The 55803-nt window shown below is 63.9% G+C and carries 53 protein-coding genes and 1 pseudogene (2 of these 54 running past the window's edge); 31 read left to right on the top strand and 23 right to left on the bottom strand.

Annotated features, from left to right (window positions below):
- From prfB to AC0L3B_RS15700, 4 genes are all read right to left on the bottom strand, one after another.
- A protein-coding gene (prfB, locus tag AC0L3B_RS15685) for a peptide chain release factor 2 (protein WP_143273426.1) occupies positions 1-1125 on the bottom strand; the annotation gives its coding sequence in 2 pieces (ribosomal slippage) (positions 1-1055 and positions 1057-1125; 1131 coding nt in all) (it extends 7 nt beyond the left edge of the window).
- 111 nt (positions 1126-1236) lie between these two features.
- Positions 1237-3744, bottom strand: coding sequence for a penicillin-binding protein 1A (locus AC0L3B_RS15690; RefSeq protein WP_018454472.1), 2508 nt, complete (start codon positions 3742-3744; stop codon positions 1237-1239).
- Positions 3745-4017: 273 nt separating this feature from the next.
- On the bottom strand, positions 4018-5310 hold the full coding sequence (locus AC0L3B_RS15695; RefSeq protein WP_473380684.1) for an N-acetylmuramoyl-L-alanine amidase: 1293 nt from the start codon (positions 5308-5310) through the stop codon (positions 4018-4020).
- A gap of 616 nt (positions 5311-5926) precedes the next feature.
- Positions 5927-6670 carry a hypothetical protein gene (locus AC0L3B_RS15700; RefSeq protein ID WP_473380685.1) on the bottom strand — a complete coding sequence of 248 codons (744 nt, stop codon included), beginning with the start codon at positions 6668-6670 and terminating at the stop codon, positions 5927-5929.
- Between AC0L3B_RS15700 and AC0L3B_RS15705 the strand changes: the two genes are divergently transcribed.
- Both AC0L3B_RS15705 and AC0L3B_RS15710 read left to right on the top strand, forming a co-directional pair.
- Entirely contained in the window at positions 6611-9088 is a 2478-nt protein-coding gene (locus AC0L3B_RS15705) for an Rne/Rng family ribonuclease (protein WP_473380686.1), read from the top strand. The genes AC0L3B_RS15700 and AC0L3B_RS15705 overlap by 60 nt on opposite strands.
- 64 nt (positions 9089-9152) lie before the next feature.
- Positions 9153-10385, top strand: coding sequence for an NAD(P)/FAD-dependent oxidoreductase (locus AC0L3B_RS15710; RefSeq protein ID WP_204511082.1), 1233 nt, complete (start codon positions 9153-9155; stop codon positions 10383-10385).
- A gap of 92 nt (positions 10386-10477) precedes the next feature.
- On the opposite strand, the gene AC0L3B_RS15715 is transcribed toward AC0L3B_RS15710, so the two are convergent.
- From AC0L3B_RS15715 to AC0L3B_RS15725, 3 genes are all read right to left on the bottom strand, one after another.
- Complete coding sequence (locus AC0L3B_RS15715; RefSeq protein ID WP_473380687.1) at positions 10478-11812, bottom strand: dicarboxylate/amino acid:cation symporter; 1335 nt, start codon at positions 11810-11812, stop codon at positions 10478-10480.
- Between the two features lie 84 nt (positions 11813-11896).
- The gene (locus tag AC0L3B_RS15720; protein ID WP_204513929.1) at positions 11897-12451 is read right to left on the bottom strand and encodes a biotin transporter BioY; all 555 of its coding nucleotides are present in this window, start codon (positions 12449-12451) and stop codon (positions 11897-11899) included.
- 87 nt (positions 12452-12538) lie between these two features.
- Positions 12539-13726, bottom strand: coding sequence for a pyridoxal phosphate-dependent aminotransferase (locus AC0L3B_RS15725; RefSeq protein ID WP_018454478.1), 1188 nt, complete (start codon positions 13724-13726; stop codon positions 12539-12541).
- Positions 13727-13960: 234 nt separating this feature from the next.
- Between AC0L3B_RS15725 and AC0L3B_RS15730 the strand changes: the two genes are divergently transcribed.
- The 10 genes from AC0L3B_RS15730 to aat all read left to right on the top strand — a co-directional run bounded on the left by AC0L3B_RS15730 (position 13961) and on the right by aat (position 23902).
- Complete coding sequence (locus AC0L3B_RS15730) at positions 13961-15364, top strand: M48 family metalloprotease (protein ID WP_473380688.1); 1404 nt, start codon at positions 13961-13963, stop codon at positions 15362-15364.
- A gap of 126 nt (positions 15365-15490) precedes the next feature.
- Positions 15491-16258, top strand: a complete 768-nt coding sequence (locus AC0L3B_RS15735) for a DsbA family protein (protein WP_018454480.1) — start codon at positions 15491-15493, stop codon at positions 16256-16258.
- 249 nt (positions 16259-16507) lie between these two features.
- Complete coding sequence (locus tag AC0L3B_RS15740) at positions 16508-17371, top strand: DUF1236 domain-containing protein (protein WP_247405123.1); 864 nt, start codon at positions 16508-16510, stop codon at positions 17369-17371.
- 228 nt (positions 17372-17599) lie between these two features.
- Positions 17600-18067 carry a type II 3-dehydroquinate dehydratase gene (gene aroQ, locus AC0L3B_RS15745; RefSeq protein ID WP_247395218.1) on the top strand — a complete coding sequence of 156 codons (468 nt, stop codon included), beginning with the start codon at positions 17600-17602 and terminating at the stop codon, positions 18065-18067.
- Positions 18068-18102: 35 nt separating this feature from the next.
- Positions 18103-18591: an acetyl-CoA carboxylase biotin carboxyl carrier protein gene (gene accB, locus AC0L3B_RS15750; RefSeq protein ID WP_007591611.1), complete on the top strand. Its 489-nt coding sequence runs from the start codon at positions 18103-18105 to the stop codon at positions 18589-18591.
- Positions 18592-18651: 60 nt separating this feature from the next.
- A complete protein-coding gene (accC, locus tag AC0L3B_RS15755; RefSeq protein WP_018454483.1) occupies positions 18652-20010 on the top strand; it encodes an acetyl-CoA carboxylase biotin carboxylase subunit in 1359 nt (452 codons plus the stop codon).
- 106 nt (positions 20011-20116) lie between these two features.
- Entirely contained in the window at positions 20117-21634 is a 1518-nt protein-coding gene (locus AC0L3B_RS15760) for a sensor histidine kinase (RefSeq protein ID WP_018454484.1), read from the top strand.
- Positions 21631-22071 (top strand): response regulator, encoded by a 441-nt coding sequence (locus AC0L3B_RS15765; protein WP_018454485.1) that lies wholly within the window; start codon positions 21631-21633, stop codon positions 22069-22071. Before AC0L3B_RS15760 ends, AC0L3B_RS15765 begins: the two co-directional genes overlap by 4 nt.
- Positions 22068-23171 (top strand): sensor histidine kinase, encoded by a 1104-nt coding sequence (locus tag AC0L3B_RS15770; RefSeq protein ID WP_473380689.1) that lies wholly within the window; start codon positions 22068-22070, stop codon positions 23169-23171. Before AC0L3B_RS15765 ends, AC0L3B_RS15770 begins: the two co-directional genes overlap by 4 nt.
- Positions 23172-23221: 50 nt before the next feature.
- Positions 23222-23902: a leucyl/phenylalanyl-tRNA--protein transferase gene (gene aat, locus AC0L3B_RS15775; protein WP_026232743.1), complete on the top strand. Its 681-nt coding sequence runs from the start codon at positions 23222-23224 to the stop codon at positions 23900-23902.
- A gap of 7 nt (positions 23903-23909) precedes the next feature.
- On the opposite strand, the pseudogene AC0L3B_RS15780 reads toward aat, so the two are convergent.
- Positions 23910-24958 (bottom strand): annotated as a pseudogene (locus AC0L3B_RS15780) (DUF2155 domain-containing protein).
- A gap of 203 nt (positions 24959-25161) precedes the next feature.
- On the opposite strand from AC0L3B_RS15780, the gene AC0L3B_RS15785 reads away from it, so the two are divergent.
- Complete coding sequence (locus tag AC0L3B_RS15785; RefSeq protein ID WP_473380690.1) at positions 25162-26109, top strand: alpha/beta hydrolase; 948 nt, start codon at positions 25162-25164, stop codon at positions 26107-26109.
- A gap of 13 nt (positions 26110-26122) precedes the next feature.
- The gene (locus AC0L3B_RS15790) at positions 26123-27139 is read left to right on the top strand and encodes a Na+-dependent transporter (RefSeq protein ID WP_473380691.1); all 1017 of its coding nucleotides are present in this window, start codon (positions 26123-26125) and stop codon (positions 27137-27139) included.
- A gap of 80 nt (positions 27140-27219) precedes the next feature.
- Here AC0L3B_RS15790 and AC0L3B_RS15795 read toward each other — a convergent pair whose 3' ends face one another.
- Entirely contained in the window at positions 27220-27396 is a 177-nt protein-coding gene (locus AC0L3B_RS15795) for a hypothetical protein (RefSeq protein ID WP_018454491.1), read from the bottom strand.
- A 182-nt stretch (positions 27397-27578) separates the two neighbouring features.
- Positions 27579-28520 (bottom strand): GlxA family transcriptional regulator, encoded by a 942-nt coding sequence (locus tag AC0L3B_RS15800; protein ID WP_026232745.1) that lies wholly within the window; start codon positions 28518-28520, stop codon positions 27579-27581.
- A 91-nt stretch (positions 28521-28611) separates the two neighbouring features.
- Here AC0L3B_RS15800 and AC0L3B_RS15805 point away from each other — a divergent pair, with 91 nt between their 5' ends.
- Entirely contained in the window at positions 28612-29298 is a 687-nt protein-coding gene (locus AC0L3B_RS15805; protein WP_473380692.1) for a DJ-1/PfpI family protein, read from the top strand.
- A gap of 421 nt (positions 29299-29719) precedes the next feature.
- Here AC0L3B_RS15805 and AC0L3B_RS15810 read toward each other — a convergent pair whose 3' ends face one another.
- The gene (locus tag AC0L3B_RS15810) at positions 29720-30127 is read right to left on the bottom strand and encodes an NADH:ubiquinone oxidoreductase subunit NDUFA12 (protein ID WP_026232746.1); all 408 of its coding nucleotides are present in this window, start codon (positions 30125-30127) and stop codon (positions 29720-29722) included.
- 246 nt (positions 30128-30373) lie between these two features.
- Here AC0L3B_RS15810 and AC0L3B_RS15815 point away from each other — a divergent pair, with 246 nt between their 5' ends.
- The 3 genes from AC0L3B_RS15815 to AC0L3B_RS15825 all read left to right on the top strand — a co-directional run bounded on the left by AC0L3B_RS15815 (position 30374) and on the right by AC0L3B_RS15825 (position 33957).
- Positions 30374-31045 carry a BA14K family protein gene (locus tag AC0L3B_RS15815; RefSeq protein WP_473380693.1) on the top strand — a complete coding sequence of 224 codons (672 nt, stop codon included), beginning with the start codon at positions 30374-30376 and terminating at the stop codon, positions 31043-31045.
- A 240-nt stretch (positions 31046-31285) separates the two neighbouring features.
- Positions 31286-31708 (top strand): response regulator, encoded by a 423-nt coding sequence (locus AC0L3B_RS15820; RefSeq protein ID WP_247390462.1) that lies wholly within the window; start codon positions 31286-31288, stop codon positions 31706-31708.
- The gene (locus AC0L3B_RS15825; RefSeq protein ID WP_085353533.1) at positions 31705-33957 is read left to right on the top strand and encodes a CHASE3 domain-containing protein; all 2253 of its coding nucleotides are present in this window, start codon (positions 31705-31707) and stop codon (positions 33955-33957) included. Before AC0L3B_RS15820 ends, AC0L3B_RS15825 begins: the two co-directional genes overlap by 4 nt.
- On the opposite strand, the gene AC0L3B_RS15830 is transcribed toward AC0L3B_RS15825, so the two are convergent.
- Complete coding sequence (locus AC0L3B_RS15830) at positions 33954-34877, bottom strand: arginase family protein (protein WP_473380694.1); 924 nt, start codon at positions 34875-34877, stop codon at positions 33954-33956. The genes AC0L3B_RS15825 and AC0L3B_RS15830 overlap by 4 nt on opposite strands.
- A gap of 335 nt (positions 34878-35212) precedes the next feature.
- On the opposite strand from AC0L3B_RS15830, the gene AC0L3B_RS15835 reads away from it, so the two are divergent.
- Complete coding sequence (locus AC0L3B_RS15835; RefSeq protein ID WP_085353535.1) at positions 35213-35440, top strand: hypothetical protein; 228 nt, start codon at positions 35213-35215, stop codon at positions 35438-35440.
- A 438-nt stretch (positions 35441-35878) separates the two neighbouring features.
- The gene (locus AC0L3B_RS15840; RefSeq protein ID WP_018454499.1) at positions 35879-36073 is read left to right on the top strand and encodes a hypothetical protein; all 195 of its coding nucleotides are present in this window, start codon (positions 35879-35881) and stop codon (positions 36071-36073) included.
- Positions 36074-36251: 178 nt separating this feature from the next.
- Here the strand turns inward: AC0L3B_RS15840 and AC0L3B_RS15845 are convergent, their stop codons facing one another.
- Positions 36252-36716, bottom strand: a complete 465-nt coding sequence (locus AC0L3B_RS15845; protein WP_473380695.1) for a GrpB family protein — start codon at positions 36714-36716, stop codon at positions 36252-36254.
- Between the two features lie 358 nt (positions 36717-37074).
- Here AC0L3B_RS15845 and AC0L3B_RS15850 point away from each other — a divergent pair, with 358 nt between their 5' ends.
- Complete coding sequence (locus AC0L3B_RS15850; RefSeq protein WP_473380696.1) at positions 37075-38535, top strand: DUF5939 domain-containing protein; 1461 nt, start codon at positions 37075-37077, stop codon at positions 38533-38535.
- A gap of 173 nt (positions 38536-38708) precedes the next feature.
- On the opposite strand, the gene AC0L3B_RS15855 is transcribed toward AC0L3B_RS15850, so the two are convergent.
- Complete coding sequence (locus AC0L3B_RS15855) at positions 38709-39128, bottom strand: nuclear transport factor 2 family protein (RefSeq protein WP_085353538.1); 420 nt, start codon at positions 39126-39128, stop codon at positions 38709-38711.
- Positions 39129-39258: 130 nt separating this feature from the next.
- Between AC0L3B_RS15855 and AC0L3B_RS15860 the strand changes: the two genes are divergently transcribed.
- Both AC0L3B_RS15860 and AC0L3B_RS15865 read left to right on the top strand, forming a co-directional pair.
- Positions 39259-39828 carry a bifunctional transcriptional activator/DNA repair enzyme AdaA gene (locus AC0L3B_RS15860; RefSeq protein WP_085353539.1) on the top strand — a complete coding sequence of 190 codons (570 nt, stop codon included), beginning with the start codon at positions 39259-39261 and terminating at the stop codon, positions 39826-39828.
- 757 nt (positions 39829-40585) lie between these two features.
- Complete coding sequence (locus AC0L3B_RS15865; RefSeq protein WP_473380697.1) at positions 40586-41128, top strand: hypothetical protein; 543 nt, start codon at positions 40586-40588, stop codon at positions 41126-41128.
- A 9-nt stretch (positions 41129-41137) separates the two neighbouring features.
- On the opposite strand, the gene AC0L3B_RS15870 is transcribed toward AC0L3B_RS15865, so the two are convergent.
- On the bottom strand, positions 41138-42034 hold the full coding sequence (locus AC0L3B_RS15870) for a DMT family transporter (protein ID WP_473380698.1): 897 nt from the start codon (positions 42032-42034) through the stop codon (positions 41138-41140).
- A 509-nt stretch (positions 42035-42543) separates the two neighbouring features.
- Here AC0L3B_RS15870 and AC0L3B_RS15875 point away from each other — a divergent pair.
- From AC0L3B_RS15875 to AC0L3B_RS15895, 5 genes are all read left to right on the top strand, one after another.
- The gene (locus AC0L3B_RS15875) at positions 42544-42732 is read left to right on the top strand and encodes a hypothetical protein (protein ID WP_231188561.1); all 189 of its coding nucleotides are present in this window, start codon (positions 42544-42546) and stop codon (positions 42730-42732) included.
- 61 nt (positions 42733-42793) lie between these two features.
- Complete coding sequence (locus tag AC0L3B_RS15880; protein WP_473380699.1) at positions 42794-46558, top strand: vitamin B12-dependent ribonucleotide reductase; 3765 nt, start codon at positions 42794-42796, stop codon at positions 46556-46558.
- A 159-nt stretch (positions 46559-46717) separates the two neighbouring features.
- Complete coding sequence (locus AC0L3B_RS15885; protein ID WP_473380725.1) at positions 46718-46810, top strand: hypothetical protein; 93 nt, start codon at positions 46718-46720, stop codon at positions 46808-46810.
- On the top strand, positions 46807-47055 hold the full coding sequence (locus AC0L3B_RS15890; protein ID WP_085353543.1) for a DUF2442 domain-containing protein: 249 nt from the start codon (positions 46807-46809) through the stop codon (positions 47053-47055). Before AC0L3B_RS15885 ends, AC0L3B_RS15890 begins: the two co-directional genes overlap by 4 nt.
- A gap of 291 nt (positions 47056-47346) precedes the next feature.
- The gene (locus AC0L3B_RS15895) at positions 47347-47862 is read left to right on the top strand and encodes a ParB N-terminal domain-containing protein (RefSeq protein ID WP_473380700.1); all 516 of its coding nucleotides are present in this window, start codon (positions 47347-47349) and stop codon (positions 47860-47862) included.
- 142 nt (positions 47863-48004) lie between these two features.
- On the opposite strand, the gene AC0L3B_RS15900 is transcribed toward AC0L3B_RS15895, so the two are convergent.
- From AC0L3B_RS15900 to AC0L3B_RS15910, 3 genes are all read right to left on the bottom strand, one after another.
- The gene (locus tag AC0L3B_RS15900) at positions 48005-48511 is read right to left on the bottom strand and encodes a hypothetical protein (RefSeq protein WP_026232748.1); all 507 of its coding nucleotides are present in this window, start codon (positions 48509-48511) and stop codon (positions 48005-48007) included.
- 365 nt (positions 48512-48876) lie between these two features.
- On the bottom strand, positions 48877-49167 hold the full coding sequence (locus AC0L3B_RS15905) for a hypothetical protein (protein WP_085353546.1): 291 nt from the start codon (positions 49165-49167) through the stop codon (positions 48877-48879).
- Between the two features lie 335 nt (positions 49168-49502).
- Entirely contained in the window at positions 49503-49799 is a 297-nt protein-coding gene (locus tag AC0L3B_RS15910; RefSeq protein ID WP_245313402.1) for an HdeA/HdeB family chaperone, read from the bottom strand.
- 223 nt (positions 49800-50022) lie between these two features.
- On the opposite strand from AC0L3B_RS15910, the gene AC0L3B_RS15915 reads away from it, so the two are divergent.
- Complete coding sequence (locus AC0L3B_RS15915) at positions 50023-51054, top strand: hypothetical protein (protein ID WP_473380726.1); 1032 nt, start codon at positions 50023-50025, stop codon at positions 51052-51054.
- A gap of 429 nt (positions 51055-51483) precedes the next feature.
- Here the strand turns inward: AC0L3B_RS15915 and AC0L3B_RS15920 are convergent, their stop codons facing one another.
- From AC0L3B_RS15920 to AC0L3B_RS15930, 3 genes are all read right to left on the bottom strand, one after another.
- A complete protein-coding gene (locus AC0L3B_RS15920) occupies positions 51484-51702 on the bottom strand; it encodes a hypothetical protein (RefSeq protein WP_007609614.1) in 219 nt (72 codons plus the stop codon).
- 81 nt (positions 51703-51783) lie between these two features.
- Positions 51784-52089 (bottom strand): GlsB/YeaQ/YmgE family stress response membrane protein, encoded by a 306-nt coding sequence (locus tag AC0L3B_RS15925; protein ID WP_473380701.1) that lies wholly within the window; start codon positions 52087-52089, stop codon positions 51784-51786.
- Positions 52086-52283 (bottom strand): hypothetical protein, encoded by a 198-nt coding sequence (locus AC0L3B_RS15930; RefSeq protein WP_018454514.1) that lies wholly within the window; start codon positions 52281-52283, stop codon positions 52086-52088. Before AC0L3B_RS15930 ends, AC0L3B_RS15925 begins: the two co-directional genes overlap by 4 nt.
- A gap of 374 nt (positions 52284-52657) precedes the next feature.
- On the opposite strand from AC0L3B_RS15930, the gene AC0L3B_RS15935 reads away from it, so the two are divergent.
- Positions 52658-53392, top strand: coding sequence for a DUF1236 domain-containing protein (locus AC0L3B_RS15935; RefSeq protein WP_473380702.1), 735 nt, complete (start codon positions 52658-52660; stop codon positions 53390-53392).
- A 125-nt stretch (positions 53393-53517) separates the two neighbouring features.
- On the opposite strand, the gene AC0L3B_RS15940 is transcribed toward AC0L3B_RS15935, so the two are convergent.
- Together AC0L3B_RS15940 and AC0L3B_RS15945 are read right to left on the bottom strand one after the other, a co-directional pair.
- Entirely contained in the window at positions 53518-53988 is a 471-nt protein-coding gene (locus AC0L3B_RS15940; protein WP_473380703.1) for an SMI1/KNR4 family protein, read from the bottom strand.
- Between the two features lie 124 nt (positions 53989-54112).
- Positions 54113-55120 (bottom strand): acyl-CoA desaturase, encoded by a 1008-nt coding sequence (locus AC0L3B_RS15945; protein WP_018454517.1) that lies wholly within the window; start codon positions 55118-55120, stop codon positions 54113-54115.
- 205 nt (positions 55121-55325) lie between these two features.
- On the opposite strand from AC0L3B_RS15945, the gene AC0L3B_RS15950 reads away from it, so the two are divergent.
- Positions 55326-55803 carry the 5' portion of a transglycosylase SLT domain-containing protein gene (locus tag AC0L3B_RS15950; protein WP_026232751.1) on the top strand. The gene runs 320 nt beyond the window's last position, so the window shows 478 of its 798 coding nt (coding positions 1-478); it begins with the start codon at positions 55326-55328; its stop codon lies off the right edge, out of view.

Raw genomic sequence — 55803 nt, forward strand, 5'->3', positions numbered from 1 at the left:
ACGTCCTCGATGTCGGCGCCGGGAGTGCCGAAGGCGCGCTGCGCCAGGGTCGCGGCCATGAAGTCGTCGAGATCGCCACCGAGCACGCCTGATGTGTCGGAGGTCTGCACACCCGTGCGCAGGTCCTTCACCATCTGGTAGGGCTGGAGCACGTAGGAGCGGATCTGGTGGCCCCAGCCGATGTCGGTTTTGGCGGCCTGGTCGGCGGCGGCCTTCTCTTCGCGCCGCTTCAGCTCGATCTGGTAAAGCCGCGCGCGGAGCATGTCCCAGGCCTGCGCCTTGTTCTTGTGCTGCGAGCGGCCGGCCTGGCAGACCACGGCGACACCGGTCGGGATATGCGTCAGCCGCACCGCGGACTCGGTCTTGTTGACGTGCTGGCCGCCGGCACCACCGGAGCGCATGGTGTCGACGCGGACGTCGGATTCCTTGATGTCGATCTTGATGGTGTCGTCGATCACCGGAAACACAGCGACGGACGAGAACGAGGTGTGCCGCCGCGCGTTGGAATCGAACGGCGAGATCCGCACCAGGCGATGCACGCCCGCCTCGGTCTTCAGCCAGCCATAGGCATTGTGGCCGGAGACCTGGATGGTCGCGGACTTGATGCCGGCCTCTTCGCCCTCGGACTCTTCCAGCACCTCGACCTTGAAGCCGTGGGTTTCGGCCCAGCGCGAGTACATGCGAAGCAGCATCTGGGCCCAGTCCTGGCTTTCGGTGCCACCGGCGCCGGCATGCACTTCGAGATAGGAATCGAAACTATCCGCCTCGCCCGACAGCAACGCCTCGAGCTCGCGCCGGGCGACTTCCTTCTTGAGGGTCTTGAGCGCGGCTTCGGCTTCCTTGACAACGCCCTCATCGCCCTCGGCTTCGCCGAGCTCGATCATGCCGATGTCGTCTTCGAGCTCCTGCTCGACCTTGCCGATGCCGGAGAGCGCATCCTCAAGCGAGGTGCGCTCCTGCATCAATTTCTGGGCTTTCTGGGGATCGTTCCAGAGATTGGGATCTTCTGCGAGCTTGTTCAGCTCAGCGAGGCGCGCCGTCGATTTCTCGACGTCAAAGATGCCTCCTCAGCAGCCCGACAGACTGCTTGATCTCTTCTACCAACCGTTCGATTTCGGCGCGCATGTGGTTCTCTGGTCTCGCGGAATTTTTCCGCGTCTAATGACAACGGGATGTAGCGGCGGCGGCTGCAAAGCGCAACCGCCGCGGCGACGAACGTTTGTCTTGTCCTAGGCCTTAGTACAGCCCGCCGGTGCCCGGCCGCATGAAGAAACCGGAATCCGGCTGCTGCTGCTGCGACGCCGGCACGCCGCCTCGCCCATCGGCATCGGCAACGCCGATGACGGAGTAGTTATCCGGCGGCGCCGTGCCCGGCTTGAAGGCTTCGAGAATGGTTCCGCCGGTCTCGCCCGGACCGGCGCGCATGCCGGACTTGGCGACGACCCGCACCAGCTTGATGCCGGCCGGCACCTTGAACGGGACCGCGGGCTTGTCGGCGAGCGCGAGCTGGAGGAAGTCGCGTGCGATGGGAGCTGCGAGATGGCCGCCGGTCGCGGCGTTGCCCTTGCCGAGCGGACGCGGTTTGTCATAGCCCATATAGATGGCAACGGCGACGTCGGGCGAGAAGCCGACGAACCAGGCGTCCTTGGCCTCGTTGGTGGTGCCGGTCTTGCCGGCGATCGGCTTGCCGACCTGCTTGACCACGGTCGCGGTACCGGCCTGGACCACGCCTTCCATCAGCTCGGTGATCTGATAGGCGGTCATGGAATCCAGCACCTGCTCGCGGCGGTCGATCAGCTGCGGCTCGTTCTGGTTCTTCCAGCCGCCGGGCGCGTCACAGCCACGGCATTCGCGCTGGTCGTGCTTGAAGATGGTGTGGCCGTAGCGATCCTGGATGCGGTCGATCAGGGTCGGCTTCACCCGGCGGCCGCCATTGGCGAGCATCGAATAGGCCGTGACCATGCGCATCGCCGTGGTCTCGCCGGCGCCGAGCGCGTAGGACAGATAGTTCGGCAGTTCGTCATAGACACCGAAGCGGCGGGCATATTCGCCGATCAAGGGCATGCCGATGTCCTGGGCGAGGCGCACCGTCACCGTGTTGAGCGACTGCCGCAATGCGTTGCGCAGCGTCACCGGCCCCTGGAATTTGCCCGAGGAGAAGTTTTCAGGCCGCCACACGCCCGCGCCCTGGCCTTGATCGATTTCGATCGGGGCGTCGAGCACGACAGTCGAAGGCGTATAGCCGTTGTCGAGCGCAGCCGAATAGACGATCGGCTTGAACGACGAACCGGGCTGCCGATAGGCCTGCGTGGCGCGGTTGAACTGGCTCTGGTCGAAGGAGAAGCCGCCGACCATCGCCAGCACGCGGCCGGTCCAGGGGTCCATCACCACCATCGCGCCGGAGACTTCGGGGATCTGGCGCAGGCGGTATTGGCCTTCGACAGGTTGGGCGTCCTTGTAGAGCGGATCGGCGTAGATCACGTCACCGGGCTGGAGCACCTGCGACACCGCGCTCGCCGCCCTGCCCTTCGCAGCCCCAGAGGCCGCTCTTGCCCATTTGATGCCGTCGAGCGTGATGAGGCCGGTCTCGCGCTGCTTGCTGATGGCGCCGCCGAGTTCGCGGCTCGGCTGGAAGCCGATGCGCGCCGACTGGTCGCTGGTCTCCAGCACCACGGCCATGCGCCATGGCGAGATATCGGACAGAGACTTGATCTCGGCGAGCTTCACGCCCCAGTCGCCAGAAATGTCGAGCTTGCTGATGGCGCCGCGATAGCCCTGCTGCTCGTCATAGTTGACGAGACCGGCGACCATGGTCTTGCGCGCCATGACCTGAATCTTGGGATCGAGTGTGGTGCGGACCGAGAGACCGCCCTCGTATAACTTCTTCTCGCCATAACGCTCGAAGATGTCGCGGCGCACTTCCTCGGCGAAATATTCGCCGGCGAAGGTGTGGGCGCCGTTGGAACGGCTGGTAACGGCCAGCGGCTCCTTGCGCGCCTTGTCGGCATCGGCCTGCTTGACCCAGCCGTTCTCAACCAGACGATCGATCACGTAATTGCGGCGCTCGATGGCGCGGTCGCGGTTGCGGACAGGATGCAGCGTCGCGGGCATCTTCGGCAGCGCCGCGAGATAGGACGCTTCCGCCACGGTCAGCTCGTTCACCGACTTGTCGAAATAAACCAGCGACGCAGCCGCGATTCCGTAGGCACCTAAGCCCAGATAGATTTCATTCAAATACAGCTCGAGGATCTTGTCCTTCGAGTAGGTCTTCTCGATCCGCATCGCCAGCAAGGCTTCCTTGATCTTGCGCGCGAAGGAGACCTCGTTGGTCAGAAGGAAGTTCTTGGCGACCTGCTGGGTGATCGTGGAAGCGCCCTGCGGACGGCGGTTGGAGCCGTAGTTCTGGATGTAGACCACGCCGGCCCGCGCCATGCCGGTGTAGTCGATGCCGCCATGCTCGTAGAAATTCTTGTCCTCGGCCGCAAGGAAGGCGTTGATCACGAGTTTCGGCACCGCCTGGATCGGCAGGTACAGCCGCCGCTCCTTGGCGTATTCGCCGAGCAGCGAGCCGTCGGTCGCGTGCACGCGGGTCATCACCGGCGGCTCGTAATCCTGAAGCTGAGAGTAGTCCGGCAAGTCCTTGGAGAAATGCCAGATCAGGCCTGCGACGGCACCGACCCCGACAAGGAACAACACCGTTCCCGCGGCGAACAGGAAGCCCATGAACCGCACCAGCAAGCGCATTATCTGTTTATCCGTTCAAACTCTGGATCAGCCCAAAGATCAGCCCTGGCACCAGAAACAGGCACCAAACCATCGCGAATTCACCGGCTTTACTCAATACTATTAGTGCCGGACTCAAGGCGCTTGCCGAGCGGGATTCTCGCCGATTCCGGAACCCCCTGCGGCGTTTTTATAAAGCGCCCGCTGTGGCCAAACTAGGGCTTTTGCGGCGGGACGGAAAATCACTCTCAATTCGACGATCCCCGGGTCGTCAATATGACGATCCCCCGGTCGTCAATTCGACGATCCGGCCGTGGCCATCCGTTTGGCCAAAAATCCATCGATCGCCTGCGCCATCGAGCCCACGGCACGCGACCGCCATCCCTCGGAGACCAGATGCTCGAGGTCGCCCTTGTTGGAGACATAGCCGATCTCCACCAGGACCGACGGCACGTCGGGCGCCTTCAGCACCCGGAAGCCGGCTGACTTCAGGGGATGCTTGTGCATCCGCACCGTCGACTTCATTTCGCCCATCAACAGGCGGGCAAAACGGCTTGAAAAGGTACGGGTTTCCCGCTGGGTGAGATCGATCAGGATGTCGGCGACATCGGTCGGCTCCTCCGCGAGGTTGAAGCCGGCGATGGCGTCCGCCCGGTTTTCCGCATCCGCCAGCCGCTGCGCCTCGGCGTCGGAGGCCTTGTCGGACAACGTGTAGATGGTCGCACCCTGCGCATCGCCCTCAGCGCGCGGCAGCGCGTCGGCATGGATCGAGACGAACAACGCCGCCTTGAGGCTGCGGGCGACTTTGACCCGGTCGTTGAGCGGGATGAAGGTGTCGTCGTCTCGGGTCATCACCACGCGATATTTGCCGGTCTTTTCCAGCCGTTCGCGTAGCGCCAGGCCAAAGGCCAGCACCAGATTCTTCTCGCTCTCGCCGCTCGACTGCGTGCCGTTGTCGATGCCGCCATGGCCGGGATCGACGACGACCACCGCGCGGCCATCGGCCTTCTGCCCGGCTTCAGGGTGGGCAGATGCGGGAACCGTCGCGGGCGGCGGATCGGCAATAGCCGGCCGCAGCTCAGGACGGTTTTCCGGAGCCAGCGACGGCACGAAGGCGGTGCGCTCGACCTCCTCCATTTCGAGCACCAGCCGCGCCGGCTGGCCGTTGGCAGCCTCCACCACGTAGGAATTGGCGATCTTGGCCGGGCCCGTCAGGTCGAACACGATTCGGGAGCCGCCGGGCATCACCAGCCCATAGCGGAAGGCCTTGACCAGTCCGCGTCCGCCGGACCCGGTCCCGGCGGGAAGTTGAAAATTGACCTGGGGAACGTCAACCACCACCCGATACGGGTCGGCCAGAGTGACTGCGCGGAAGCTAACGGTCTGATCGATGTCGAGGACAAAGCGAGTCTGCCTGCCGTCCCCGGCCAGTCGGGCGGCCGAGGCCGTTGGGAAATTCGCTGATGCAACAGGGAGTTGAGGCTGACTTTCCGCGGCCTTCAGGCGCGAGGAATCAGCACACGGCAATGCCGCCGCGCAGAGCAGCACGCATCCCAGCAGGATCCTTTGATTTGCGCGGCTCGCCACCGATTCCGTGCCTCCGAGCAGCCTCTTTAACGCAATAGAACCACAGGGTTAAACGATCCTTAATGACAGACACGCGAAACTCGCTGACTGTGACCGCCGTGCGACGCTCCTTGCACGGATGGCCCAATCCACGTATGTACGGAATGCTGACGGCCGATATTTCCGGTTGTGTCGCATTCAGCCTCCCGGTGCAGCGCCGGAACTCTCAAGGTTTGGGAATTCCAGCGTTTTTCCGTTCCCCTCTAAGTCCAGCGCGGTGCGCGGCAGCAAGGTGGAGCGGGGCAAGCCCCGGCGGCGGAACGGTCCTCGGTTACCAACACGTTTCCGGGACGGTTCTGACAGCGGCGCAACCCGTTACCCGGTCCCTTAATCCCAAGGGAGCGGTTCGTAATACCCCAAGGCGAGCGCGCTCGCGCCATGCCTGGCCAACAGCAACTGATTGAGGGGCGGCCCCGCCGCCCAATGTTTCATACGGGCCGACGCTTGATGCGCCAGACTGTGCCGACCAATTCTGAAGGACCATTCGCGACGCTGCGGAGTGACAATTCCGCGCGCCGCTTCGGTCCTCCGGCTTTCGGTTCGGCAAGGCGCGAGAGACGGTGTTTCGGCCTTCCCCTCACCCCCGAATCAGGTGGACCGTCGCGTCACCCGGCAGCGCTGATGGCGCCCACGGTGAATCGCGCCCGCCGCCGCCAAGAGTTAAGACATGCCCAACAAGATGTTGATCGATGCCACCCACCCGGAAGAGACCCGGGTCGTCGTGGTCCGCGGCAATCGCGTCGAAGAGTTTGATTTCGAGACCGCGCAACGCAAGCAACTGCGCGGGAATATCTACCTCGCCAAGGTCACAAGGGTCGAACCCTCGCTCCAGGCCGCTTTCGTCGAATATGGCGGCAACCGCCACGGCTTCCTCGCCTTCAGCGAAATCCATCCCGACTACTACCAGATCCCGGTTGCCGACCGGCAGGCGCTGATCGAAGCCGAGGAGCAGGCCCATCGCGAGGCCGAGGAAGAGAGCGAGAACCGCTCCCAGGGCCGCCGCCGCTCCCGCCACCGCAATTCCCGCCGCCGTAGCCATGGCGAGCGCGTCCGCAGCGAGGTCGTCGAAGGCGATCCCGCGGCCCGGCAGGTCCAGGGCGAGGCCCTGCCTGAGGGCGCTTCGCACGAGGGCGAGCACCTGCACGCCGACGCAGAGCATCACGGCGAGCACGAAGGCCACGATCATCACGGCCACGAAGCACATGACCACGAAGGGCATGACCACGACGACCATCATCATGCCCATGGTGACGATCATCACGTGCACGAACATCACGACCACGATCATGATAGCGAGCACGATCATCACGACCATGATCATGCCGACGAGACACCGGCGCCTGTCGCAGCGATCGGCGCCGAGCCCGCGGTCGCCACCGAGGCCGTTGCCGAGCCGCAGGAGTTTGCCTCCGACGCACACGCCGACGATCTTGCCGAGGCCGTGACATCGGCTGCTGAGCCTGCCGACGCCGTGTACGCCGCGGGCGAGAGTGCGCAGGCTCCGCATCACGACTCCGAAGCGACGGCCGAGGATGACGACGAAGACGAGGACGACGAGGAAGCCGAAGAGGACGTCGTTGAATCCGTCGGCGGCGACGATGTGCTGGAGGAAGTGCCGGAGCGCACCTTCCGTCCCCGCCGCCAGTACAAGATCCAGGAAGTCATCAAGCGTCGCCAGGTGATGCTGGTGCAGGTCGTCAAGGAAGAGCGCGGCAACAAGGGCGCGGCGCTGACGACCTACCTCTCACTCGCCGGCCGTTATGCCGTCTTGATGCCGAACACCGCGCGCGGCGGCGGCATCAGCCGCAAGATCACGAGCGCGCAGGACCGTTCGCGCCTGAAGGAAGTGGTGCAGGATCTCGACGTGCCCGAGGGCATGGGGATCATTCTGCGCACGGCGGGTGCCGCCCGCACCAAGCCCGAGATCAAGCGCGATTTCGAGTACCTGATCCGCATGTGGGAGACGGTGCGCGACATGACGCTGAAGTCGCAGGCCCCGACCCTCGTCTACGAGGAAGGCTCGCTGATCAAGCGCTCGCTGCGCGACCTCTACAATAAGGAGATCGACGAGATCCAGGTGGCGGGCGATGCCGGCTATCGCGAAGCGCGCGACTTCATGAAGATGTTGATGCCCGCCAATGTGATCGCGGTGAGGCAGTATCGCGACGGCCAGCCGCTGTTCTCGCGGATGGGCGTCGAAAGCCAGCTGGATGCGATGTTCTCGCCGACCGTACAGTTGCGCTCCGGCGGCTACATCGTGATCAACCAGACCGAAGCGCTGGTCTCGATCGACGTCAACTCCGGCCGTTCGACGCGCGAGCATCATATCGAAGATACCGCGCTCAAGACCAATCTCGAGGCCTCCGAGGAGGTTGCGCGTCAGCTTCGGTTGCGCGACCTCGCCGGCCTGATCGTCATCGACTTCATCGACATGGACGAGAAGCGCAACAACCGCGCGGTCGAACGCAAGCTGTCCGATTGCCTCCGGCAGGACCGCGCGCGGATCCAGGTCGGACGCATCTCGCATTTCGGCCTGCTCGAGATGTCACGCCAGCGCATCCGCGCTAGCGTGCTGGAATCCTCAACCGATCCCTGCACGCATTGCGGCGGCACCGGCCATGTCCGCTCGGTGTCCTCGGTTGCGCTCCAATTGCTGCGCGGCCTCGAAGAGATCCTGATGAAGGGCGCAACCCACAACCTCGTGGTCCGCACCCGCACCGACGTCGCGCTCTATGTGCTGAACCACAAGCGCGGCCATCTGCGCGACCTTGAGAACGGCTTCAAGGTCACGCTGTCGGTCATCGCCGACCCGAGCGTCAGCGGACCGCAGGCCTATGTCATCGACCGCGGCGAGCAGGTGCATACGCTGGAAGCCGCCAAGGCTCTGCTGGCGGCCCAGGCGGCCGCAAGCCCGCCGCCCCTGGTCGAAGAGGCCTATGACGACGAGGAGTTCGATCCGGAGAGCGAATCCGAGGTCGAGACCGAGGAGACCGAAGGTCTCATCGAGGAGCAGACCGCAGGCGACGCCGCTACCGAGCAGGACAGCCAGCGCCGCAAGCGTCGCCGTCGCCGCCGCGGTCGCGGTGGTCCGCGGGACGAGGAGACGCGCGAGGATGGCGCGCCCGCTATTGCCGAGACGGCCATGGCGGCCGGCGAAGGCGAAGAGGATGCCGAGGCCGAACCGGAAGGCGAGGAAGGCGAGGAACAGGCAGCCCGTGGCGAGCAGCAGGGCAGCGCCGATCGCCGTCGCCGGCGTGGTCGCCGTGGTGGCCGCCGCCGTCGCGGTCCTGGCGAGGAAGGTCTCGCCGGCTCCATCAGCGACGAGCTTAGTGCCAATGCGCCGTCGGAAGCCACCAACGCAGTCGCCGATTTCGACAGTTTTGGCGGCGAGGCAGCGCCCTCGATCGCGCAGGCCGAGCACACGTCAGAACCTCAGGTCACCCAGCCTGAGCCGCGGGCCGAAGCACGGATTGAAGCAACGGCCCAGCCTGAGCCGGCTCCTTCGGCCGCGGACGAGGAGCACGCGGACGACAAGGCTGCACGACGCCGTTCGACGGTTCGGGAAAAGGTGAGCTTCCTGTCGAGCAGCCAGAGTGAACCGGCACCGGTTGCACAGGCGGCCGAGCCGGTTGCCCCGCCCACACCCGCTCCGGAGCCCGCGCCCTCAGCGGCAAGCGAAACCTCGCCCGCACCGCGTCGTGCCGGCTGGTGGTCCCGCCGCTTCGGCGGCGGCGAATAGAGCAACAAGATAGTTGAAACCGCCCGGCCAAACCGGGCGGTTTTGATTTGGCGAGGTCAGTTCAATGCAAAGCGCGATCGTCCTCGGCGGCGGCATGATCGGCGTCAGCGCGGCGCTGCACCTGCAGCAGCGTGGCTGGTCCGTCACGCTGATCGACCGCAGAGAGCCGGGCCGAGAGACCAGCTACGGCAATGCCGGCATGATCCAGGCGGAAGCGGTGCGCCCCTACCCGATGCCGCGCGACCTCGCCACGCTCCTGAAGATCGCGACCGGCCGCACCAATGACGTGCGTTACAGCCTGTCTTCGCTTCATCTCCATATCGAGCCCCTGCTTCGCTATTGGTGGCATTCGGCGCCGAAGCGGCATCGTGAGGCGATCGACGCCTGGGCGCGGCTGATCGCCTACGCGACGGCGGAGCACGACATCCTCATTCGCGAAGCCCACGCCGACAATCTGATCCGCCGCGCGGGTTACCGGCACCTGCATCGCGACGCAGCTTCGTTCGATCTCGCCGTCAAGGCGGCGGAAGAAGACCAGCGCGAATTCGGCGTGAGGTTTCGTGCGCTCTCGGGCGCCGAGCTCGCCAAGGCCGAACCTGTCCTGCGCGACGACCTGCCCGGCGCGATCCATTGGCTCGACACCTGGACCGTGTCCGATCCCGGCGCGCTGGTCACGGCCTATGCCGATCTGTTCGAGCGCCTCGGCGGCACCATCGTGCTCGGTGATGCCCAAAGCCTGCAGCAGACCGCCACCGGCTGGTCGGTCAAGACAGACCATGGGCGCGTCGACGCCGCCCACGCCGTCGTGACGCTCGGGCCGTGGTCGCCCGATCTCCTGCTCAAATTCGGCTATCGCATCCCGCTGGTGCGCAAGCGCGGCTACCACATGCATTACAGCGGCGGCGCCTCGCTCGATCTGCCGCTGGTCGACAAGGCCGGTGGCTACGCCATGGGTCCGATGGCGAAGGGTCTCCGCATCACCACCGGCGCGGAGCTGACCGGCCTGGACGCGCTGGCAACGCCCGTGCAGCTCGCCAGCGCGGAAGCTTCCGCGCGCGAGCTGATCGACCTCGGCAAGCGGGTCGAGCCCGACCCATGGTTCGGCACCCGCCCCTGCACGCCCGACATGCTGCCGGTGCTCGGCCCCGCCCCACGCCATCCCGGCCTCTGGATGAACTTCGGCCACGGCCACCAGGGCTTTACGCTGGGACCCGCGACCGGGCGCCTGCTCGCGGAGATGATGAGCGGCGAAACGCCCGCGATCGATCCCACGCCGTACCGGCCGGAGCGGTTCTAAGCCCTCGCAGCGAAAGAAAAAGGGCTGATCGAGGATCTCGACCAGCCCTATTATTTCAACATCTGACGGCGCTCGGCACCGCCACATGCAGATCAGTCCGTCGTGACCGCCGTTTCCATGTCGGTCGGATCGATCTGCCGGGCGAGGTTGGCGTTGAGCTTGTCGCGATCGAGTTCGCCCTCCCACCAGGCGACGATCACGCAGGCAACGCCGTTGCCGCACAGATTGGTCAGCGCGCGACACTCGCTCATGAACTTGTCGATGCCGAGCACGATCGCCATGCCCGGCACGAGGCGCGGATCGACCACGGCGAGCGTCGCCGCCAGCGTGATGAAGCCCGCGCCCGTGATGCCGGAGGCGCCCTTCGAGGTCAGCATCGCCACCACCAGGATGGTGAGCTGCTGGCCGAAGGTGAGATCGAAGCCCAGCGCCTGCGCGATGAACAGCGTCGCCAGCGTCATGTAGATGTTGGTGCCGTCAAGATTGAACGAATAGCCCGTGGGCACCACGAGGCCGACCACCGACTTGGAGCAGCCGAGGCGCTCGAGCTTTTCCATCAAGGACGGCAACGCGCTTTCCGAGGACGAGGTGCCGAGCACAATCAGCAGCTCGTCCTTGATGTAGGCGAGGAACTTGAAGATGGAGAAGCCGGCGAAGCGCGCGATGATTCCGAGCACGACGAATACGAACAGCGCCCCGGTCAGGTAGAACGTCGCGATCAGGCCGACCAGGTTGAGGATCGCCCCGGTGCCGAACTTGCCGATGGTGTAGGCCATCGCGCCGAATGCACCGATCGGGGCTGCGCGCATCACGATGGAGATGACGCCGAACACCGCATGCGCGGCGTCGTCGATGAACGAGCGGATGGTGTGGCCGCGTTCGCCGAGCCCCATGATGGCGAAGCCGAACAGCACCGAGAACAGCAGCACCTGCAGGATCTCGCCTTGCGCGAAGGCGCCGACGACGGTGTCCGGAATGATGTGCAGCACGAAGTCGACCGACTTCTGGCCTTCGGCCTGCTTGGCGTAGTTGGCGACGGCCTGCGCATTGGCGGCGGCACCGCCGAAGCCCGCACCCGGCTTCACCAGATTGCCGATGACTAGGCCGATCACCAGTGCGAAGGTCGAGACGATCTCGAAATAGACCAGCGCCTTGACGCCGATGCGGCCGACCTTCTTGGCGTCCTGGATATGGGCGATGCCCGAGACAACGGTGCAGAAGATGATCGGCGCGATCACCATCTTGATCAGCTTGATGAAGCCGTCGCCGAGTGCCTTGATCCACTCATTGGTGGCGACCGACGGCCAGAGCCAGCCGACGATGGCGCCGAGCACGATCGCGATCAGCACCTGGATATAAAGTACCTTGTACCACGGCTTGGCGGCGGGCGGCGCGACCGGCGCCCCCACCATCGTTGTCGTCGTCATTGTTTCACTCCCCCTCAAAACGCCAGGCCAGCCAAGATCAACTTGGCCGGCCCTGTCAATCGGAACTGCTCGATATTGCGCGCTTTACCCGCGATCGACCACCCGGCGTATCGCCGGCATCAACGTCGCGCCCAGCGCGTTCTTGACCAGCGACGCCGCAACGAACGGCATCAGGCCGACCTGCCACGCCTTTGCGGCGCCCAGGCCGAGACCGAAGGCCAGCCAGCCAAAGCCCGCGGCCAGAATGAGGATGTGGCCGGCCGCCATGGCCGCAAACAGCAGCGTTACGCTGCGATCCCAGCCGCGCTCGGCGAGCCAGCCGGTGACGAAGGCGGCGCCAATGAAGCCGAACAGGTAACCCGCGGTCGGGCCCACCAGCGGTGCAATCCCACCGACAGGGCCGGCAAACACCGGCAGGCCCATCGCGCCCTCGGCGAGGTAGGCGATCATGGTTGCGCTGCCAAGCCGCCAGCCATAGGCGGCGCCGATCATCAACACGACCAGCGTCTGCAACGTCATGGGGACGTAAGGCAGCGGCAGGTTCACCTTGGCTGACAGCGCCATCAAGACGGTGCCGAGCGCAATCAGCACGACAGCGCGCAAGGCGCCGACGGTTTCACCCGGCCGGATCGGCCACATCAATGCGGCGAGAGGAGAATGCGTGGTGGTAGAGGGGACGGAACGGTCAGACAAGTTGCACTCCAGAAGGCGGGCGAAAACTGGCGGCTATTTAAGCCAGTGAGCGATCCGGTCAACTGCTTCCCGCATCTCCGCAGCCGAACGCGCATAAGAGAGCCGTATGAATGAACGACCATGGATGGGATCGAAGTCGAGGCCCGGCGTGACCGCGACATGGGCCTGTTCGAGCATCTGCTTGGCGAACTCGAAACTGTCGGAGGTGAAATCCGAGACGTCCGCATAGAGATAGAACGCGCCGTCGGCCGGCAGAAATCTGGTCAGGCCGGCCTTGGGCAATCCCTCGATCAGGATGCGCCGGTTTTCCTGATAGCCGTGCTTGATCTCCTCCATCTCGGCCGCGCCGTCGAAGGCCGCTTCGGCCGCGATCTGCGACAGCGACGGCACCGAGATCGACAGGTTCTGCTGCAGCCGCTCGATCGGCCGCACCAGAATCTCGGGCACGACCATCCAGCCGACGCGCCAGCCCGTCATGCAGAAATACTTCGAGAACGAGTTGATCACGAGCGCGTGGTCCGACAGCGCCGCAGCCGTCACGGCGGGAAACGCGTAGTCGAGCCCGTGATAGATCTCGTCCGAGATGAAACGGATGCCGGCGTCTTCCGCCGCAGCGATCAGGCCGGCGAGCGCCTCGCGGGACATCATCGTCCCGGTCGGATTGGCGGGACTGCCGACCAGCACGCCCTTCAGCGGCGCCTTGCGATGGGCGGCCAGCAGCGCCTCGCCCGTCAGCGCATGGCGGGTCTCGTTCGTGGTCTCGATCAGCACCGGCTCGCAGCCGAGCGCGGTAAGGATATGACGGTACGGCGGATAACCCGGCACCGTCACGGCAACGCGGTCGCCCGGCTCAAACATCGCCAGGAAAGCCAGAATGAACCCGCCGGAGGAGCCGGTGGTCACTACGACCCGCTCGGGGCTGACGTCACAGCCATAGGCATCGCGATAATGCCGCGCGATGCGCTCGCGCAAGGAGGGGATGCCGAGCGCTGAGGTATAGTCGATCCGCCCGGCCTCGAGCGCCACATGGGCGGCTGCAATCGCGGTCTTAGGCGCGCCGGCGGCGGGCTGGCCAACCTCCATGTGGATGACATGGCCCCCGGCCGCCTCGATTCGGGCCGCCGCGGCCATCACGTCCATCACCATGAACGGGGGAACATCGCTGCGGCGGGAGGCCGCGAGCCACTGCCCCAACCGGTTCCTCAAGGTCGCATCGTGCATCGATTTCTGCTATTCGCTGGCGGGGCCGATCCGTCCGACCCGGGAAAAACGGGGTGCTTGCGCCCCAGACTGGCCGCATTGTACGGCTCATAAGGGGAACGGCTCAAAAGGGCATATCGCGTATCCGGTCCGCCGCCAATCGCCAAAACCAATCACGAAACTGCTCGACCAAGACTGCTCGAACAAGAATGCTTGACCAGCCTGCTGATAAGACCGTTTGACCCAGACCGCTTGATGTTGTTCCAGATCGCATTGCGCAAGAAGGCCACCGCCCTCATCTCCCTCCTCGCGGCGGCTGCGATCGCGCTGACGCCGTTCTCGGCCGCGCATGCGCAGGCCAAGGGGCCGCCGGTCCTGCGCGACACCGAAACCGAGCAGCTGCTGCGCGAATACACCCGCCCGATCCTGCGGGTCGCCGGCCTGGAGAAGCAGAACATCCAGATGGTGATCGTCAACGAGGGCTCGTTCAACGCGTTCGTCGCCGATGGCCGCCGCATCTTCGTCAATTACGGCGCGATCCTCCAGTCGGAAACGCCAAACCAGATCATCGGCGTGCTCGCGCACGAGACCGGGCATCTGGCCGGCGGCCATTTGTCCAAGCTGCGCGAGCAGCTCGCCAACGCCCAGACCCAGATGATCATCGCCATGCTGCTCGGTGCTGGCGCGATGGCGGTCGGCAGCACCCGCGGCAGCGGCAGCGCCGGCAACAATGGCCTTGCCAATGCAGGAGCCGCCGCCCTTGCCGGCCCGCAGGAGATGATCCGCCGGACCTTGCTGTCCTATCAGCGCCAGCAGGAGGAGAACGCCGACCGCGCCGGCGTGAAATTCCTGACTGCGACCCAGCAGTCGCCGAAGGGCATGTACGAGACCTTCAAGCGCTTCACCAGCGAGAGCCTGTTCGCGGCTCGCGGCGCCGATCCCTATCTCCAGTCGCACCCGATGCCCGCCGAGCGCGTCGCTTCACTGCAGGAGTTCGCCAGCGCCAGCCCTTATTGGGACAAAAAGGACGATCCCGCGCTCCAGCTGCGCCACGACATGGTGCGCGCCAAGATCTCCGCCTTCATGGAGCGGCCGGAAACGGTGTACCGCCGCTATCCCCTGACCAACGACAGCATGCCGGCGCGCTATGCCCGCGCCATCAGCACCTATCTGCACGGGGATTTGCGCAGCGCGCTCACCCAGATCGACGCGCTGATCCAGGTCCAGCCCAACAACGCGTATTTTTACGAGGTGCGCGGCCAGGCCCTGCTGGAGGGCGGCAAGCCGGCGGAGGCGATCCCGGCCCTGCGCAAGGCTGTCGCACTTTCGAACAACGCGCCCCTCATCGAGATGTTACTTGGGCAGGCTCTGGTTGGGTCCGATAATAAGGCCTACGCCGATGACGCCGTTCGGATTCTCCGGGCCGCGGTCGCACGGGAACCGGAGGCCGTGCTCGGCTACATGCAGCTCGCGATGGCGTATGGGCGGAAAGGCGACTATGCCGAGGCGGATCTGGCGTCGGCGCAGGCCGCCTATCTGCGCGGCGACAACAAGACCGCCCGCGAGCTTGCGACGCGCGCGAAAACCCGTTTCGCCGTCGGCACGCCCGGATGGGTCAAGGCCGACGACATCGTGGCGTCGAAACCGCCGCGCAACTGACAAGACCAAGACGATCTTACAAGACGACGCCTTACGCCACGACGCCTTACGAAACGACGTCACGACACCGAGCTTAAGTCCGCCGGGACGTTTTCCGAAACCTGCTTTGGATAAGAGGATTTGCCTATGCCTTCGCTGCGCCTGCTTGCTCCCGCGCTGTTTGCGCTCGCCATGTTCGGCGCAGCCGCGCCCGCGTCGGCCGACAGCTTCTCCGATGCCCAGCGCACGGACATCGAGGCGATCATCAAGAACTATCTCGTCACCCATCCCGAGGTGCTCGAGGAAGCGATGACCGAGCTCACCAAGCGCCAGGCCGCGGCGGAGACGCAGAAACACGAGGCCAGCGTCGCTCAGAATTCCGATGCGATCTTCAACTCACCGCGCCAGGTCGTGCTCGGCAACAAGGACGGCGACGTCACCTTCGTCGAGTTCTTCGACTACAATTGCGGCTACTGCAAGCGCGCGATGGACGACATGCTCACCCTCATGAAGGCCGATCCGAAGCTGAAGGTGGTGCTGAAGGAGTTTCCGGTACTGAGCCAGGGCTCGGTCGAAGCGGCCCAGGTCGCCGTCGCGGTGCGCATGCAGGATCCCTCCGGCAAGAAGTACCTCGACTTCCACCAGAAGCTGCTCGGCGGTCGTGGCGCGGCCGACAAGGCGCGCGCACTTCAGGCGGCCAAGGAAGCTGGCCTCGACACCGCTCGAATCGAGAAGGACATCGGCAGCGCCGAGGTGCGCAGCACCATCGAGGAGAACTTCAAGCTCGCCGAAGCAATGGGCATGAACGGCACGCCGAGCTACGTGATCGGCAAGCAGATCGTTGTCGGCGCCGTCGGCGTCGATAGCCTGAAGGAAAAGATCGCTGTGGCCCGCTGCGGCAAGGCGACCTGTTAAAAAGGCGACCTGCTAACAAGGCGACTTGCTGATCAGCGATCTGACTGATCAGCGATCTGCTCTACAACTTCACGCATGCAAAAGGCCGGCTGAAAAGCCGGCCTTTTCATTGCGCCGAAATTTGGCGCACGCATTCATCTGGCATTCAACAAACAAAAGCCTCGGAACCACCGAAGTTCCGGAACAACTCAAATCTCCTTTCGTTGTCGGCGCGGGCAATGACGCAAATGAACCCGTGAGGAGAATTCCATGTCTAACCGCTTTATGATCTCGGTTGCCACACTCGCGCTCGTCGCGGGCACCGGTCTGGCGAACGCACAGGGCACCATGAACCGCGACAGCGGTGGCGGCGCCGGTGGTGCGCAGACGCAGCATTCGCAGCCCTCCGGCGGCGCCGCCGAACGCGGCGGCTCGATGGGTAAGGAATCCGCCCATGAGAAGGGCACCGTCGGCCAGGCCGGCGGCTCCAGCAGCATGAAGTCCGGCACGTCCGCCGAGGACAAATCCTCCGGCGCAACAAAGGACGAGCACTCCGGCCGCGAGATGAACAAGAACGCGGCTGAGGACAAGTCCGGCGCCACCAAGGGCCAGCACACCGACGAACGCGCGCAGGGTCAGCAGGACAAGTCCAAGAGCATGAGTCAGGACACGAGCAAGTCCGGCGCCAAGGACCAGAAGGACATGAAGGCTGAGGGCGCCAAGAGCGGCACCAGCAGCACCAACAATGCCGAGAACCAGAAGGGTACCGAGACGCGCACCAACCAGAACGCTCAGGGCCAGACCGGCACCAGCACCAACCAGAACGCGCAGGGTCAGAGCAGCACCAACACGACGGTCGGTCAGGCCGGCGCGGGCGCCAAGCTCTCGACCGAGCAACGCACGCAGATCACCTCGGTGATCCGCGAGGAGCACGTGCGTCCGGTGACCAACGTGAACTTCTCGATCTCGGTCGGCACCCGCATTCCGCGCGAGGGTATTGAGCTGCACACCCTGCCGTCCCGCGTCGTGACGATCTATCCGGAATGGCGGACCTATCGCTACGTCCTGGTCAAGGATGAGATCGTGATCGTGAATCCGGACACCTATGAGATCGTGGCTGTCCTGAACACGTAAGACGATACCCGGCAACCATCGGGGGCGGGCAGCAATGCCCGCCCCTTTGCCGTTCGGCCGGCAGCCATGCTTCGGACTGGTTAACAAGCAATTTCCGTAGCTTCCACACAGATTTTTGCACCCCGGATGAGGTATCTGAAGCCACCTCGGAGGTCCTTCAAGGCTTCCCCTCACGCGCTTTGTTACCTATAACCCCCGCCACGCTGAAGCAGCTCTTGCGGGATTGGAATGGCCGAACCAGCAACCGACACGATCCTTGTCCTGAACGGGCCGAACCTCAACATGTTGGGGACGCGCGAGCCCGAGAAGTACGGGCATGCGTCGCTGGCCGACGTCGAGGCGCTGTGCCGGGAGACGGCGGCGACGTTCGGCCTCAAGGCCGACTGCCGGCAGTCCAACCGCGAAGGCGAGCTGATCGACTTCATCCACGAGGCACACGCCCGCAAGATGAAGGGCATCATCATCAATGCCGGCGGCTATTCGCACACGTCGATCGCGCTGCACGACGCGCTGCTCGCGGTGCAGATCCCGACGGTCGAAGTGCACGTCACCAACATCCACGCCCGCGAGAATTTCCGTCATCACTCCTACACCGCGCGCGCGGCCTTCGCCTCCCTCTGCGGTTTCGGCGTCGAGGGCTATCGCCTCGCCATCCAGGGCCTTGCCGCCAAGCTCGGCATCAAGCCCAAAGCCTGACGCTCCCTTCACACAGAACATTCGGATCAAACAACATGGCGCGCCAGCCAGACGACAAAGCAGCCGCAAAGTTTTCCAGCGAGGATTCTGCCCTCGTCCGCGAGCTCGCCTTGCTGCTCGATGAGACCAGCCTCACCGAAATCGAGATCGAGCGTGCCGGCCTGCGCCTGCGTGTCGCCCGCAATATCAGCGTCGCCGCGACCATGCCGATGCAGATGGCAGCTGCCCCCGCCGCGCTCCCGGCGGCCGCAGCTGCCGCCGCGCCTGCCGCTGCCGACCTGTCGAAGCATCCCGGCGCCGTGACCTCGCCGATGGTCGGCACCGCCTATTGGGCGCCGGAGCCCGGCGCCAAGCCGTTCATCGAGGTTGGCAGCAAGGTCTCGGTCGGCCAGACGCTGCTGATCATCGAAGCCATGAAGACCATGAACCAGATCCCCTCGCCGCGCGCCGGCACGGTGACGCAGATCGTGATCGAGGACGGCCAGCCGGTCGAGTACGGCGAGCCGCTCGTGATCATTGAGTGACGTTCGAGGGCGGTCTCATCGCCCTCGCCGCTTTCCGCGCGTCAGTCCAATAAGGACACCATGTTCGACAAGATCCTCATAGCCAATCGCGGCGAGATCGCCCTTCGCATCCTCAGGGCCTGCAAGGAGCTCGGGATCGCGACCGTCGCCGTGCATTCAACCGCCGACGCCGACGCCATGCATGTGCGCCTGTCGGACGAGAGCGTGTGCATCGGGCCGCCGGCCTCCAAGGACAGCTATCTCAACGTGCCCGCGCTGCTCGCGGCCTGCGAGATCACCGGGGCCGATGCCGTGCATCCCGGCTACGGCTTCCTGTCGGAGAACGCGCGCTTCGCCGAAATCCTCGCTGAGCATAATCTGCATTTCATCGGCCCGAAGGCCGAGCACATCCGCCTGATGGGCGACAAAATCGAGGCCAAGAGGACCGCCAAGAAGCTCGGCATTCCCGTGGTGCCCGGCTCCGACGGAGGGGTCGGCCCCAACGACGACGCGATGGCGATCGCCAGGAAGATCGGCTTCCCCGTGCTGGTCAAAGCCGCGGCGGGCGGCGGCGGCCGCGGCATGAAGGTGGCCGAGAGCGAGGCCGATCTTCAGGTCGCGCTGTCGACGGCCGCCAACGAGGCCAAATCCGCCTTCGGCGATGCTTCCGTCTACCTCGAGAAATATCTGCAGAAGCCGCGTCACATCGAGATCCAGATCCTCGGCGACGGCCGCGGCGGCGCGATTCATCTTGGCGAACGCGACTGCTCGCTGCAGCGACGCCACCAGAAGGTCTGGGAGGAAGGCCCCTCGCCCGTGCTGACCGCGGCTGCGCGCGCCAAGATCGGCGAGACCTGCGCCAAGGCGATGCGCGAGATGAAATATCTCGGCGTCGGCACGATCGAGTTCCTGTTCGAGGACGGCGAGTTCTACTTCATCGAGATGAACACCCGCATCCAGGTCGAGCATCCCGTCACCGAGAGCATCACCGACATCGACCTCGTGCTGGAGCAGATCCGCATCGCCGCCGGCGGCGACCTGCCGGCGAGGCAGGACGAGGTCCAGGTCATCGGCCACGCGATCGAGTGCCGCATCAACGCCGAGAATCCGCAGACCTTTCGTCCTTCGCCCGGCCGCATCACGCAATATCACCCGCCCGGGGGGCTCGGCGTGCGGATCGATTCCGCAGTCTATCAGGGCTATACGATCCCGCCTTATTACGACTCGCTGGTCGGCAAGCTGATCGTGCACGGCAAGACCCGCGGCGAGTGCCTGATGCGGCTGCGCCGGGCGCTGGACGAGATGGTGGTCGAGGGCATCGAGACCACCCTGCCGCTGTTCCGCGCTCTGGTGCGCGAAGACGACATCATCAACGGCGACTATCACATCCACTGGCTGGAACAATATCTCGCCAACAAGGCGGAACCCGCCCCGAAGTAGCCGTCCTTTCCCGTGGAACCCTTTGGCCCCAATCGCGTTTGGCACGATGGGGACAGTTCCGAGGGGGCGTTTTGAAGTCCGGCAAGCCTGATCGAGCGAGACCGTCGTGATCGCTGACGCGCAGCGGCGGCGTAGATTCTGGCAGATCCTGCTGTTCGCAGCCGGTCTCATGGTGCTGACCGTGATCAGCGCCGGCTCCGTCTACCTCGTCAACAAGGCGAGAGACGACAGCAAATGGGTGATTCACACCATCGAGGCGGAGAACCAGATCAACGCCCTCCTGCTGGAAATCCGCCGCGCCGAGAGCACCGCCCGGGGTTACCTTCTGACACAAGGCGAGGATTTCAAGGTCGACCATGACAAGGCCGTGGCGGCCATCGTCCCGGCTCTCGACAGGCTCACGCGCCTGATCGGCGACAATCCGGAGCAACGCCAAAGCATCGAGAAGCTGAGCGCGGCGATCGAGACTAGGCTCGGCCAGTTCGTGCAGGAGATGGACTTCATCCGGCGCGGCGAGCCGGAGAAGGCCGCAGCGCTGGTCCGCGAGATCGCCTCCACGGACACCACGGCCGCGATCGCCAATGTCGCGACCGGGATGATTCAGGAGGAGGAACGGCTGTTCCGGCTGCGAACGGTCAATTCGGACCGCAGCCAGACCCTGGCCGCGTCGATGACCGGCATCGGCTCCGGCCTCGTCGTGCTGCTGGCCCTGATCTCGATCTGGCTGGTGCGGCGCTCGGCCCTTGCCCGCGACGATGCCGAGGCGCGCCTGCGCGATGCCAATGTCAATCTGGAGGGCGTGGTCGACGAACGCACGGCCGATCTGCGCGAAGCCAACAACGAGATCCAGCGCTTTGCCTATATCGTCAGCCACGATCTGCGCTCGCCACTCGTCAACATCATGGGCTTCACCAGCGAGCTCGAAGAGCTCGGCGGCGACATTTTCCGCCGTATCGGCAGCCTCACCCATGTCCCGGCCGACGGGCCGCCGTTGCCGGACGGCGAGATCGCGCTCGAAGGTCCGGACAAGCAGCTGTCAGAGGATTTTTCCGAAGCGCTGGGCTTCATCAAGTCGTCGATCGCCAAGATGGACCGCCTGATCTCGGCGATCCTCAATCTCACCCGCGAGGGCCGGCGCGAGTTCCAGCCGGAAAAGATCGACACGCGCGAGCTGATCGAAGCGATCGTATCGACGCTGGCGCATCAGGCCGCCGAAGCGCAGGCCGAGATCCACGTCGCGCCGCTGCCGGATCTCGTCAGCGACCGCCTTGCGCTGGAGCAGATCTTCTCCAATCTGATCGACAACGCCATCAAATATCTCAAGCCCGGCGTCCCCGGCGAGATCAGAATCCGCGGGCGCACCAAGCTCGGCTACGCTATCTTCGAGATCAGCGATAACGGCCGCGGCATCGACGCCAAGGACCACCAGCGGATCTTCGACCTGTTTCGCCGCGCCGGAACCCAGGACAAGCCCGGTCAGGGCATCGGTCTTGCGCATGTGCGTGCACTTGTGCGTCGCCTCGGCGGCACCATGTCGGTATCATCGGAACTGAATACGGGCAGCACGTTCACCATCACGCTGCCCATCACCTGGAACGCCAGCAACCGGAACGCGGATCAATGACTCAACCCGTCACCATCATCATGATCGAGGACGACGAGGGCCACGCGCGGCTGATCGAGCGGAACATCCGGAGGTCCGGCGTCAACAACGAGATCATCTCCTTTGCCAACGGCACTGAGGCGATGAAGCACCTGTTCGGGCCCGACGGCAGCGGGCTCGTGCAAAAAGGCAATGCGCTCCTGATCCTGCTCGATCTCAACCTCCCCGACATGACCGGGATCGACATTTTGAAGCAGATCAAGGAGAACAAATACCTGAAGGCCTCGCCCGTGGTGGTGCTGACCACCACCGACGATTCCCAGGAAATCAAACGCTGCTACGAGCTCGGCTGCAACGTCTACATCACCAAGCCCGTGAACTACGAGAATTTCGCCAATGCCATCCGGCAGCTCGGCTTGTTCTTCTCGGTCATCCAGGTCCCGCCCGCCGCCCCATGAATCAACGTACGCCCACACTGCTCTACATCGACGATGACGGGGCGCTGGCGCGCTTGGTCGATCGCGGCCTGACACGGCGCGGCTACAGGGTCGTTCACGCCGCAAGCGGCGAGGAAGGCCTCGAGCACATCCGCCGCGCGGCCACGACCGGCGGTATCGACGTCGTGGCGCTCGACCAATACATGCCCGGCCTCGACGGACTGGAAACGCTGGAGCAGATCATGGCGATCCCGGGCGCCCCGCCGGTGGTCTTCGTCACGGCCTCGCAGGATTCCAGCATCGCGGTGACGGCGCTGAAGGCGGGCGCGGCCGATTATCTCGTCAAGGACGTCAAGGGCGACTTCATTCCCCTGCTTCACGTCGCGGCCGATGGCGCGCTGCGCCAGGCCGAATTGCAGAAGGCGCGCGAGGAAGCCGAAGCCGAGATCCATGCCTCGCGCGACCGCTACGCTGCTCTTGCAGCCGAACGCGAGCTGCTATTGCGCGAGGTCAACCACCGCGTCGGCAACTCGCTGCAGATCATCGCCTCCCTCCTGCACCTGCAGGCCAGCTCCGCCGCGCAGGACGAGGTCAAGGCTGCGTTGACCAATGCGATGGGCCGCGTCGCCGCAGTCGCGCAAGTGCACCGCCGCCTCTACACCTCGCAAGACCTGAAGAGCGTGGTCCTGAACCAGTATCTGGACTCACTGCTCGAGGATCTGCGCCGCTCGGCCGAGGGCAACCGGATGTCGCGCCTGACGCTGAAGGCCGAACCGATCGAGATCGATCCAGACCGTGCGGTCGCCGTCGGCATCATCGTCAACGAGCTGGTGATGAACGCGGTAAAATACGCCTACCCTGACGGCGCCGGCCCGATCCATGTGGAGCTGACCTCGCAGGGCGACGATCTCCTGCTGTCGATCAGCGACGATGGCGTCGGCGACAACGTCAAGGCCGATCCGCGCTCCACCGGCATGGGCCAGCGTATCGTCGCAGCTATGGCCAGCAAGCTCGACGCTTCGGTCGAGCGCGACCCCAACCATTCCGGAACCCGCGTCATGTTGATGTTCCGCCGTGTCCCGGCTGCCGCCGGCAAGCCGGCTGCTGCCGCAGCGAACTGATCCGCACCGCCCATCGCAACCGCCTTGCGATCCTGCTATTATGGCGCGCCATGACTTCGCGCGACTCTGCCCCGTCTGAAATCACGCCAGCCGTGCTGCTGCGCGCCTATGCCTGCGGCATCTTTCCGATGGCTGAAAGCGCCGATGATCCGACCCTGTTCTGGGTCGAGCCGGAGTTGCGCGGGGTCATCCCGCTCGACGGATTTCGCGTGGCCTCGCGGCTCGCGCGCACCGTGCGTTCGGATTCATTCCGCGTCACCGTTAATACCGCCTTCAAGGCCACGATCGCCGGCTGCGCCGCACCCCAAGCCGGGCGCGAGGACACCTGGATCAACAAGCGCATCCGCGACCTCTATGGCGGGCTGTACGAGCTCGGCCATTGCCACAGCGTCGAGGCTTGGCAGGGCGAGGACCTCGTCGGCGGCCTTTACGGCGTCAGCCTGGGCCGGGCCTTTTTCGGCGAAAGCATGTTCCACACCGCACGCGATGCCTCCAAGGTCGCATTGGTGCATCTGGTCGCGCGGCTCATCCATGGCGGGTTCGAGCTGCTCGACACCCAATATGTCACCGAACACCTGAAGAGTTTTGGCGCGGCCGAGATTTCGCGGCGGCGCTACACCGCGCTGCTCGACAAGGCGCTCGCGGGCGAACCTGGCGATTTCCTGAGGCTCTCGGCCGGCGAAGCGATCCCGGGCGCGCGCGCGCTCGAGATCATCGCTGCGCGGCAATAATCAGCAATTACCGGCCAAATCCGGGGAAACCGAACAGACCCGGCCGCTGCTCGGGCGGCGGAGGTGGTGGCGGCGGTGCCGGCTGCTGCTGCTGGATCGGCGGTAACGGCTGCGGCGGACGCTGCTGCACCTGCTTGGGCGCGGCCTTCTTCTGCGCGGGCGGCGGCGGTGCCGGCTTGGTGCCGGGATCCGGTGCCGCGGTCGCAATCGTTTGCTGCGGCTCTTTGCAGTCGGTGAGCCAGATATCGTAGATCGGGTGCTCGACGCCGTGCAGGCCCGGACTTGCCGCGTACATCCAGCCCGAGAAGATGCGCTTCACCTCACCCTGCAAGGTGATCTCGTCGACCTCGACGAAGGCGTCGGTGTTGGCGGCCTCGGTCGCCGGCCGCGTGTAGCAGGCGTCGGTTTTGACGCGCAGCGCCCCGAACTGCACGGTCTCGCCGATCTCCTCGTCGAAATTGATGATGCGCCCGGTGATCTTGTCGAGGCCGGAGAAGGTCGCTTTCTTGTTCACGATCTTCTGGGCCGGCGGCTCGGTGACGACTTCGTCGCCCGGCTGAAGGCTCGCCGGCGTCTGCGGGACAGCGCCGCCCGGTCCGCCCTTCTGCTGTGGCTGGCGCTGACCGGGCGCACCCGGGGCGCCTTGCGGATTGGGCGGAGCGACCGCGACGGGCGGCGGCTGGTTTGGCGGAGCAGCGCTAGAACCGGGCGGCGGCGCCAGAGGTTGGGTCTCGACCGGCCCTGGCATCACATTGCCCTGCCGGCCCGGCGGTGGCGCCATCGGACGCGACGGCAGCACACGGCCCTGCGGCGGCAGCTCCGGCACCTCTTCGTCGTCATCGGGGATCTGCGGCTGCGGCTGGGGCTGGCCACGCGGAATGGTGCCGGGCGGCCGCAGCGGCGGCGGATCGGAGAAGATTGTGCCGATCTGCGCCTGCGCCGGCGTCGCAGCCGTCAGTGCGGTGGCGGCCAGAAGCGCCGCAAGACCTGTCAGGGTAAATGTTCGAAACATATCTCGCGCGGCTTCAACAGCGAATCGGGCTTGCTGGAGGACATTCTACAGGGGATACCGCCGCTCGCAGGCCATCCGGTTAACACGGCGAATACGGCGGGGGAAGGGCGGCATCCCTGCCCTTCCCGGCCCGGTCTGGCCAGATCGGCCCCCGGATGGAATAGTCGAGCACGCTTCCCGGCGGCCGAGGCGGCGCCGCCCCCGAAAAGAACTCCAACGATAACTGGAAACCCAGAGGTCGCTCCCCATGCCCGTTGTGCTCGATCCCGGTGCCGCCGCCGTCTACAAGGCCTTCCAGGAGGCCGGCCGGCCCGCCTACGAGACCCTGACCGCACCGGAAGCGCGGGCCTATTACGCGCAGGCGCGCTTTGCGACCAATCCCGAGCCACCTGACCTCGCGCACGTCACGCCGCTGTCAATCCCGGCACCGCACGGCGCCATTCCCGCACGCCTCTATGTTCCGAAAGAGCCGCGCCGGTATGATGGCTTGTCCCCGGCGCTGGTGTTCTTCCATGGCGGCGGATGGGTGATCGGCGATCTCGACTCCCATGACGTCGTCTGCCGCCAGATCGCCGACGCCGGCGCGCTGATCGTGATCTCGGTGGATTACCGCCTCGCGCCCGAGCACAAATTTCCCGCCGCCATCAATGACGCGATCGCCGCGACCAAATGGGTCGCCGCCAACGCGCGCAAACTCGGCATCGACGCCTCCCGGCTTTCGATCGGCGGCGACAGCGCCGGCGGCAATCTTGCCGCAGTCGTCGCGCTCGCCGCGCGCGACGGCAATGGTCCCGCGATCGCGGCCCAGTTGCTGATCTACCCGGCGACCGATTTCGCCATGACGCACGGCTCCCACAGCGAGCCCGAGACCAGCGTGCTGCTGACGCATTCGGTGATCCGCTGGTTCCGCGACCATTATCTCAACGGCGCCGGCGATATCCACGACTGGCGCGCCTCGCCGGCACGGGCGACAAACCTGGCCGGCCTGCCGCCGGCCTATGTGCTGACCGCCGGTGCCGATCCCCTGCGCGACGAAGGCGACGAATATGCCGAGCGGCTGAGGCAGGCCGGCGTGGCCGTGGCCTACAAGCACTATCCCGGCCAGTTCCACGGCTTTCTCACGATGGGGAAATTGCTGCGAGAGGCCAATGTCGCCGTAAGCGAGATCGGCGCGTGGCTGAAAGGATTGGCCTGAAACGCCATTCCCGATGCCGCCTGTTCTTCAAAGCATATTCGCCCTCCCCCTGCGCGCTCTGACATGGCTCGGCGGCCAGGGCACCCGCGCGGTGGCCGCCGTCGTGTTCATCGCGCTCGCGGTGCCGCCGCTCGGGGCGTTGCTGCGCCCCTACGTCACCGAGGCGATCTTCGTTCTGCTCTGCATCTCCTTCATGCGGGTCGACCTTGCCGCGCTCACCGGCCATCTGCGCCGGCCGGCGCTGGTCGCGACCGCGACCGTCTGGACCATGATCGGCGTGCCTGTGATCATCGGGCTGATCGTCCATGTCACCGGGCTCACGGCGCGCGCGCCCGACCTTGCCCTGGCGTTGATGCTGCAGAGCATGGCCTCGCCGATGATGGCCGCACCGGCGCTGGCCGCGCTGATGGGCCTCGACGCCACGCTGGTGCTGGTCACGCTGGTGAGCGCGACGGCGCTGGTACCGTTCACGGCATCGCTGTTCGCAAGCCTGTTCCTCGACGGCATGCTCAGCATCTCGCCGCCTGCGCTGGGCTTGAAGCTGCTCGGCATCCTCGCCGCATCGCTGCTGGCGGCCACCGTGATCCGACAGATCTTCGGCGCGGCCGCGATCCAGCGCCACAGGCAGCCGATCGACGGCTTCAACATCGTCATCCTGCTGGTCTTCGCGACCGCAATCATGGGCGACGTCGCGAGCGATCTCGTCGCCCGGCCGGTCTCCACCATCGGCTTCGCGGCTCTCGCCTTCGCGATCTATTTCACGCTGCTCGCCGTGACCACGCTGCTGTTCCGCCGCATCGGCTATGAGCGCGCGCTGGCGCTCGGGCTGATGGTGTCACAGCGCAATCTGGGCCTGATGCTCGCCGCGACTGCCGGCGCGCTGCCGCCCACCACCTGGCTCTATTTCGCGATGACGCAGTTTCCCATTCACCTGGCGCCCTACATGCTGATGCCGATCGCGCGGCGCTTGACGGCGCGCGCGCAGGCCTCGGGCGCTGCGGCGACCGGCGGCAAGGCCGCATCGGGCTGAACCAATCCGCAAGCCTTGCCAACACGCAAGTCATGTCCGCTCTGCCATCGCGAGGCCGCTGGTGACCAGGCGAATGTCCCTCACGCAGCGCGCCAATGTCCCTTGTGAATATCAAACTTCACGGCGCCTTCGTCACGCATCTTCAACAGGAGCGATTGGCAGTCGTCCTGATTCTTGATGTTCACGCGCTTCATGACTTCGAAGGTCTTCAGAGGTTTTTCGCGAAGGGCAATCAGAATCTTTTCTCGATCGGTCATTGGGGTTCCTTGCATCGGATCGGCGACGGTACGTGTTGTACACATCGTCTACAACGGGTGCATTCGCTTGACGAGGTCCGTTCCGGCTCCAAAAGGGGAAATGCCGCGCAATATGCAAGTCTGCTCAAATATCCAAGTGTGCTCACCTGCTCAAGCGGGCTCTCCAACTCGATCAATTCTCCCTACCCGGCCCTTGCCGCGCGCCGCAGCGCTTGCGGCGGCTGGCCGAAGGCGCGGATGAAGGCGCGCCGCATGCGCTCGGGATCGCGGAAACCGGTTGTCTCCGCGACGAGTTCGATCGCCTCGCGCGAGGACTGCACGCGCTCGCGCGCGACCTCGATGCGCAAGCGCTCGATGGCCTTCGAGGGCGTCGTGCCGGTCTCGGCGGCAAAGGCGCGGGCAAAATGCCGCGCGCTCATGCCGGCACGGTCGGCGAGATCTTCGACAGTCAAGCGAGCGTCGAGGTTCTCGCGCGCCCAGGACAGCAGCGCACCGAAGCGGCCGTTCGGCGTCTTCAATTCCAGAAGTGACGAGAACTGCGACTGGCCGCCGCTGCGGCGATGATACAGCACGAGCTGCCGCGCCGTGTCCTGCGCGATCTGCTCGCCGTGATCCTCCGTTACCATCGCGAGCGCAAGGTCGATGCCGGCCGTGATGCCGGCCGACGTCCACACATTGCCGTCGCGGGTGAAAATCTGGTCCGGCTCGAACTTCACCTTGGGATAGCGCGCGACGAAATCCCGCGTGCGTCCCCAATGCGTGGTGGCGCGGCGGCCGTCGAGCAGGCCTGCTTCGGCGAGCACATAGGCGCCCGAGCAGACGCTCGCGACCCGCACGCCGCGCCGCGCCAGCCGCTGCACGAAGGCGCGCGTGACCTCGCAGCGCGCGGCATCCGTCACGCCCGCGCCTCCCGCCACGACCAGCGTCGTGATCGCATTGGCCGACTTGAAGTCGCGCGCCATCATCTCCACGCCCGACGAGCTGCGCACCGGCCCCGCGCTCACCGCCAGCACGCGGATCCCGGTCGTCGTCTTGCCCGTGCAGCGCGCCGCGATCTCGAACACGGAGATCGGGCCGGCCGCATCGAGCAACTGGAAGTCCGGGAAGATCAGGATGCCGATCATGGTCATGTCCGAAAGCGAGGGAAATACGCCATTCTGGACGGAAAGGCATCATGAGAGGCTGCTTCCGTCAAGCTCATAATTGGAGGCTCTCATGTCGTCCCCGCTCCAGATCGGTCTCTTGGTGTTTCCGCGCGTCACCCAGCTCGATTTCACGGGCCCCTTGCAGGTGTTCTCCTCCGTGCCCGGCGCAAAACTGCATTTGATCTGGAAACGGATCGAGCCGGTGCCGAGCGATTCCGTGCTGACGCTGACGCCGACCACGACATTCGCTGACTGCCCGCAGCTCGACGTGATCTGCGTGCCCGGCGGCGGCGGCACCAACGATCTGCTCAATGACGAGGAGGTGCTCGGTTTCCTGCGCCGGCAGGCCGAGGGTGCCAAATACGTCACCTCGGTCTGCACGGGATCGCTGGCGCTCGGCGCCGCCGGCCTCTTGAAGGGCTATCGCGCCGCCACGCATTGGAGCGCGATGGAGATGCTCGCTCAGTTCGGCGCGACGCCGACCAAGACGCGCGTCTGCGTCGACCGCAACCGCATCACCGGCGGCGGCGTCACCGCGGGAATCGATTTCGCGCTGACCCTGGTGTCGATCATGGTCGATCGCACCACCACGGAGGCGATCCAGCTTCAGCTCGAATACAATCCGGCCCCGCCGTTCAATGCAGGCTCGCCGGATACCGCGCCGGCGGAGGTGCTGGCATTACTCAGGGAGCGCGGCGCAGCGAACCAGGCTCGCCGCGTCGAAGCGGTGAAGCGTGCGGCCGAGCGGATGACCTAGTCTCCACTCTCGTGTCCCGGACGCGCTGCAGCGCGTAGCGGTGCTGCGCAGCGTCCGGGGCACGCGAAATCCAGTCGCCCGTCTACCAAAGAAAAAGGCCGCCCGGTTTCCCGAGCGGCCCTTCCTGTCTTACGGCGACTGCACATTTCATCGGGCGATTTCGGAACTTCCAGACCGGGGGCCTATCTCCCGATCGAGTCCTGGTCGGCGGCCGCTGCATTTCGGGACAGTCGCGAACTGTTGCCCGAACCGAACGCGATGGTCTCCCATCTCCGTAAGATGCGACCATTGAGCCGCATCGCCCGCGTGGCTGCAACGCCCGCGCAGGACTCATCCCCGCTGTTCCCGTTGTCCACAGCAAAGCGAGGCGGATGCGGGTGCATCCACCCCCACGACAAGGGTTGAGACGGGAATCGGAAGGCTAGCTCGGCGTCCAGGGCTGATAGTCGCCGGTCGCCTTCGGCCGCTTGCCGCTGGCGAGCGTCGAGCCCGCGGGACGGTAGGCGTTGGCCGTGCCGGTGAGATTGGGCTGGTGCGGCTTTTCCCATTCGCGCGGCTGGTAGTTGTCCTGCGTCGGCGGCACGTCGACGGTGTGATGCATCCAGCCGTGCCAGGACGGCGGGATACGGCTGGCCTCGGCGTAGCCGTTATAGACCACCCAGCGGCGCTCGAAGCCGAGCACCGGGTCGATCGCCCCGCCGCGGGTGCGATAATAGAGGTTGCCCTGCTCGTCCTGGCCGACCAGCTCGCCGTAGCGCTTGGTCCAGAGTTGGGTGCCAAACGTCTGGCCATTCCACCAGGTGAAAAACTTGAGGAAGAACTGTTTCATGCGGCAAGGGCCCTGCTTCGTCGGGTCCTGATGCCATCCGGACGGCGAAATGTCCAGTTCGGCGCGGGCGGCAATGCCGCGCTGCAGATGCAGTCCCCGGCACGGAACGCTGCCGCAAATCGGACGCGATCCGTTCATGCCGGATACAGCGTCGCCATGAGAACTTTTCGTCGCACGCAAACCCCCGTGATCCCAGGAACTCCGGCCCTTTCATGGGGTTTGCTTCCGGGAAAAGGAGTTTTGATCATGAAAAGTCTGAAAGTCTTGAGCACGGCTGCGGCAGTGGCATTGGTTATCCCGTTGGCGACGCCGAGCTTTGCCCAAAGTCGGGCCGCAGCGGTCGGCGGCGGCGGAGCACACTTCGGTGGCGGCGGCGGCGGAGCACACTTCGGCGGCGGCGGCGGCGGGGCACATTTCGGTGGCGGCGGCGCCCGCATGGGCGGGGGCAACTTCGGCGGCAACTTCGGCGGCGCGCGGATCGGCGGCGGCGGCGGCAATTTCGCGGCCGGCGCAGCAGTACGTCCGGGCGGTGGCAGCTTCGCAGCCGGCACAGTGAGCCGACAGGCCTTCTCGCCGTCCTACAGCGGTACACGCAGCGTCGCGACTGCGGGCAACTGGCAGGGCGGTGGCGGCAATTGGAGTGGTCGTCACTGGCATCATCGTCACGGCGGCGGCTTTTGGCCCGGGTTCGCGGCCGGCGCTGCGATCGGCGGCCTCGGCTCGTACGCCTATTACGGCGGCGGGTATTACGACGACCCCTACTATTACGGCGACAGCTACTATGATGAACCGACAGTGGCCGTGGTCCCCGATGGCGGCGGCGACTCCGCGGCCTACTGCGCGCAGCGCTACAAGTCCTACGATCCGGCGTCCGGCACCTATCTGGGCTATGACGGCCAGCGTCATCCCTGCCCGTAACACGACCTGAAACACTTGAAGAAGAAGGCGTCGCAGCGATGCGGCGCCTTTTTCATTCAGGCGCCTCACCTGTTTCGCTCGCCTCGTATTCGTCATCGGCAAGTGTCGCGTACAATCGATGCGAGCGGACCTTTATTCACCGCGCCGTGCATATCTACCCTTATCCAATCCCAAATTGACCCGACGCGCGATTCCCCTGTATCAACTTGGCTGTGGGGACTTCGATGACTGGGAAGTGTCATGCCGCGCATTCTCGTGGTTGATGACGATCCGATGGTCGGCGCGACCATCGAGGTCCTCCTCCAACGTCAGGGCTTCGACGTCACGTTGACTGACGGCGGAGAAACGGGTTTGGCTGCGCTCGAAACACAGAATTTCGACGTGATGCTGGTTGACATCTTCATGCCGCATATGCGCGGCTTCGAGTCCATTCGCATCTTTCACGAGCGCGCGCCGGCGGTTCCGCTAATCGCGATGTCCGGCTACGCCTTCGCATCATCCGCCTCGCCCTCTCCCGACTTCCTCCGGATGGCGCTGGAGCTTGGCGCGACCCGCTGCCTGCGCAAGCCGTTCACGCCGGACGCGCTGCTGACCACGATCCGGGAATGCATCGCCGTGCCGGGCGATGGCTCGCAGCCGAAGGACAAGAAAGAAGTCCCTTGATCCCAACGCAGCGCGTCATTCTCGGTGCTGGACTTGCCATCCTCCTGATCATCACCGCGGCCTCGATCGGCCTCGACGTCAAGTCACGGTCCGATGCGGCCTGGGTCAATCACACCGTCGAGGTGCTGAAGAAGATCTCCGACCTGCGCGTGCTGATGCGCAGTGCCGAGAGCGCCGCACGTGGCTACGAGATCTATCGCAACCCGAGCTTCAGCGAAGAATTCCAGGCGGTGCACGCCCGGATCGCACCGGCACTCGCCGATCTCAAGCGCAGCGTGCGCGACACTCCCGAACATGTCGCGCTGCTCGAGGGCACCGAGCCGCTGGCGCTGCGCCGGATCGAGATCGCCGCCGAAGTAATGCGCCTGCGCGCCGGAAACGATCAGGCCGGCATTGCCGCAGTCCAGGGCAAGGGCGAGGGCCGTGGCCTCATGGACACGGTGATGGGCAATTTCGATCATTTGAGCGCAGAGGAAGAACGATTGCTTGCGGCGCGCTCCCAGGATTCGCGCCGCACCGGCATCGTGCTGCTCGGCATCGACGTCGCCGGCGCACTGGTGATCCTGCTGCTGGTCGTGATGATGATGCGCGAGAGCCGGCGCAGCGAGGGCGCACTCAAGAGCACGCTAATGGAGACCACGGCCGCCAAGCAGCAGCTCGAGGCCGCGGTGGCCGAGCGCACCGAGCATCTGGTCACCGCGCATGACGAGCTGCGCCTCTCGGTCAACGTGCTCCAGAGCACCTTTCACAGCATGGCGGAGGCGGTGCTGGTCATCGATGCCGAGGGCAATGTCCTTCTGTCCAATCCCGCCGCCGAGCGCATGCTGCTGCACCGGACCGGCATGAACCTGCGCAATCTGCGCGCGATGTCCACCGTGCTTCACGGCGACGGCCTCACCCCGCTCAAGCCCGACGAGCTGCCGTCGGCACGCGTGCTGCGCGGCGAGCCGTTCGAGAACATGGAGATGATCGTCCGCCCGCACAGCGGCAATGCTCCCCGTCATCTCATGATCAGCGGCCGGCCGATGCTGGACGGGAAAGGCAACGTCTCCGGCGCGGTGCTGGTCTATCACGACGCGACCACCTCGCGCGAGACCGAGCGGCAATTGTACCAGTCGCAGAAGCTGGATGCCATCGGCAAGCTCACCGGCGGCGTCGCGCACGACTTCAACAACATGCTGACCGTGATCTCCGGCAATACCGAGACTCTGGTGGCGAGCCTGAAGCAGCAGCCCGAGCTCCAGCGCGTGGCACGCCTGATCGACGAGGCCGCCGAGCGCTGCGCCGAGCTGATTCAGCATCTGCTCGCCTTCGCGCGCAGGCAGCCGCTGCAGCCGCGCAACGTCGAGATCAACGCCGCGGTCGCGGACATCGCGAAACTCCTGCGCCCCACCCTCGGCGAGCAGATCGAGATCGAGACCGTGCTCGAACAGGGGCAGATGACCGCGCACATCGATCCGTCCCGCCTCACCAATGCCCTGCTCAACATGGCCATCAACGCCCGCGACGCCATGCCGAACGGCGGCAAGCTGCTGCTCGAGGCCCACCGCGTCGTGCTCGACCAGGCCTATGCGCAAAGCAATCCCGACGTGCGGCCCGGCCCTTACGTGATGCTCGCCGTCAGCGACACCGGCACCGGCATGCCGGCCGAGGTGCAGCAGCAGGCGTTCGAGCCGTTCTTCACCACCAAGGAGGTCGGCAAGGGAAGCGGCCTCGGCCTTTCCATGGTCTACGGCTTCGTCAAGCAATCCGGCGGCCACATCAAGATCTACAGCGAGGAAGGCCACGGCACCACGATCAAGCTCTATCTGCCGCCGGGCGAAGGCATGACCGAGCCAGTCACCTCTGCCGCACCGCCGGCCGAGGGTGGCGCCGAGACCATTTTTGTGGTCGAGGATGATCCGCTGGTGCGCAACTTCGTCACCGTGCAGCTCCAGAGCCTCGGCTACCAGACCGTCGCCGCGCCCGACGGCAAGGCCGCGCTGGAGTTGATCCGGGCCGGCCAGCCGTTCGATCTGCTGTTCACCGACGTCGTCATCCCCGGCGGCATGAGCGGACGCGACCTCGCCGACAAGGTGGCGACGATCCGCCCCGGCGTGAAGGTGCTCTACACTTCCGGCTATACCGACAACGCCATCGTCCACCACGGCAAGCTCGACGACGGCGTGATGCTGCTGACAAAACCCTACCGCCGCAACCAGCTCGCCGCGATGATCCGCAAGGCGCTCGGACACATGCCCACCGGCTAGCGTTTCTGCTTGGCGATATGTCCAATGGCGTTGCAGATGATCCGCGCTGCGCAGATCGCCCCAATATTCTGCGGATCACGCTCCGGCACCAATTCGACCAGATCAAGACCGACAATTCTGGCCTTCGAGGCGACGCCCGCGATCAGGTCTATGACGTCGAAATAGGACAAGCCGCCAGGCTGCGGCAGCAGCACGCCGGGAATGACGGACGGATCCAGGCCGTCGCAATCGATCGTGATCAGGCAGTTCGCGCTGTCCTCGATTGCACTCAGGACGGCTTGAACGCCCCGGCTTTTGACGTCTCGTGCTATAAAAATCCTGGAGCCCCAGTTCCGCGCGCAACTGAGCTCCTGCAGGCCCGAGCCACCGATACCCCTTAAACCGACCTGCACAATGCGTTCGACCCAAGGCAACTCGCTGGCGCGCCGCATCGTGCTGGAAAACGTATGTGCTGAGCCGTCGCGCTGGTCCTTCCAATCCAGATGCGCGTCGATCTGCAGGATCGTCAGCTTGCCCGTGTCTTCGAACGCCTCGAAGAACGGTATGGGGACAGAATCATCTCCGCCGAGCAGCATGGGTACCGCGCCGGACTTCAGGATCTTCCTGGTGGCGGTCCTGATTGCATTCCGGTTTTGCTCGGGGGCCTCGGGTGACGTGGCAAGATCGCCGCCATCGACGACCCGGATTTGCTCCGGGTCGAGCAGGATTCCGTCTTGGTCGAAATCCCACCTGGCAAGGTCGGTCTGATAAACGCGCAAAGCATTGCGAATGGCCGCTGGGCCATTCGCGGCATGGCTGGTCCTGCCCCTCACATGCGGCGTGGCGTCGGCAGCTCCGAAGATGACGATGTCGGCTTCGCCTAGAGGCTGGGCAAGGTCGCACGCCGCGACGCCGAGGAATGTGTTGCGGTCGCTCGCCATAGCCGTCTCGCTGGAGGCACTCAGTCCGGCCGACAGAGCCAATCCGCAACGCCTCCGCGAGTTCCTGACCTGCTCTTGGCCTGCCGCCGAGCCGAGCGGTCGAAGCCGCTCTCGCCGAGGACGTGACCTCATAAACGTCGGCTTACCAAGGCAAAGCGGAAGCTCCCACCTTCGGCGTGGTCGGCGGCTTGTGACCACAGCGGACTCCAGCGCGTCGAGCTTCCCCTGAGGGAGTTGACGAGTGGGCGGGCCGCTTTCTTCTGGAACGAAATTAAATTGATTTAATTCAGTTATTGTGATTTAATTTTTAGGCTTATCTCTGGACGGAGAAACGCATGCCAGATCAGGACGACCGTCGCGAGTTCTTAAGAACCTGCGGAAAGTTCGCGGCGGTGACACCTCCAGCCATCACCCTACTCCTGTCGACATCCCTTACATCGGATGCGATCGCGAAGTCGGGCGCAGGCGCGGTCCACGACGACCATCACCATCACGGCAACAACGGCTGGGGCAACGGCGGCGGAGACGGCAGCCCCAACGGCAAGGACGATAGAGGCCGCTGAGACGACGACACACGGCCTCCGGAAGGAGACACAATGCAGACCAGGCGCCGCGACGTAGATTGGCATTTCGCCAGCTTCGTTGTTTCGATGATCTGGCTCGCGATTGTTGCTGCCGCTCTTCTTGCAGTGCTCTTCCGAGGGCACCCTTGAGGAGTTATGAAGTACATTTTCATCGCGGTCGGCTGCTGGCTGCTGCTGAACCTGCTCTTCGTTGTGCTAGTCACGCCGCCGCGTAGTCGCCGGCCGCGACAGCTTGCTCGCACGATTCATGCGGTCAAGAAATTCATTATGAGCAGACGGCAGCCCCCCACCTGATGAGGGCAGTGACGCGCTGCAAAAAAAAACGACAGTAAGGCTGGCTGTTTATTTCCAGCGACGCCGCACCGCAGTTCGCTGTATCGTGCCGTTCCGTTTTTTCCAACAGCGGATTTGATTGCCATGCACCACATCCAGAGTACGCATATTGCCGCGATACTGAAACTGACCGCCCAGCAGCTTGAAGCACTTCGCACCCGCCCAGAGATCCAAAAGGAATATTCCGAAATCCTCGTTTTGAGAGAGAAAATAAAACTGGCGACCGATCTGAAGAAGGCTCGCCGGCAGCTCCTTACTCGGTCCCTGCCAAGCGCCTGAAGGGAGAGAACTCCACCCGTGCCTTGCGCTGTGAGGCTCGAGCAAGGAGCTGCTCGTTGGCATTCCCGCTTGTGGACCCGAAGCGGACATCTTAGCAGCGCCGCACGGCATATCCCGTCGCTGTGGCAGCGCAAACAATACTTCCCGAATGCTGATAGCGCCTTGTCGGTTATCTCCCTCACAACCGATGTTTTGTTTTGCGAAAGCCCTCGATGTTCTTGCCAAATTCATCCGAGAGCGATTTCTTTTGGCTTCCGTACGCGGCAGCGATTTCCGGGTGTAAGCGCAAGTAGTCGCGAAACAGCAGGAAATCTCTCCAGCGTGGATTGCATTGCTCCATGATGTGAAGATGGTGTGTCCAGGGTCCAGGCATCCTCTTCCGAAAAAACAGTTCACCAGGTAACCATGCTTCGTACTCGGGGATGTAGGTGTATCCGAGTTGCGCGAATGGCCTCACAAACGTGCACTTCGCGCGCAACAAGTTCGGGAGGCCGACCAAGATGTCCATAATCGGTTTAGCCGAGAGGCCGGACACAGACGTACTGCCCATGTGTTCGATCTTGAGCGCCGGACCGACCACAAATCGCAAGCGACGGCACTCCTGCTGGAAACGAACCGGCCAGTCGGGGTCATAGTCACGCACCTCGATGGCGCCCCTCCATACTTCTCCATTCTGTCCCCTCGCTGGAAGCTACCCTTCTCAAACGGCCCTGTTGGAACAGACCACCGTTCCTGCATGTGATCGGACTCACTGCAATGCGCGGCATCTCCCGATATACGGGTCAGCTTTTGGCGCTTCAGCGACGTCGCGGGCGCACCATATTGAGGTCCACCCAGCGAGGCATGGCGGAGTAGATTTGCTCAGGTTGAGTTCTTCGCACTTTGACCCATAAGCGACATGGGTGGATTGAAAATCCTTGCAGTGCAATAGGCCGTGCGGCATCGGATGGCTCGCGAGGACCGGGCGAAGCTGATAGATTGCCATCGTCAGGAGCTGATCGATGACATCCATTGACGAGCGTCTTCTCGAAAGCAAGATGACGCAGATCGAGCAGGCCCGCACTTGGAGCCCGCGCGTAATCTCCAAGTTCGAAACGCTGATTCGCAGTGGTGACGAGGTCAGCCTGTACCGCGCCAATCCGCTGGCGTTCGCCCGTGATCGCAGTGTGGCTGAGCCGGAGTCGATCGATCTGTTTCTCCATGCCGCTCGCGCCGGGCTGGTCGACATGCATTGGGACATTCTCTGCCCCCACTCGGGTCTGGTGCTGGAAAGCTTCGGGAGGCTCCGTGCGCTCCGGAGCCATTTCGTCTGCGGGCTTTGCGATATCGAGGGTCACACCGAACTCGACGACTTCATCGAAGTGTCCTTCGTCTCGCCGCAAATTCGGCACCTCGCCTTGTATGACGTCGACAATCTCTCGATCGAAGATCTGCACTGGAAGCTCAAGTTCGCCAACAGCGGACGGCTGCCCGGCGGACAGACTCGATTTGTCGATGTCTTGCGCGGTTTCGTTCGCGGAATGACTTATCTGCCGTCCGGTCTGACAACGACGCTGCAGACCGATATTGGGCCGGGCGCGGTCTCAGGCGTCAACGTCCAGACCCAGGCGGGCTTTACGCTCCCGGTCGCGCTCGATCCCACTGCCGTGCAGATGCCGAATACTCCGACGATCGTTCGTGCCACCTATGACGGGCAGCGGTTCACGCCCGCCGTTTCGGCCGTGCCGTCGGGGCCTGTGATCTTCGAGATCAGCAACACCGGCCCTAAGCGCGGTTCGCTGCTCCTGATCAACTGGCCACCTGAAATCTTGGAAATGCCAGAGAAGCCGACCCTCGAATTCGATCCCTACGTCTCGGGCGGGATGCTGCTGACGCGTCAGACGTTCCGCAAGCTCTTCCGCTCAGAGCGCGTAGATGAGGAGGAGGGCCTCGGCGTTCGGCAGGTGACGTTCCTGTTCACCGACCTGAAGGGTTCGACCGCGCTCTACGAGCGCCTCGGGGATCTTAATGCCTATGCTCTCGTCCGCGAACATTTCGCTCTCCTCGACGCAATTGCCCATCGGCATGCCGGTGCCATCGTGAAGACCATCGGCGACGCCGTCATGGCTGCGTTTTTCCGGCCGGTGGATGCCGTGGAGGCAGCGCTGCACATTCTGCGGGACATCGGAGAGTTCAACTCCAAGCACGGCCAGCCCGCCGTCGTTCTCAAAATGGGGGCACATTGCGGTCCTTCCATCGCCGTGACCCTCAACGAGAATCTCGACTATTTCGGCCAGACCGTGAATATTGCCGCGCGGGTGCAATCATTCGCCGACGCCGGCGAAATCTGTCTCACTGAAGCACTCTACACCGCGCCCGCTGTTCGCCAGCTGCTGGCGGGCCACCATGTCGAGGAGTTCGAGGCGCCGCTGCGCGGCGTCGAAGGCGAGGCGCGAGTCTACCGGGTCACCGGCCGATTGTAGCCTAGGCTCTGCGGCAGTCCGCACTAGCGTAGTGATCGAAATGTATTTCCGACATCTGGCCGCCGCGAGGCGGCTTTTCTTGGACACGGCAAGAGCAAAGGAGTCTGTTCGTGGCCCAGAGCTGACCTGCCCTGCGCAGCCGGTCGAGGACCGCTTGTGACCCAAAGCAGCCTTTAAAGCGGCTCGAAAATCATCTGCCAGCCCTTTCGGGTGTCCATGTATTCGCGAACCAGCTTGATCCGCTCGCCGGAAAGGACAAAAGCGAAGCAATAGTCATTCTCGTAGGGCTTGCCTCCTGGAAGAGTGGCTCGCATTCGCTCCTCGACGATCACAGTATCGCCATCGGCATGAATGCCCCGAAACGAGATGTCGACGTTCGAGAACAGATGATGCATTTCCGAGGCAATAAACTGTGCGATTTGGTCCGGTCCAATCATGTGGTCGGTGTGTTTGAGAGCGACCGCCGTGGCATTTCCAGCCGGTGCGATCCATTCGGCATCGGGAGTAAACAGCTCCGCGATCAACTGCGCATCACGGGTTTTAAAAGTCTTCCAGGCATTGATGACGATCTCTTTAGGATTCGTGCTGTTCATTTTTGCTTCTCCAAGTGCTCAGCGAAGTTGGACCTTCTCTATAAGAAGGGCGCACCGATATCGCTGGCCGGAATCGGACCTGATCATCTCAGGGCTATTCTTCTGGCTGCGGCCTGCGGTAAAATGAGTCATGCTCAGTTTTGAGGTATGCAACACCGCGCGCTTGCAGCGCGATCCCCGCTATGACGGCCGTTTCTACACGGCAGTGAAGACCACGGGAATCTACTGCCGCCCGGTTTGCCCGGTGAAGCAGCCGTTGACCCGTAACGTGACCTACTATCAAACTGCAGCGGCCGCCGAGGCCGCGGGGTACCGACCTTGCCTGCGTTGCCGTCCGGAGACCGCGCCCTTCTGTGCTGCCTGGAATGGCACGCGTTCGACAGTCGCGCGGGCCTTGAAATTGATCGATGGTGGCGCCTTGGATGACGCTTCGGTTGCCGCACTGGCCGATCGGCTCGGGGTAAGCTCGCGCCACCTTGCGCGTCTGTTCGAACGGTACGTCGGGGCCAGCCCCCAACAGGTCGCGAAGACCAGGCGTGTACAGAGGGCGAAGCGCCTACTTGACGAGACGACTGAACCACTGGCCCAGATCGCCTACCGAGCTGGCTTTGGCAGCGTGCGCCGATTCAACGCCGTCTTTCGCGAACTCTATGGGCGCTCGCCCTCCAGCATTCGCCACCGCCGCAGAGTATTCGCCTGAGGTCGGGCATCCCAACGTTGGTCCGCTGTTGGACCCATTGCGGACTAACTGGTCTCGCGCGGTTGTGTTGAAGCTGCTAGACACGTGAAGTGTCGCTGTTCTTACTCTTTTTTGGACTTTCACTGCTGGGCATTGCCGGATGGGGATTTCAATCCATCGTGGCAGAGCTAGATAGGTCGTGCCTCCCCCGGACGGACGCAATTTCTCGCAAGTTTCAGGTTGAGGCGTTTATCTGGGGGGACCGCGCGCCGTTGGCGCTGAGGCGTCGGTATATCGCAACACAAGCCTGCGCGGTCCCGGCGCTCCTTTGCCTGGCGGCTCTCGTGTGGCTCAACGAGCCGCGCCGCGATGTCCGCGCTTTGGGGGTGATCGCGTTCTGTTTCGTGTCGTTTGTCGTGGCCGCTTCCTTGGCCTGGAAGACTGCCCGAAGCAGCGGCTCAAAATTATCCTGACGGAGGCAACAATGCGTGGCCTGATCTACATTTGGGGCGCGGGAATACCGCTTCTGGTCGGGCTTGAGATATATCTCGCTACGAACGCTCTCCGAAACCTCGCTCCCGGGGTAGAAAGAAAAGACGTAGTATTTCTGAGAAGGTTTGCAGATGGCGGCAGCCCTCCAGGAGGTCGCTCCCCGAAGCATGGCGGACCAGATTTGCTCAGTTGAGTTCGTATGCTGACCCGAAGCGGATGTTGTACTGTTTGCCAATGGCGAGTTGCTTTTGTCCCCCATCGGACCACGTACGATGGCGCCCGACCCATGAATGATCACAAAGTCTTTTTTGAAGTGTTGGGACGGCTCCTGTCGCGAGTTGGGTCTCAAGCGCTGGCCCGTATTGGCGCCGAGTTGGGACCTAAGGAAAAAGTCACGCTGACCAATGGGCTGTACTTCCGCGTCGAACGGTCTGGTTTGACCCTTGTGTCGGTCGGCGCTGGTGAGTGTCAATCGATGAAGCTTTCGGTCGATGAAGCAAAGCAGATATTCTCATCGATCGAGTCCGCGTGCACCAGTCGCGATGTTGTCAAGGTCCGGGCCAGAGAGCTATCTTGGACGACCGATGCTCGGCCGAAATCCAATCCTGAAAAGGTGGTTATCAGGTTCACAGGACCGCTGGGATTCACACGCACGGACGCCAGGCGTAAAGATGTTGCAGCAGCGGTCGTAGAGTTCGCCAACCGATTTGGTAGAGACAATCCCCCGCAAGGCAGGTCGGCTCTTGGCCCATCTGCGAGCTCGGAGACCTTCCGCTCTCCGGCCGATGTTGACGATGAACCGGAAGTCCAGGCGGCCAGCCGCTCATGAATATACGCCCTACCGCGTCGCCAGCACCACGGCCGCCAGCGTGAAGATCAGCGCGGCGATCTGCCCTGCCCCCAGCGGCTCGTGGAGCGCGATCGCGGACGCCACGACGCCGATGACAGGCACCGCCATGGTGCCGATCGCGGCGACGGAGGCCGGCAGGCGCGCAAGGGCAGCGAACCAGCTGACATAGGCGATGCAGAACTGCACCACGGTCGAATAGACCAGGAGCCACCATCCGACCGGCGTCACCCGCTCCAGATGCGTGGTCTCGATGACGAGGCCGATGATCGTGATGGGCAGGCAGCCGATCCCGATCTGCCAGGCCGCCGCTGTGATCGGCGGCAGTCGGATCGGGTACTTCTTCGAAAACACCGTTCCGAGAGCGAAGCCGAGCGCGCCGCACAACGCCATGATGATGCCCGGCAGCTTGTCCGCGGTGGCGGCAAAGCCGTTGCCGCCCATGATCGAGGCCAGGCCGGCAAAGGCCATCACCAGCGCGATGGTGCGCAACAAGGTCGGCCGCTCGCCGAGCACCGGCCAGGCGATCAGCGAGGCCCAGACCGGCATGGTGTAGGCGATCAGCGCCGCTTCGCTCGCCGGCAGCCACAGCAGTGCCAGACCCATCAGCACCATCCAGCCCGTGACGTTGAGGATCGCGGCGGTCACGAGCCGCGGCCAGATCGCGCGCGGGACGCTGAGGCTGTCAGCGCGGATCAGTGCCAGCGCCGCCAGCAGCACCGCGCCGAGCACGCCCGTCGCCCCGCGCAAGGTCAGCGGCGGGAGCTCGGAGAGCAGGAATTTCGTCACCGGCCAATTGAAACCCCAGCCCACCGAGGTGATGGCGAGGAATATCAGGCCGGCCGGAGCGATGCGCGCTCGCAGCACCGGCCGAGTCGAATCAAGCATGTGGGTAGTCCGGCAAAATCGAGGGCAGCTTGGCGCGGATTCGCGCCTCCCACCACCACCCCGGCGGGCATGCCTGCCCTCACCTTCCGTAGCCCTACGTGAGTCCCCCCGAGGCAAGCCCGCGATTCAAAAATATACCTGCCCTGTGAACAGCGGGGTGAAGCCTCAGCGGCCCCCAAGATGCAAATTTTTTCGGTTGGGAATCCCTGAGGACTCACTGATACTTGGCTCAACAACAGGCGCGGGCCTGCCCCCTGTTATCCCCCACAATCCACCATATTTAGTATTTGATTCAGGAACTCGCACTAGTTCTTGACGGGCGTAACGGAGAGTCCTAGTTTTCGATCCGTTCGGCGCGAGTGTGTTTGCGTCCCGCCGGCACTCCCCCAAAGGGTCTGCAAAACAGCACTCCGCCAAGCCAGACAAGGGCAGCGGGATACGGGCTTGTCTGCCCGGCGAGAGCGGACTTTTCGGGCGCCTGAACGGGCTGGAAACAGGCCCGGATGGCAATGGTTGAAGACGTGACGTTGTGGGGCGTTGAACGCATGTCGGGCTCATCCCTTTGGGGCGGATGGGTCTGGACGTGCCGGCGGATGATCGGTGCGCGCATCGAGCAATCGCGTCGGGAGAAAACGGGCCGGGTCTACCGGCTGAGCTGCGATGCCAAGGGCCAGGCGGCCTCGAGCACCGCGAAATGAAATGATGACCCGGCACGCCTGAACGGAGGCGGTCCGGTCAAAGATAGGACGGGGCAAGACCATGCGGATTGAGCGGCGCCACACCACTTCGGGACAGTCACCTTACGCCGGCATCGATTTCCGGCTGACCACGTCGGAGATCAGGAATCCCGACGGCTCGGTCGTGTTCAAGCTCGACAATGTCGAGGTGCCGACCGCGTGGTCGCAGGTCGCCTCCGACGTCCTCGCCCAGAAGTACTTCCGCAAGGCCGGCGTTGCCGCGCGCCTGAAGAAGGTCGAGGAAGAGTCCGTCCCCTCCTTCCTGTGGCGCTCCGTTCCCGACACCGAGGCGCTCGCCCTCCTGCCCGAGAAAGAGCGCTATGTCAGCGAGCTCTCGGCCAAGCAGGTGTTCGACCGTCTCGCCGGCTGCTGGACCTATTGGGGCTGGAAGGGCAAGTACTTCTCCTCCGACGAGGACGCCCAGACCTTCTACGACGAGCTCCGCTACATGCTGACCATGCAGATGGTCGCGCCGAACTCGCCGCAATGGTTCAACACCGGTCTGCACTGGGCCTACGGCATCGACGGTCCCGGCCAGGGCCATTATTACGTCGACCCCTTCACCGGCAAGCTGACCCGGTCGAAATCCTCCTACGAGCATCCGCAGCCGCACGCCTGCTTCATCCAGGGCGTCGGTGACGACCTCGTCAACGAGGGCGGCATCATGGACCTCTGGGTCCGCGAAGCGCGCCTGTTCAAATACGGCTCCGGCACCGGCTCCAACTTCTCGCGCCTGCGCGGCGAAGGCGAACGCCTCTCCGGCGGCGGCCGCTCGTCCGGCCTGATGAGCTTCCTCAAGATCGGCGACCGCGCCGCGGGCGCGATCAAGTCGGGCGGCACCACGCGCCGCGCCGCCAAGATGGTCGTCGTCGACGTCGATCACCCCGACATCGAGACCTATATCGACTGGAAGGTGAAGGAGGAGCAGAAGGTCGCCGCTCTCGTCACCGGATCCAAGATCAACCAGAAGCACCTCAAGGCGGTGCTGAAGGCCTGCGTCAATTGCGAAGGCTCGGGCGACGATTGCTTCGATCCCGAGAAGAACCCGGCGCTGCGCCGCGAGATCAAGCTGGCGCGCCGCAGCCTCGTACCCGACAACTACATCAAGCGGGTCATCCAATTTGCAAAACAGGGCTACAAGGACATCCAGTTCGACGTCTATGACACCGACTGGGATTCGGAAGCCTATCTCACGGTTTCGGGGCAGAACTCCAACAATTCGGTGTCGCTGAAGGACGACTTCCTGCGCGCGGTCGAGACCGACGGCGACTGGAATCTCGTCGGACGCACCACCAAGAAGATCACCAAGACCCTGAAGGCGCGCGACCTCTGGGAAAAAATCGGCTACGCCGCCTGGGCGTCGGCCGACCCGGGCCTGCACTTCAACACCACCATGAATGACTGGCACACCTGCAAGGCGTCCGGCGACATCCGCGCCTCTAATCCGTGCTCGGAATACATGTTCCTGGACGACACGGCGTGCAACCTCGCCTCCGCCAATCTGCTGACGTTCTACGACATCCCCTCCAAGCGTTTCGACGTGGAAGGCTACGAGCATCTCTGCCGGCTCTGGACCATCGTGCTCGAAATCTCGGTGATGATGGCGCAGTTCCCGTCGAAGTCGATTGCCGAGCTCTCCTACGAGTTCCGCACGCTCGGCCTCGGCTACGCCAATATCGGCGGCCTCTTGATGACCATGGGCCTGTCCTATGACAGCAAGGAAGGCCGCGCCATCGCCGGCGCGCTGACCGCGATCATGACCGGCATCACCTACAAGACCTCGGCCGAGATGGCGGCCGAGCTCGGCACCTTTCCCGGCTACAAGAAGAACGCCGCGCACATGCTGCGCGTGATCCGCAACCACCGCCGCGCCGCCCATGGCCAGTCCAACGGCTACGAGGGGCTCAGCGTCAACCCGGTGCCGATGGACCTGGTGTCGTGCCCGCAAGGAGACCTCGTCACCCATGCGCAAGCCGCCTGGGATGCGGCGCTCGAGCTCGGCGAGAAGCACGGCTATCGCAACGCCCAGACCACGGTGATCGCGCCGACCGGCACGATCGGCCTCGTCATGGATTGCGATACCACCGGTATCGAGCCCGACTTCGCGCTGGTGAAGTTCAAGAAGCTGGCCGGCGGCGGCTACTTCAAGATCATCAACCGCGCGGTCCCCGCCGCGTTGCGTGCGCTCGGTTATCGCGAGAGCGAGATCGCGGAGATCGAGGCCTATGCCGTCGGCCACGGCTCGCTCTCCAACGCGCCCGGCATCAACGCCTCGACGCTGAAGGCCAAGGGCTTCACGGATGAGGCCATCGCCAAGGTCGAGAAGGCGCTGCCGACCGCCTTCGACATCAAGTTCGCCTTCAACAAATGGACCTTTGGCGAAGACTTCATCCGCGACCAGCTCGGCATTGGTGCCGAGGCGATCGCGGCCCCCGGCTTCGACCTGCTCCAGGCCGTCGGCTTCACCAAACGCGAGATCGAGGCGGCCAACGTCCACATCTGCGGCGCGATGACGGTGGAAGGTGCTCCGCACCTCAAGGCCGAGCACTATCCGGTGTTCGACTGCGCCAACCCTTGCGGCAAGGTCGGCAAGCGCTATCTCTCGGTCGAGAGCCACATCCGCATGATGTCGGCGGCGCAGCCCTTCATCTCGGGTGCGATCTCCAAGACCATCAACATGCCGAACGACGCGACGGTAGAGGACTGCAAGTCCGCCTACATGCTGTCGTGGAAGCTGGCGCTCAAGGCCAACGCGCTCTACCGCGACGGCTCCAAGCTCAGCCAGCCGCTCAACTCGCAGCTCATCGCCGACGATGAGGACGAGGACGATGCGGTCGAGAGCCTCTACGACAAGCCGATGGCGGCACGCACCGCCCAGGTCTCGGAAAAGATCGTCGAGAAGCTGGTCGAGCGCATCATCGTGATGCGCGAGCGCGAGAAGATGCCGGATCGCCGCAAGGGCTACACCCAGAAGGCGGTCGTCGGCGGCCACAAGGTCTATTTGCGCACCGGCGAGTATGACGACGGCCGCATCGGCGAGATCTTCATCGACATGCACAAGGAAGGCGCGGCCCTGCGCTCCTTCATCAACAACTTCGCCATCGCGGTGTCGCTGGGCCTCCAGTACGGCGTGCCGCTCGACGAATATGTCGACGCCTTCACCTTCACCCGCTTCGAGCCGGCGGGCCCCGTGCAGGGCAACGACAGCATCAAATACGCGACCTCGATCCTCGACTACGTCTTCCGCGAACTGGCGGTGAGCTATCTCAGTCGTTTCGACCTCGCCCATGTCGATCCCAGCGAGACCGGGTTCGACGTGCTCGGCAAGGGCGTCGAGGAAGGCAAGGAGCCGGACGATCACGGCCAGCGCGCCTCCAAGCTGGTGTCGCGCGGCCTCACCCGCTCCCGCACCGACAACCTCGTGGTGATGCGCGGCGGCTCGACCGCAGTCGCGCAAGGCAACGACAGCGCCCCGGCCGGCGGTAGCAAGGTGACCTCGCTCGCCTCGCACGGCGCAGGCCGTGCCGGCGACGTCCTGGAAGGCGCGGTCGCGCTGAAGCAGGAAGTGGCCCACGATCTCTCGCCCACCGAGAAGCTGGAGGCCCTGCAGTGGAGCAAGGCCGGCAGCGCGCAAGTCGCAGTGCCCAGCAAGGCCGAGCGCCGCGCGGAAGCCAAGGCCAAGGGCTATGAGGGCGAGATGTGCAGCGAGTGCGGCAACTTCACGCTGGTGCGGAATGGCACGTGTATGAAGTGCGATACTTGCGGCAGCACGACGGGGTGTAGCTGATACCCATGGCGCAAGCCGCCCGGAGGCATTGATGCCAGTTGCATTACGCCAGGGCGGCTTGCGTTACTACTTCTTCTCAAACGAGGGGCAGCCACCCGAGCTGCCCATATTCATGTCAAAGGCGGCGGCCGGGACGCCAAGATTTGGCTTGAGCCTGGCATATCAATAGCCGACAGTTATGGCTTCAATCCGCGGGAACTTTCGAATATCCTGCGCGTCGTGGCGCGAGCTTCTTCTGAAGGGCTGGCATGACCATTTCGGCAACTAGCGCTCGCTTTGACGAACACACGATGTGGGTCGAACTGTCCGATGGAAGGACACTCGGGATCCCGCTTGCGTGGTTTCCGCGCCTGCTCCATGCAACGCCAGACGAACGCAACCAGGTCGAGCTCAGCCGCGTCGGCCTGCACTGGGAAGCGCTCGACGAAGATATCTCCGTTGCCGGCCTTCTCGCGGGACGCGGCGATGTAACGCGATCCACGGAACACGCCGCCTAACTGGCCGATCCGCCCGCGGATGTCTCGCGCTGAAGCTGTGGGCAAAGCCCGAGGTCTACGAGAGCGACATGTGCTCGGTATTGCGGCGACAGAGCGTAGGATGGGTGGAGCGAAGCGATACCCATCGCCGCCAAATCCACAGAAGGCATGGGTTTCGCACGGGCTCAACCCATCCTACGAGTCATCAACACCCCGCTGCCGAAATTACCTTTGCGGTCGAGCCCTTCCCTCCTAAACTCCGACCACCCCCGGCATCGGTTCCGGCGCGCCCGGTAGAAGCGGAGTCAAGTTATGCCCAAACCGGAAAGCTTCCCGATCGAGAAGATCTTCGTTCCCACGAAGCAGAAGAAAGCCATCAAGCCCGAGATCGTCGGGGAGATCGCTGAAAGTATGCTGGACATCGGACAACAGGAACCCATTTCCGTCCGGCTCGACGGAGACCGCCTCGTTCTGGTCGAGGGACTGCATCGGCTCGAAGCCTGCAAGGCGCTCGGCGAGACAACCATTATCGGTGTCATCGTCCCGGCGGAGGTCGCTCAACACAAGCCGCAGCTTGCCGAACGGCCCGAAGTCGAGGCAGAGCGCCTCAAGATGGCGCGATTGAAACAGTTGCGCCTGGAGAAGGAAGCCGCGGAGGCATCGATCGCTGGCCGGAAGGGCGTCAACGGAACGGAAGCGCCGCGCACCCGTCCGACGAAAGGCGTTCGCGACAATGCGAAGGCATCACCGGGCCGGACTGCGAAATCGACACCGAAAACATTGTCGGACTGGATCACGCAGCAAAAGGGCCACGGCGGTCGCTATTGATTGTTGGCTCCAGCTCGTAGGATGGGTGGAGCGAAGCGATACCCATCACCGCTCGATCGGCGAGAGATGAAGGGTTTCGTAAGGGCTCAACCCATCCTACGACCTAGAGCTCAACCCAGCCTACGCGCTATCTACGCCCGCCTCACCGTATCTCGCTCATCGACACCTTGGCGGCGATCCCGCTCAACTCGGGCTGTTGCGGTGCGAACTCCTCGTTGGACGATGAGCCTAGCGAGACGTCGACCATCCTGCGCTTGACCTGTTCGCATGTCTTGCGGACGTCTTCGGTGAACAGCGCGCATTCTTCGATGCGCTTGAAGATCTTCCGACCCTCTTCACGATACTCCGCCGCCGTTTCTCGCATGAAGGCGATCGCATCATGGACCTGGGCAGTCAGCGCCTCGCATTTTTGCGCGGCGTCGATCAACTCGGTGCCCATGGCCTCGATCTCTTTTGCAGCGGACTCATAGTCCCGAACGACCGCCTCTGCACTGAGCGCGCCGACGCGCGTCACGCCCGCGGTGTGCTCGACGTAATCAGGCAGAGCAATGGAAGCAAGAGAGCTTCCCGAGCGTATCGATGCAATGTCCTCCTCGAGCTGGACCAAGTTTACTCCGTCCCGCCTGCGCAATTGTTCGACATTTGCCATTATTGATCTCCCATACGCACCCCGAACCCTTAACAGCATCGGGTTTATTACGGGGATAAGCTCCGTTCTACTCTGATGTATCCTTGACAGCCGCAGTTTTGCCGCTTTTTCCCGATTGCCCAATTGCACGCATGGATAGATTTGTCGGCGTTCAACCTCTCCTGGTCGCGGCCGGCGAAGATGGCACGTGCGCCTCGCTAGAAGTCGACCTGTCGAGCAACAGACGCGCCAATACGCACGGTGAAGCGAGCACAGCTCGGATCGCGTGTGTGCGGGCCCGGAACTCGGATCACCTCTCCCCACTCGGAGAGAGGTGCTCCGCGCACAGCCGACCGACGGTGCTCTGGCCGCTGCGCAAAGACCGGCTAGTAGCAAGGCGGGTAAGGTTCGTAGCCGCAGCGGCGATAGCCGCCGTAGGCTCCGTAAGCCCCGTAAGCTGCCGCACCAACCGCAGCAGCTCCGACGCCCACGGCAACTCCGCGGCGCACGGCTGCACCACGATAGACGCCACCGCGATAGACACCGCCGTGATGAACACCAACCCGACCAACCCCGACGCCTCTTCGATAGGCGAAGGCGTCAGTCGAAACAGTCACGATGCAGGCGATGCCAATGATTGCGGATGCGGTAAGTGAAACGATGGTTCGGCGCGACATGTCCACTCTCCTTCCTGGATTGGGACGGTGCGTCAGCGCAATTCGCTAATGAGCGGGTTTGTTGATTTAGAACAATGCGGGCCCTTGCGATCTGGCGGCCGGGTTCATAACGAGACAGCGAAAGTGTCACGCTTTACCTACATAGGGCATCAGCGGGAGCCACACCGCTTTCGGTCATGTACCTGACGCTCGCGACGCATGCCGGTTCGGCAATGCCACGCCCCACCCCCGTGCCCGCGATAATTTCTCGTTCGCACGCGCGTTGGGGGGACAGCGGCGCAACCTCTCCTTCCGGCGATAGGACTGCCGCACTCCGAGGCTGGGCGGCCCCGCCCCTACTTCGTATTGGCCTCGACCGCCTCCAGCAGCGGCATCTCGCGATGCGACTCGCAGAAGCGCGAGAGCTTGTTGCCGTTCTTGTTCAGCGCTTGCGTGTCCACGACGGGATTGTTGCGGCGACCGGCGTAGAACCCGGCGAGCCAGACGTTCACGGTCTGCATGTGGGTAATGCGCTGGGTGATGTACTGGTCGCAGCTGATTTTGGAAACGTCGACCAGCACCTGGGCCTTGGCAGGGACGGCCAACAGCAGGGCCGCGAAGGCACCAAGGATGATCGCTCTTGTCTGAACCATGTTTTCCTTCCGATGAATGTCTGCACGGTGGGGACGGTCGGGCGCCGCATGCTTGATCCAGATCAAGGGCGCCCGTTGCATACCCCCACGACCGCCCCACCCCGAGGCCTCGCCATAATTTCTCCTTCGGACGCGCGTTGTGTTGGATGACGGCGAGACCTATCGTTCCGACGATCAGACTGCCGCACTCCCATTGACGCCCGACTGGATCGAGAGCGCATCGGTGCCCGAGACGAACGACCCCAAACCTGACGACCACAAGCCAGACGCGCCCAAGCCTGACGCCCCCAAGCCGGAGGCAGAGCGCGCCGACGGCGGGCTGGCGCGGGCCTACGACCGGATCAAGAGCGCAGAGCAAGACCTGGCGCGGCTGGACCGGCTGGTTTCCGGAATGGAACGCGGCAACGAAGGCCCGCGGGTCTCGCGAGCAAGCGCCGGTGCGGAGACCGTCCAGACTCCCAAGGACAAGATTCCCGAAGACAAGACACCCAAGGCCGCGGCGCCGGCGCCGGATAGCAGGGTTCGTAATCAAGGCCTCATGGGAGACCGGCCCATGCTGCGCGCTCTGGTCGGCCTCGTGCTGGCGATCGGCATTCTCGGTGCCGCCTTCGCTTCGCAATATCGCGATGAGGCCAGGTCTATGACCAAGTCGATCATGGCGCGATGGGCTCCGCCGGCCGCGACTGAGCCTCCGCATGCGTCCGCGGTTGAAAGTCCGGCGCAACGGCCGGCCGTGCAGCTGGCTGCCGCGGATGAGCCCGGCACGGTGCCCGCGCCGCCCGCCGGCAAGGACACGGAGAGCAATGCGGGGTTCGACGCTTCAAGACCCGACGCTTCAAGAACTACCGCCCCGGCTCCCGACCCCTCGTCGTCCGATCTCGCGCAATCGCTCAAGACCATCACCAGCGAGCTTGCGAGCATGAACGGAAAGCTCGAGCAACTGAAAAGCCGCAACGAGCAGACGCTGCGCGAGCAGGCCGACACCATTCAGCAGCTCAAGGCGGCGCAGGAGAAGGATGCGGCGGCCAATGCGCGCCTCGCCGCACAGGTCCAGGCGCTGCAAAAGGAGCTGACGACGTCATCCGCATCGGCATCCGCGAAACCCGCCGCGCGGAGCGTGATCACCAACGAGACCGCTGCGCCCGCACGGCCGCACGTGCAAGCGGCCGCACCTCGGCGACCCCGGCCGTCGCGAGGGCCCTGGATGCCCCCGCCCTATATGGTCGATCCCTACTATCGGGATCCGGATTGGTGAGCCCGCGGGGCGGATGAGCTGACGTTACGGAGCCGCCAATCGAAGGCGGCCCCGGATGTTGCGTTGGTGCGGCTAGCGCCAACCGCGATGACGGCCCCTGCTCCAGCCGTAGTGATGACCGCGGCCGCCACGTCCCATGTGACCGTGTCCATGGCCACCGCGCGCGAGAATCACCGGACTGTCGGAGCCAGAGACCAACGTCTCAGCCGCAACGCGGGGCATGGCAGAAGCGGAAAATGTCGACATTGCCGCGATTGCGCACGCGGCAACGCCGATCAACAAATGACGTATCATGTTGGGGATTCTCCAGGAGCCGCGTGATAGCGGCAGAGATGAATGCTTCCGCCGCCCCAGAGTTCCATCGAAACATCAGGGAACGGCAATGAACGCGAGCCCTTCTGCGCCGGCACGCACGCTCGCGGACCGGCATCAATCACGCGGCGAGATCTGAAGCTCCATCAACGCCATGCGCTCCAGGACAGCGGGGTCTCGCTCGCCCTCCTTCGCTGTGCGAAGGATTGTTTCCGCGATCGACCGGACATGCGCGGAGCTGACCGGGGCCGGCAGTGACGCCACCGCCGTGTCCAGCGCAGTTTTCATGATGCCGATGGTTTCAGGCGTAAAAGATGCATTCGAAAAGTCTAACATGCTGGATCCGATCCGGAGGTCATCACGAGCGTCTTTGCCGCGGGCGTCTCACCGGCGCCTGATGCGGCTGCGGAGCAAGGGTCACCAACGCCGGCCCCAGCTGCCGCGCCAGCTGCTTCCCCATCCACCACCACCGCGCACCAGCCGGACGACGAGGAGCAGCAGGACCGCGCCTACGGTCGCGTTGACGATCGCGCGGATCATGCCGCTGCCGAAATGCACGCCGAGCTGAGGCAACAACCAGCTGCCGACAAACGCGCCCAGGATTCCGATGATGATATCGCCGATGATCCCAAAGCCGGTCCCGCGGACGATCTGGCCCGCCAGCCAGCCGGCGACGAGACCGACAAACAAGATCACCAAAAGGCTTTCGCCGGACATTCTCATTTTGTGACCTCGATCACTTGGTTCGAATGGCTGCTGATCTGCGCAATCCGGTCGACCAGGGCCGTCAGATGTCGCGGTAATGGGTCGTGCTCACCCCGAAGCCTGATCCGAAGGCGGTCTGCTATTTCATGAGAGATCGCCAGGCTGGAGCCGCGGTCGATCTGAATGGCATTGCGAACATCGGGGTTGTTCATGAAGGTTTCCGGTTGATACGCACGGAGGACGCTTCGCGCCGAGTCGCACTCACAACGCGACTGCGGTCTTTAACTCAGGCGAGGATCGGAGGTTCGATCTCGCAACGCTCGGGGATCACTGACACAACAGCCCCATCGAGCAAGAGTTCCTTCCGATCACAACTTATGTTTGAAATTCATTGGTCGCGTCCAAGCCAACGCGGGATGCAAAGCTCTTGTTATCGCCGACTCATCTATTTTGCAGCTTGTTCGGATGTCGAGGCATCAATCGTCGTTAAACCAGAAATAGAATCGGAACTGCAGCCCGTCGAGACCGTTCGTTCCCATGGCTGACGTTCGTCGGCATCATATTCAAATGAATTGAAAGAGATCAGATGAAACATACTTTGCTGGCTTCCGTCGCCGTTGTGGCGTTGTTCGCTGCGACCGGCACTGCAATGGCTCAAGGCGTCAATCAGGGCGGCGCCAAGGGTGCGGAGTCCCCCGCTGCCGTTTCGCCGAAAGCCGAAACCGCGGCACCGATGAATGCGCCCACAGCAAAGGACGCCTCCACCGCGGCACCGCACGGCTCGCCGGCAGCGGCAACGCCGCAGCACGCACAGGGCGCGCCTGACGCAAAGCACTCCGGCGACGTCAAAGCCGATGGCAAGGCGAAGACCACGGAAACAATGGCCCCGGCCACCACTTCGAAGCCGACTGCCGACAGCAAGACGCCCGGCGAGATGAAGGCGAATGGGATGACCAAGGCGCCCGATTCGGCCACCACGTCGAAGGACGTGAAGACCCCGACCGCCGAGAGCAAGCCTTCGGCGCCCGAGGGCAAGACGACCGGCAATGCCGCTACCACGGCGGTCGCGGCGCCTCCCGCCGAAAAGCGTACCCAGATCACTTCGGCCATCAAGCAGGAGAAGGTCGAGGAAGTCACCAACGTGAACTTCAACATCTCGATCGGCACCACCGTCCCGGCAGGCGTTCGTTATCATGCGATCCCGAGCCGCATCGTCGAAATCTATCCGGAGTGGCGCGGATACGAGTTCATTCTGGTGCACGGCAGGTACGTCATTCTTCGTCCGCACACCCACGAGATCGTCTATATCATCGAGGGCTAAGCGAAATCCGACGGATGACGCGCAAACCGAAAGGGCGGCTTATGGCCGCCCTTTTGTCGTTCGGCCCCACGCGATCATGATGGGTTTCGCAAGGGCTCAATCCGCCCGAACGGCTGCATATCCATTCACCCCTCTCCCAAGCCGAGAATGAAGGTTTCAAGATCGGGCGCGAGTTCGTTTGTGTTCGGGAAATCGGCGAACATGTCGCCACCGTCCACCGGTTCATGCTCGTGATCCCAGTAGAAGACCTGGCCATAACTGTCCTCCTCCAGACTCAGCAGGAACAGGTCGCCGCCGGGATCGGGAGCGAAGGGGCAGCTCAGTCGGGGGATTCGATTCATGCTCCGATACACATCGTAATTGTCGATGACGCCGTAGCTGTCGGTCGGATGCGTCGTGAACAGCACGTCCAAAACGGTGCGGTCGTTGCGCCAAGGCAGTTCGACGCCGCAGCGGTCGAAGCCGCCGCCGTCCGATTGCGCCAGCAACTCCTTGTAGGGCGCGGGCAACGGCGCACCGATGTGTTGCTCCAGCGCGCGGATGGCGGTGGGGGGCGCCGGTGGCCGTCGGTCGTCCATGAGATCCAGATAGTTCATCGGCCTAAACTTTGTGTCCCGTGGGTCATCAAAGCGCCCGCGCCAGTGAGCCAACCGCCTCACCACGCCGCCGATTTGGTGTGGCCGAATCCCTTGGCGTGGTGGAGTACTGAGCCCGTAGGCTTCAGACCATCGCTTCGGTATCTGCCACTGGACGCTTTCCGCCGTCCGGATCTCCCGAGCGAAGCGTCCGGCTTCCGGCAGAGAAAATGTCCTGCACCAATCCGAGCTTGCCGAGTCCCAAAATGATCAGGCCGTTGATGTCGATCTCGTACCAGGCGTGCGAAATGTAGGCGTCGCGCGGAAACCGGTGATGGTTGTTGTGCAGGCCTTCACCGAAAGTGAGGATCGTGGTCACGAACTCGTTGGTGGTGCCGTCGTCGAGATCGAAGCGGCGGTAGCCGTAGCGGCCGTCGCTGTGGCAGACCGAGTTGACCAGTGATGTCGCCATGGTCATGAGGTAGCTGCGGAACAGGCCGGAGAACAGGATGCAGCCGGTCATCGTGTGCACGCCGCCAAACGCGTAGCCGATCGCGCCCGGAATAATCACTGCCGAGAGCGCGTACCAGTACCAGCGCGTCCTGGTGAAGAACATGGCGATCGGATCGGCCAGGATATCCTTGGCGTAGTATTCGGCATCCGTGGTGGCCTGGTCCCACACCCAGCCGCCTTGCGCATGCATCATCCCCTTGGCGAAGGTGACATAGGGGTTGCCGTCGCCGTCATAGTAAGGGCTGTGGACGTCGCCGGGCTTGTCGGAGTGAAGATGATGCCGGCGATGATTGCTCACCCATTTCAGGATCGAGCCCTGCACCGCCATGGTGGCGATGGCCGCGAACAGCGTCCGCATCACCGGACCGCAGCGGAAGCTGCGGTGCACGAAGTAGCGGTGCATGAAGCCGATGCCGACCGTGGACAGCGCGAACGTGCCGGCGAAGACCGAAACCTCCACCCAGCCGATGCCTTGCCAGAAGGCCCAGACCAGCGCCGCGATCGACCCACCGATCATGATGACGAAGGAGATGTAGGAATCGCGAAACTTGGCGTCGACCACGGGACCTTCGACCAGTACGCCCGGCGGCATTTTCCGCTCCGCAGCTTCCGCTGGCACCACGCTTTCGATTACGGTCATTCCAGCCGATCCATTCCCACAAAATTAACCCTGCTGCGGCGCACAGTACAACCTCGGGTTATTTCCATCAAGGATTCGAGCTGCCGTGGGAGTACGGAGCGGCGACTTGAAAACAGGCGACCAGAGGAAAAAGAAGCCGGATTTCAAGGCCTGGTGACAGCGTTAACCAGGTACAAAGCCTCCGCAATGCACTCCCAGAAGACCGATGCCAGGACAAAGCAAGCGCCCCCTCCCTCGCCTTCGCAAGCTCCGGCGTAGCGCGCGATCGATGCGAAAGACCTTCGCCCGCGCACCGCGGATGGTTCGGATCGCGGGCGGCGCGGCGATGCTGCTTGCGGTCCTCGTCCTCGTGAACATCGCCTATCAAACGGTGCGCAAGCCGACCGAGCTGTTCGTCCTAGTCGGCCATGCGCTCGACAAGGAGCCATCGGACACGTGGCGGCAATACGGGCCGCTGTTCCGCAAGCATTCCACCGCGACGATCACGCCGGAATTGCTGGCCGCGCTGGCGCAGGTCGAGACATCGGGCAATCCGCTCGCGCGCACCTACTGGCGCTGGCGATGGAGCTTCAATCCGCTCGCGATCTATCGGCCCGCATCGAGCGCCGTCGGCCTCTTCCAGATGCTGGACGCAGCCTTTGCTGACGCCGCGCGGTTCTGCGTTCGTGGCAACGCGGTCACGG

It is taken from the genome of Bradyrhizobium sp. Kon56, assembly GCF_055807635.1.

What these genes read in the sequence shown, in the direction of transcription:
- accB (WP_007591611.1), top strand. Translation starts at nt 18,103, where the DNA reads ATGGCGCGCCAGCCAGACGACAAAGCAGCCGCAAAGTTTTCCAGCGAG.
- AC0L3B_RS15925 (WP_473380701.1), bottom strand. Translation starts at nt 52,089, where the DNA reads ATGAGAATGTCCGGCGAAAGCCTTTTGGTGATCTTGTTTGTCGGTCTC.
- AC0L3B_RS15875 (WP_231188561.1), top strand. Translation starts at nt 42,544, where the DNA reads ATGGTTGAAGACGTGACGTTGTGGGGCGTTGAACGCATGTCGGGCTCA.
- AC0L3B_RS15870 (WP_473380698.1), bottom strand. Translation starts at nt 42,034, where the DNA reads ATGCTTGATTCGACTCGGCCGGTGCTGCGAGCGCGCATCGCTCCGGCC.
- AC0L3B_RS15910 (WP_245313402.1), bottom strand. Translation starts at nt 49,799, where the DNA reads ATGGTTCAGACAAGAGCGATCATCCTTGGTGCCTTCGCGGCCCTGCTG.
- AC0L3B_RS15720 (WP_204513929.1), bottom strand. Translation starts at nt 12,451, where the DNA reads ATGTGGCCGATCCGGCCGGGTGAAACCGTCGGCGCCTTGCGCGCTGTC.
- AC0L3B_RS15860 (WP_085353539.1), top strand. Translation starts at nt 39,259, where the DNA reads ATGCTCAGTTTTGAGGTATGCAACACCGCGCGCTTGCAGCGCGATCCC.
- AC0L3B_RS15865 (WP_473380697.1), top strand. Translation starts at nt 40,586, where the DNA reads ATGAATGATCACAAAGTCTTTTTTGAAGTGTTGGGACGGCTCCTGTCG.
- AC0L3B_RS15735 (WP_018454480.1), top strand. Translation starts at nt 15,491, where the DNA reads ATGCCTTCGCTGCGCCTGCTTGCTCCCGCGCTGTTTGCGCTCGCCATG.
- AC0L3B_RS15795 (WP_018454491.1), bottom strand. Translation starts at nt 27,396, where the DNA reads ATGACCGATCGAGAAAAGATTCTGATTGCCCTTCGCGAAAAACCTCTG.
- AC0L3B_RS15800 (WP_026232745.1), bottom strand. Translation starts at nt 28,520, where the DNA reads ATGATCGGCATCCTGATCTTCCCGGACTTCCAGTTGCTCGATGCGGCC.
- aat (WP_026232743.1), top strand. Translation starts at nt 23,222, where the DNA reads ATGACTTCGCGCGACTCTGCCCCGTCTGAAATCACGCCAGCCGTGCTG.
- AC0L3B_RS15815 (WP_473380693.1), top strand. Translation starts at nt 30,374, where the DNA reads ATGAAAAGTCTGAAAGTCTTGAGCACGGCTGCGGCAGTGGCATTGGTT.
- AC0L3B_RS15835 (WP_085353535.1), top strand. Translation starts at nt 35,213, where the DNA reads ATGCCAGATCAGGACGACCGTCGCGAGTTCTTAAGAACCTGCGGAAAG.
- AC0L3B_RS15765 (WP_018454485.1), top strand. Translation starts at nt 21,631, where the DNA reads ATGACTCAACCCGTCACCATCATCATGATCGAGGACGACGAGGGCCAC.
- AC0L3B_RS15740 (WP_247405123.1), top strand. Translation starts at nt 16,508, where the DNA reads ATGTCTAACCGCTTTATGATCTCGGTTGCCACACTCGCGCTCGTCGCG.
- accC (WP_018454483.1), top strand. Translation starts at nt 18,652, where the DNA reads ATGTTCGACAAGATCCTCATAGCCAATCGCGGCGAGATCGCCCTTCGC.
- AC0L3B_RS15930 (WP_018454514.1), bottom strand. Translation starts at nt 52,283, where the DNA reads ATGAACAACCCCGATGTTCGCAATGCCATTCAGATCGACCGCGGCTCC.
- AC0L3B_RS15900 (WP_026232748.1), bottom strand. Translation starts at nt 48,511, where the DNA reads ATGGCAAATGTCGAACAATTGCGCAGGCGGGACGGAGTAAACTTGGTC.
- AC0L3B_RS15770 (WP_473380689.1), top strand. Translation starts at nt 22,068, where the DNA reads ATGAATCAACGTACGCCCACACTGCTCTACATCGACGATGACGGGGCG.
- AC0L3B_RS15730 (WP_473380688.1), top strand. Translation starts at nt 13,961, where the DNA reads ATGTTGTTCCAGATCGCATTGCGCAAGAAGGCCACCGCCCTCATCTCC.
- AC0L3B_RS15820 (WP_247390462.1), top strand. Translation starts at nt 31,286, where the DNA reads ATGCCGCGCATTCTCGTGGTTGATGACGATCCGATGGTCGGCGCGACC.
- AC0L3B_RS15935 (WP_473380702.1), top strand. Translation starts at nt 52,658, where the DNA reads ATGAAACATACTTTGCTGGCTTCCGTCGCCGTTGTGGCGTTGTTCGCT.
- AC0L3B_RS15715 (WP_473380687.1), bottom strand. Translation starts at nt 11,812, where the DNA reads ATGACGACGACAACGATGGTGGGGGCGCCGGTCGCGCCGCCCGCCGCC.
- AC0L3B_RS15710 (WP_204511082.1), top strand. Translation starts at nt 9,153, where the DNA reads ATGCAAAGCGCGATCGTCCTCGGCGGCGGCATGATCGGCGTCAGCGCG.
- AC0L3B_RS15700 (WP_473380685.1), bottom strand. Translation starts at nt 6,670, where the DNA reads ATGATCATGGTCGTGATGATCGTGCTCGCTATCATGATCGTGGTCGTG.
- AC0L3B_RS15880 (WP_473380699.1), top strand. Translation starts at nt 42,794, where the DNA reads ATGCGGATTGAGCGGCGCCACACCACTTCGGGACAGTCACCTTACGCC.
- AC0L3B_RS15810 (WP_026232746.1), bottom strand. Translation starts at nt 30,127, where the DNA reads ATGAAACAGTTCTTCCTCAAGTTTTTCACCTGGTGGAATGGCCAGACG.
- AC0L3B_RS15905 (WP_085353546.1), bottom strand. Translation starts at nt 49,167, where the DNA reads ATGTCGCGCCGAACCATCGTTTCACTTACCGCATCCGCAATCATTGGC.
- AC0L3B_RS15805 (WP_473380692.1), top strand. Translation starts at nt 28,612, where the DNA reads ATGTCGTCCCCGCTCCAGATCGGTCTCTTGGTGTTTCCGCGCGTCACC.
- AC0L3B_RS15725 (WP_018454478.1), bottom strand. Translation starts at nt 13,726, where the DNA reads ATGCACGATGCGACCTTGAGGAACCGGTTGGGGCAGTGGCTCGCGGCC.
- AC0L3B_RS15895 (WP_473380700.1), top strand. Translation starts at nt 47,347, where the DNA reads ATGCCCAAACCGGAAAGCTTCCCGATCGAGAAGATCTTCGTTCCCACG.
- aroQ (WP_247395218.1), top strand. Translation starts at nt 17,600, where the DNA reads ATGGCCGAACCAGCAACCGACACGATCCTTGTCCTGAACGGGCCGAAC.
- AC0L3B_RS15785 (WP_473380690.1), top strand. Translation starts at nt 25,162, where the DNA reads ATGCCCGTTGTGCTCGATCCCGGTGCCGCCGCCGTCTACAAGGCCTTC.
- AC0L3B_RS15890 (WP_085353543.1), top strand. Translation starts at nt 46,807, where the DNA reads ATGACCATTTCGGCAACTAGCGCTCGCTTTGACGAACACACGATGTGG.
- AC0L3B_RS15840 (WP_018454499.1), top strand. Translation starts at nt 35,879, where the DNA reads ATGCACCACATCCAGAGTACGCATATTGCCGCGATACTGAAACTGACC.
- AC0L3B_RS15830 (WP_473380694.1), bottom strand. Translation starts at nt 34,877, where the DNA reads ATGGCGAGCGACCGCAACACATTCCTCGGCGTCGCGGCGTGCGACCTT.
- AC0L3B_RS15945 (WP_018454517.1), bottom strand. Translation starts at nt 55,120, where the DNA reads ATGACCGTAATCGAAAGCGTGGTGCCAGCGGAAGCTGCGGAGCGGAAA.
- AC0L3B_RS15690 (WP_018454472.1), bottom strand. Translation starts at nt 3,744, where the DNA reads ATGCGCTTGCTGGTGCGGTTCATGGGCTTCCTGTTCGCCGCGGGAACG.
- AC0L3B_RS15855 (WP_085353538.1), bottom strand. Translation starts at nt 39,128, where the DNA reads ATGAACAGCACGAATCCTAAAGAGATCGTCATCAATGCCTGGAAGACT.
- AC0L3B_RS15940 (WP_473380703.1), bottom strand. Translation starts at nt 53,988, where the DNA reads ATGAACTATCTGGATCTCATGGACGACCGACGGCCACCGGCGCCCCCC.
- AC0L3B_RS15850 (WP_473380696.1), top strand. Translation starts at nt 37,075, where the DNA reads ATGACATCCATTGACGAGCGTCTTCTCGAAAGCAAGATGACGCAGATC.
- AC0L3B_RS15920 (WP_007609614.1), bottom strand. Translation starts at nt 51,702, where the DNA reads ATGTTAGACTTTTCGAATGCATCTTTTACGCCTGAAACCATCGGCATC.
- AC0L3B_RS15790 (WP_473380691.1), top strand. Translation starts at nt 26,123, where the DNA reads ATGCCGCCTGTTCTTCAAAGCATATTCGCCCTCCCCCTGCGCGCTCTG.